Source organism: Mucilaginibacter celer (genome assembly GCF_003576455.2).
Classification (GTDB): Bacteria; Bacteroidota; Bacteroidia; order Sphingobacteriales; family Sphingobacteriaceae; genus Mucilaginibacter; species Mucilaginibacter celer.
This window is the reverse complement of the sequence record NZ_CP032869.1, coordinates 6,798,339-6,856,009: the sequence shown is the minus strand read 5'-3', so window position 1 is coordinate 6,856,009 and position 57,671 is coordinate 6,798,339. Positions and strand designations below refer to the sequence as shown.

Annotated in this window: 50 protein-coding genes (2 of these 50 cut by a window edge); 24 read left to right on the top strand and 26 right to left on the bottom strand. The window is 43.8% G+C overall.

Features of this window, described 5'->3' with window-relative positions; translation table 11 throughout:
• The 3 genes in view from HYN43_RS28825 to HYN43_RS28815 are tightly spaced (at most 28 nt apart) and all read right to left on the bottom strand, a layout consistent with a single transcriptional unit that may run on beyond the window.
• Positions 1-578, bottom strand: partial view of a phage tail sheath family protein gene (locus tag HYN43_RS28825; RefSeq protein ID WP_119407274.1) — the start only. It extends 1,003 nt beyond the left edge of the window; only the first 578 of its 1,581 coding nucleotides appear in the window; it begins with the start codon at positions 576-578; its stop codon lies beyond the left edge, outside the window.
• Positions 579-606: 28 nt separating this feature from the next.
• A complete protein-coding gene (locus HYN43_RS28820) occupies positions 607-1,446 on the bottom strand; it encodes a hypothetical protein (RefSeq protein ID WP_119407273.1) in 840 nt (279 codons plus the stop codon).
• Positions 1,443-2,012: a Pvc16 family protein gene (locus HYN43_RS28815; protein WP_119407272.1), complete on the bottom strand. Its 570-nt coding sequence runs from the start codon at positions 2,010-2,012 to the stop codon at positions 1,443-1,445. The genes HYN43_RS28820 and HYN43_RS28815 overlap by 4 nt, the downstream gene beginning before the upstream one ends.
• 597 nt (positions 2,013-2,609) lie before the next feature.
• On the opposite strand from HYN43_RS28815, the gene HYN43_RS28810 reads away from it, so the two are divergent.
• Positions 2,610-3,929 carry an IS110 family RNA-guided transposase gene (locus HYN43_RS28810; protein WP_119406282.1) on the top strand — a complete coding sequence of 440 codons (1,320 nt, stop codon included), beginning with the start codon at positions 2,610-2,612 and terminating at the stop codon, positions 3,927-3,929.
• A 174-nt stretch (positions 3,930-4,103) separates the two neighbouring features.
• On the opposite strand, the gene HYN43_RS28805 is transcribed toward HYN43_RS28810, so the two are convergent.
• From HYN43_RS28805 to HYN43_RS28760, 10 genes are all read right to left on the bottom strand, one after another.
• A complete protein-coding gene (locus HYN43_RS28805; protein ID WP_119407271.1) occupies positions 4,104-4,973 on the bottom strand; it encodes a helix-turn-helix transcriptional regulator in 870 nt (289 codons plus the stop codon).
• A gap of 281 nt (positions 4,974-5,254) precedes the next feature.
• Complete coding sequence (locus HYN43_RS28800; protein ID WP_245447066.1) at positions 5,255-6,334, bottom strand: glycoside hydrolase family 43 protein; 1,080 nt, start codon at positions 6,332-6,334, stop codon at positions 5,255-5,257.
• A gap of 109 nt (positions 6,335-6,443) precedes the next feature.
• On the bottom strand, positions 6,444-7,445 hold the full coding sequence (locus HYN43_RS28795; protein ID WP_205589842.1) for a family 43 glycosylhydrolase: 1,002 nt from the start codon (positions 7,443-7,445) through the stop codon (positions 6,444-6,446).
• A gap of 3 nt (positions 7,446-7,448) precedes the next feature.
• The gene (locus tag HYN43_RS28790; protein ID WP_119407269.1) at positions 7,449-9,416 is read right to left on the bottom strand and encodes an alpha-L-arabinofuranosidase C-terminal domain-containing protein; all 1,968 of its coding nucleotides are present in this window, start codon (positions 9,414-9,416) and stop codon (positions 7,449-7,451) included.
• Positions 9,417-9,423: 7 nt separating this feature from the next.
• A complete protein-coding gene (locus HYN43_RS28785) occupies positions 9,424-10,596 on the bottom strand; it encodes an aldose epimerase family protein (protein WP_119407268.1) in 1,173 nt (390 codons plus the stop codon).
• 201 nt (positions 10,597-10,797) lie between these two features.
• Positions 10,798-12,498, bottom strand: coding sequence for a sodium:solute symporter family transporter (locus HYN43_RS28780; RefSeq protein ID WP_119409174.1), 1,701 nt, complete (start codon positions 12,496-12,498; stop codon positions 10,798-10,800).
• 219 nt (positions 12,499-12,717) lie between these two features.
• On the bottom strand, positions 12,718-14,211 hold the full coding sequence (gene araA / locus HYN43_RS28775) for an L-arabinose isomerase (protein ID WP_119407267.1): 1,494 nt from the start codon (positions 14,209-14,211) through the stop codon (positions 12,718-12,720).
• 45 nt (positions 14,212-14,256) lie between these two features.
• On the bottom strand, positions 14,257-15,768 hold the full coding sequence (locus HYN43_RS28770; protein WP_205589841.1) for a glycoside hydrolase family 27 protein: 1,512 nt from the start codon (positions 15,766-15,768) through the stop codon (positions 14,257-14,259).
• 4 nt (positions 15,769-15,772) lie between these two features.
• Positions 15,773-16,471 (bottom strand): L-ribulose-5-phosphate 4-epimerase, encoded by a 699-nt coding sequence (locus HYN43_RS28765; RefSeq protein WP_119407265.1) that lies wholly within the window; start codon positions 16,469-16,471, stop codon positions 15,773-15,775.
• A gap of 7 nt (positions 16,472-16,478) precedes the next feature.
• Positions 16,479-18,185: a ribulokinase gene (locus HYN43_RS28760; protein WP_119407264.1), complete on the bottom strand. Its 1,707-nt coding sequence runs from the start codon at positions 18,183-18,185 to the stop codon at positions 16,479-16,481.
• 360 nt (positions 18,186-18,545) lie between these two features.
• Between HYN43_RS28760 and HYN43_RS28755 the strand changes: the two genes are divergently transcribed.
• The 3 genes from HYN43_RS28755 (at position 18,546) to HYN43_RS28745 (ending at position 21,589) form a co-directional block, all read left to right on the top strand.
• Entirely contained in the window at positions 18,546-18,878 is a 333-nt protein-coding gene (locus tag HYN43_RS28755) for a hypothetical protein (RefSeq protein ID WP_119406542.1), read from the top strand.
• A complete protein-coding gene (locus HYN43_RS28750) occupies positions 18,875-19,783 on the top strand; it encodes an IS3 family transposase (protein ID WP_119406541.1) in 909 nt (302 codons plus the stop codon). The genes HYN43_RS28755 and HYN43_RS28750 overlap by 4 nt, the downstream gene beginning before the upstream one ends.
• Positions 19,784-20,095: 312 nt before the next feature.
• Entirely contained in the window at positions 20,096-21,589 is a 1,494-nt protein-coding gene (locus tag HYN43_RS28745) for a family 43 glycosylhydrolase (RefSeq protein WP_119407263.1), read from the top strand.
• Between the two features lie 58 nt (positions 21,590-21,647).
• On the opposite strand, the gene HYN43_RS28740 is transcribed toward HYN43_RS28745, so the two are convergent.
• Entirely contained in the window at positions 21,648-22,430 is a 783-nt protein-coding gene (locus HYN43_RS28740; protein WP_119407262.1) for an alpha/beta hydrolase, read from the bottom strand.
• A 177-nt stretch (positions 22,431-22,607) separates the two neighbouring features.
• Positions 22,608-23,282 carry an NAD-dependent epimerase/dehydratase family protein gene (locus tag HYN43_RS28735; RefSeq protein ID WP_119407261.1) on the bottom strand — a complete coding sequence of 225 codons (675 nt, stop codon included), beginning with the start codon at positions 23,280-23,282 and terminating at the stop codon, positions 22,608-22,610.
• Positions 23,283-23,426: 144 nt separating this feature from the next.
• On the opposite strand from HYN43_RS28735, the gene HYN43_RS28730 reads away from it, so the two are divergent.
• Positions 23,427-25,973, top strand: a complete 2,547-nt coding sequence (locus HYN43_RS28730; RefSeq protein WP_119409173.1) for an AsmA-like C-terminal region-containing protein — start codon at positions 23,427-23,429, stop codon at positions 25,971-25,973.
• Positions 25,974-26,308: 335 nt separating this feature from the next.
• Complete coding sequence (locus HYN43_RS28725; RefSeq protein ID WP_119407260.1) at positions 26,309-27,169, top strand: sigma-70 family RNA polymerase sigma factor; 861 nt, start codon at positions 26,309-26,311, stop codon at positions 27,167-27,169.
• A gap of 836 nt (positions 27,170-28,005) precedes the next feature.
• On the opposite strand, the gene HYN43_RS28710 is transcribed toward HYN43_RS28725, so the two are convergent.
• The 3 genes from HYN43_RS28710 to HYN43_RS28700 all read right to left on the bottom strand — a co-directional run bounded on the left by HYN43_RS28710 (position 28,006) and on the right by HYN43_RS28700 (position 28,829).
• A complete protein-coding gene (locus HYN43_RS28710; RefSeq protein ID WP_031266454.1) occupies positions 28,006-28,197 on the bottom strand; it encodes a cold-shock protein in 192 nt (63 codons plus the stop codon).
• Positions 28,198-28,351: 154 nt separating this feature from the next.
• Complete coding sequence (locus HYN43_RS28705; protein ID WP_119407257.1) at positions 28,352-28,561, bottom strand: hypothetical protein; 210 nt, start codon at positions 28,559-28,561, stop codon at positions 28,352-28,354.
• A 73-nt stretch (positions 28,562-28,634) separates the two neighbouring features.
• Positions 28,635-28,829 carry a cold-shock protein gene (locus tag HYN43_RS28700; protein WP_119407256.1) on the bottom strand — a complete coding sequence of 65 codons (195 nt, stop codon included), beginning with the start codon at positions 28,827-28,829 and terminating at the stop codon, positions 28,635-28,637.
• A gap of 238 nt (positions 28,830-29,067) precedes the next feature.
• On the opposite strand from HYN43_RS28700, the gene HYN43_RS28695 reads away from it, so the two are divergent.
• Positions 29,068-29,430, top strand: coding sequence for a hypothetical protein (locus HYN43_RS28695; protein ID WP_119407255.1), 363 nt, complete (start codon positions 29,068-29,070; stop codon positions 29,428-29,430).
• A 114-nt stretch (positions 29,431-29,544) separates the two neighbouring features.
• Here the strand turns inward: HYN43_RS28695 and HYN43_RS28690 are convergent, their stop codons facing one another.
• The 3 genes from HYN43_RS28690 to carA all read right to left on the bottom strand — a co-directional run bounded on the left by HYN43_RS28690 (position 29,545) and on the right by carA (position 33,950).
• The gene (locus HYN43_RS28690; RefSeq protein ID WP_119407254.1) at positions 29,545-31,482 is read right to left on the bottom strand and encodes an alpha-amylase family glycosyl hydrolase; all 1,938 of its coding nucleotides are present in this window, start codon (positions 31,480-31,482) and stop codon (positions 29,545-29,547) included.
• Positions 31,483-32,252: 770 nt separating this feature from the next.
• Positions 32,253-32,726 carry a helix-hairpin-helix domain-containing protein gene (locus tag HYN43_RS28685; protein WP_119407253.1) on the bottom strand — a complete coding sequence of 158 codons (474 nt, stop codon included), beginning with the start codon at positions 32,724-32,726 and terminating at the stop codon, positions 32,253-32,255.
• 123 nt (positions 32,727-32,849) lie between these two features.
• Entirely contained in the window at positions 32,850-33,950 is a 1,101-nt protein-coding gene (gene carA, locus HYN43_RS28680; RefSeq protein ID WP_119407252.1) for a glutamine-hydrolyzing carbamoyl-phosphate synthase small subunit, read from the bottom strand.
• A gap of 327 nt (positions 33,951-34,277) precedes the next feature.
• On the opposite strand from carA, the gene panB reads away from it, so the two are divergent.
• Positions 34,278-35,093, top strand: coding sequence for a 3-methyl-2-oxobutanoate hydroxymethyltransferase (gene panB / locus HYN43_RS28675; protein WP_119407251.1), 816 nt, complete (start codon positions 34,278-34,280; stop codon positions 35,091-35,093).
• Between the two features lie 84 nt (positions 35,094-35,177).
• On the top strand, positions 35,178-35,906 hold the full coding sequence (locus HYN43_RS28670; RefSeq protein ID WP_119407250.1) for an RluA family pseudouridine synthase: 729 nt from the start codon (positions 35,178-35,180) through the stop codon (positions 35,904-35,906).
• Positions 35,907-36,136: 230 nt separating this feature from the next.
• On the opposite strand, the gene yiaK is transcribed toward HYN43_RS28670, so the two are convergent.
• Positions 36,137-37,186 (bottom strand): 3-dehydro-L-gulonate 2-dehydrogenase, encoded by a 1,050-nt coding sequence (gene yiaK / locus HYN43_RS28665; RefSeq protein WP_245447065.1) that lies wholly within the window; start codon positions 37,184-37,186, stop codon positions 36,137-36,139.
• Positions 37,187-37,216: 30 nt separating this feature from the next.
• Between yiaK and HYN43_RS28660 the strand changes: the two genes are divergently transcribed.
• The 9 genes from HYN43_RS28660 to rodA all read left to right on the top strand — a co-directional run bounded on the left by HYN43_RS28660 (position 37,217) and on the right by rodA (position 46,557).
• Positions 37,217-37,726 (top strand): DUF5004 domain-containing protein, encoded by a 510-nt coding sequence (locus HYN43_RS28660; protein ID WP_119407249.1) that lies wholly within the window; start codon positions 37,217-37,219, stop codon positions 37,724-37,726.
• Positions 37,727-37,841: 115 nt separating this feature from the next.
• Positions 37,842-38,420, top strand: coding sequence for a phosphoribosylglycinamide formyltransferase (purN, locus tag HYN43_RS28655; protein WP_119407248.1), 579 nt, complete (start codon positions 37,842-37,844; stop codon positions 38,418-38,420).
• Positions 38,421-38,498: 78 nt separating this feature from the next.
• Entirely contained in the window at positions 38,499-38,864 is a 366-nt protein-coding gene (locus HYN43_RS28650; RefSeq protein ID WP_119407247.1) for a four helix bundle protein, read from the top strand.
• A 148-nt stretch (positions 38,865-39,012) separates the two neighbouring features.
• Positions 39,013-40,539, top strand: coding sequence for a bifunctional phosphoribosylaminoimidazolecarboxamide formyltransferase/IMP cyclohydrolase (purH, locus tag HYN43_RS28645; protein ID WP_119407246.1), 1,527 nt, complete (start codon positions 39,013-39,015; stop codon positions 40,537-40,539).
• A 228-nt stretch (positions 40,540-40,767) separates the two neighbouring features.
• On the top strand, positions 40,768-41,790 hold the full coding sequence (locus tag HYN43_RS28640; RefSeq protein ID WP_109606865.1) for a rod shape-determining protein: 1,023 nt from the start codon (positions 40,768-40,770) through the stop codon (positions 41,788-41,790).
• A 124-nt stretch (positions 41,791-41,914) separates the two neighbouring features.
• Entirely contained in the window at positions 41,915-42,748 is an 834-nt protein-coding gene (gene mreC / locus HYN43_RS28635) for a rod shape-determining protein MreC (RefSeq protein WP_119407245.1), read from the top strand.
• Positions 42,741-43,259 (top strand): rod shape-determining protein MreD, encoded by a 519-nt coding sequence (locus tag HYN43_RS28630; protein ID WP_119407244.1) that lies wholly within the window; start codon positions 42,741-42,743, stop codon positions 43,257-43,259. The genes mreC and HYN43_RS28630 overlap by 8 nt, the downstream gene beginning before the upstream one ends.
• Positions 43,256-45,292 (top strand): penicillin-binding protein 2, encoded by a 2,037-nt coding sequence (mrdA, locus tag HYN43_RS28625; RefSeq protein WP_119407243.1) that lies wholly within the window; start codon positions 43,256-43,258, stop codon positions 45,290-45,292. Before HYN43_RS28630 ends, mrdA begins: the two co-directional genes overlap by 4 nt.
• Entirely contained in the window at positions 45,289-46,557 is a 1,269-nt protein-coding gene (rodA, locus tag HYN43_RS28620) for a rod shape-determining protein RodA (protein ID WP_119407242.1), read from the top strand. The genes mrdA and rodA overlap by 4 nt, the downstream gene beginning before the upstream one ends.
• 132 nt (positions 46,558-46,689) lie before the next feature.
• Here the strand turns inward: rodA and HYN43_RS28615 are convergent, their stop codons facing one another.
• The gene (locus HYN43_RS28615) at positions 46,690-47,751 is read right to left on the bottom strand and encodes a hypothetical protein (protein ID WP_119407241.1); all 1,062 of its coding nucleotides are present in this window, start codon (positions 47,749-47,751) and stop codon (positions 46,690-46,692) included.
• Positions 47,752-47,824: 73 nt separating this feature from the next.
• On the opposite strand from HYN43_RS28615, the gene HYN43_RS28610 reads away from it, so the two are divergent.
• Together HYN43_RS28610 and HYN43_RS28605 are read left to right on the top strand one after the other, a co-directional pair.
• Positions 47,825-48,403, top strand: coding sequence for a thymidine kinase (locus HYN43_RS28610; RefSeq protein ID WP_119407240.1), 579 nt, complete (start codon positions 47,825-47,827; stop codon positions 48,401-48,403).
• Between the two features lie 122 nt (positions 48,404-48,525).
• The gene (locus tag HYN43_RS28605; RefSeq protein WP_119407239.1) at positions 48,526-48,894 is read left to right on the top strand and encodes a response regulator; all 369 of its coding nucleotides are present in this window, start codon (positions 48,526-48,528) and stop codon (positions 48,892-48,894) included.
• A gap of 109 nt (positions 48,895-49,003) precedes the next feature.
• Here the strand turns inward: HYN43_RS28605 and HYN43_RS28600 are convergent, their stop codons facing one another.
• Together HYN43_RS28600 and HYN43_RS28595 are read right to left on the bottom strand one after the other, a co-directional pair.
• The gene (locus HYN43_RS28600; protein ID WP_162996668.1) at positions 49,004-51,127 is read right to left on the bottom strand and encodes a TonB-dependent receptor family protein; all 2,124 of its coding nucleotides are present in this window, start codon (positions 51,125-51,127) and stop codon (positions 49,004-49,006) included.
• A gap of 191 nt (positions 51,128-51,318) precedes the next feature.
• Positions 51,319-51,873, bottom strand: coding sequence for a hypothetical protein (locus HYN43_RS28595; RefSeq protein WP_119407237.1), 555 nt, complete (start codon positions 51,871-51,873; stop codon positions 51,319-51,321).
• A gap of 665 nt (positions 51,874-52,538) precedes the next feature.
• On the opposite strand from HYN43_RS28595, the gene HYN43_RS28590 reads away from it, so the two are divergent.
• Complete coding sequence (locus tag HYN43_RS28590; RefSeq protein ID WP_119407236.1) at positions 52,539-53,054, top strand: DUF892 family protein; 516 nt, start codon at positions 52,539-52,541, stop codon at positions 53,052-53,054.
• 16 nt (positions 53,055-53,070) lie between these two features.
• Here the strand turns inward: HYN43_RS28590 and HYN43_RS28585 are convergent, their stop codons facing one another.
• A complete protein-coding gene (locus tag HYN43_RS28585; RefSeq protein ID WP_119407235.1) occupies positions 53,071-55,608 on the bottom strand; it encodes an NACHT domain-containing protein in 2,538 nt (845 codons plus the stop codon).
• Between the two features lie 398 nt (positions 55,609-56,006).
• On the opposite strand from HYN43_RS28585, the gene HYN43_RS28580 reads away from it, so the two are divergent.
• From HYN43_RS28580 to HYN43_RS28570, 3 genes are all read left to right on the top strand, one after another.
• Positions 56,007-56,930 (top strand): DUF6607 family protein, encoded by a 924-nt coding sequence (locus HYN43_RS28580; protein WP_119407234.1) that lies wholly within the window; start codon positions 56,007-56,009, stop codon positions 56,928-56,930.
• A gap of 177 nt (positions 56,931-57,107) precedes the next feature.
• Entirely contained in the window at positions 57,108-57,434 is a 327-nt protein-coding gene (locus HYN43_RS28575; protein WP_119407233.1) for a DUF6686 family protein, read from the top strand.
• A gap of 53 nt (positions 57,435-57,487) precedes the next feature.
• A protein-coding gene (locus HYN43_RS28570) for a helix-turn-helix domain-containing protein (RefSeq protein ID WP_119407232.1) crosses the window boundary here: on the top strand, positions 57,488-57,671 show its 5' portion. The gene runs 668 nt beyond the window's last position; only the first 184 of its 852 coding nucleotides appear in the window; it begins with the start codon at positions 57,488-57,490; its stop codon lies beyond the right edge, outside the window.

Here is a 57,671-nt window from a genome sequence, read left to right as displayed (position 1 = left end):
TTATCAGCAATGGAAAGCAACGTAGCCTCGGGGCAGATATACATGGTTGGCTCTTCCTCGTTCAGCAATAACTGCAGCCCGCCCATTAAGTCGGTAAGTTTAACGTTAGGGTTTACAATCTGTGTACCCGGTGCTGCAGGTGTACCCGATTGCGCACCGTAACCACCAACCGAAACAATGTACGCATCGCCGCCGCCATTTTGATAAAACAGCTGGATACTGTTGTACAGGTGATAAATAGTGTTAGGATCGGGCACGATAGAATAATAAGCACCATTGATCACCATGTAATTAGGATCGGTTGGTTGTGCTTTTTGCTGTACCAGGTAGTACTGCGGGGCATACTGTTTGGTAGGAGGCGCAGGTGCCGGAGGATCAGGAATACAATAAATGGCCTGGAACTCGGCAAAGGAGGTGATCTTTTGGGCCACGTTGGTGTACGATCTCCCTTCGTACGCGGCCTGTGGGGTATAGCCGATAAACGCGGGCACTGCCGTTGCAACCGGCACCACCGAATTTGCGAACGCGTTTAATTCGTTTATATATACACCCGGAGATTTAATGTTTGTTTCAAGCATAATCTTACGTTTTTATTGGGTTATTGATTTAAACATATACATACATTGGTGAAGCAAGCTGCCCGGTAAGCCCATCCCCGGCCAGGGCTATAATGCCCGGATGCGGATTGGGCAGGCCTTTAAAAACGATCTTGCCGTTGTTTATTTTTTGTGCCGATGAACCATTTGCAGAACTGTTGACAAGGTTAAACTGGTAAACAGGTGTTTCGCTAAGCGGGATGAGGTTTGTTCCTGATGAAAAAAATATAGCCGGCTGCCCGTTGGATGTCACTACACTTTTGGGGCCTTCAAAACCGATATCGGCTTTACCCGCAATTACCGGGTTATCCAGCTTTACAGCACTGCGGTTGATGATAAAATACTGCCACTGGGTGGCCCGCGCCCTGAAACTGATATTAAACGCAGCTCCGCTTTCGCCCCGGGCATAGCTTATAATATCGTCAAAATCAATACTGAGTGTACCTATAAATGAAGCATTGAGCGAGGGAGATTGGTAACAATACAGATCGACCACATCGTTGTTAACCGTATTCGCGGCCGCACCCGTATCAAAAGTTAGCTGGCCGGGGCCTATTTTTCCGGTATCGGTAAAAAGATAAAACTGCTGGTCGGTTGCCGAGATATTAAAATCAAAACAGGTTTGCCCGGTGGCCTGGGTTATGTAATCGAGGTATTGCGCAATAGTTTGCGGCGAATCGATATAAAAATCAAAACCGTTCACTTTTTTCAGCATGGTGATCTCAAAGCGCCTCATCAGTTTAGCTGTACCTGCACCCGGAACAAATTGCAGGCATTTGCAAATCCCCTTATCAAAATAGGTGTGCTGCACATCAAGCGTAAAAGCTATCTGGTAGTTAGTCTGCATCATGATGTTACCGTATTTGAAGTTTGCGAAACAGCCGGAACCATACCGATCAATTGATCGCCCTGAATAGTGATCAGCCACATTTTATACACTACCGATGGCTGATATTTAGCCCCCATCGCTGTCCAGAGGCTATGCATTTGATGGTAGGTCATCTTTTCTATTTCAAATTCAAGCTTGGTAATGCCCTGAGGCAAATTGGAACTGGTTGCGGAGCTTAGGCAGGTATTCACCTGGAAAAAAGTGATAGCCGCATTCAGGAATTTGAGGCTCTCGTTATAATCATCAAAATTGGCGCTAACCAATATATAAAGGTTAAACCGCTCTTCGGGGCTGATATCGGTGAAATTACCGTTGGGCAACCTTTGGTTACGCGTATTAAAAGGTTTGTTGGTATCCTTTTCGATATTGATAAGCGAGATAACCACCTTGTTTTGATTGGCGGTTGGTATGGAACCATCACCCTCAATCAGGTTATTAAGCAATACCCTGCTTTCATCAAGCCCAAACCTGTTTCGCAGAAACTGGTCTAAAACATCGTTGGTAAACCTGAGCGCTTTGCTTATCATTGGTATTTGTGTTAGGTAGCCAAACTTTAATTTTAGTTTGGTTGGTTGATGTAAATTTAGGCAGATAAGTACGCGCAAAGCAAGGTTTGGGCATGCACACGTTGTATACAGGGTGATTGGTTTGTTGTATACAAATCGTATACAGCGGGAATAAGATACACAAAAAATTCACTTATTTCTCCAGGCATCATTGCGTGTAGGTAAAAGCTGGGGCATCTGAAAGAAATATGACATAAGACGGGAGGGCCTGTCACTCTGAGCTTGTCGAAGAGTCGCGCGCGGAGGCCCTTCCCACCTTGCTTCGACAGGCTCCCCATGACATAATTAAAAAAGTTTGTCATCCTGAGTAGGGTTTATTTGCGCACAAATAATAGCATTGCAGATGACAAGCGAATGCTGAACTTTGCAAAAGCAACTTATGGCAGAGTAGCAGTTTAGCTCTTGGTGTTATTTACCCGCCCCTGAGATTTGCTTTAGGAAATAGCGTAAGCATTTTGGTGATACTGTTACCTGCAGTATTCCCGTATGGCAGCGTGCCTTTTATTTATCGCTTTCCTGAGCCATAAGTTGCTTGATTTTAAAATCTAAAGTAAAGTTATGGCAAAAGAAACGACTTTTGAAACAGTCCACCAAAATGTTGCAGGTATTGATATCGGTGCTGAGCAGATTTTTGTATCCCCTGATGGGAAAGAGGTGGTCAGCTTTGAAACCTTCACATCAAGTTATTATGCTTGTGCAGTGTATCTGAAAGAGAGAGGCGTAAAAAAGGTAGCAATGGAAGCCACAGGTGTTTACTGGATCGCTTTATACTTTCTGTTAGAAGAACTTGGCATATTGGTTTGCCTGGTCAACCCTAAAGAAACCAAACAGGTGAAAGGCAGAAAAACTGATGTAAGGGATTGCCAGTGGATCCAGAAGCTGTTTTCTGCCGGCATCCTCAGACATAGCTTTATCCCCCAGGGCAAGTTCATGGAACTTCGTCATTTGGTGCGGGAACGCCTGGATATCATCAGTATGGGCAGTACCTATGTTAACAAGATGCAGAAATGCCTGGAGTTGATGAACATCAAACTTCCGGAGGTACTTAGCCAGATCCATGGTACCAGCGGCATTAATATGATCAAAGCTATATTATCCGGGAACCGGGACAGCAACTATTTACTTAGCCTTTGTGATGAACGCATTCAAAAATATAAAGGTGAAAAAGTATTAAAAGCATTGGAAGGCCGGTATAATGATACCTATTTATTCATGCTTGAGCAGAACATGCAGCTTTGGGATATACACCAAAACCAAATAAAAAAGATAGACGGGGAGATTAGCCGCCTGTTGGACGAACTAAGTGTAGATAAAGAAGAGGTAGTTACAGGAAAAGCCAAAGCAGTACGGCATCATGCCCCAAAAATACCGGGGCTTCACGCCACTATGGCGCGCTTATACGGTGTTGACCTTACCAGCATTCCCGGGATAAATGATTATACGGCATTGCGGCTGATTGGGGAAACTGGTGTGGATATGAGCCGTTTTCCTACAGTTAAAAGCTTTGTAAACTGGTTAACCTTATCCCCTAAAAGTCATCGGAGCGGAAAAATGAAAAAGAATGTCAGGGGTATGCCTTGCAATGTTGCCGGGCAGATCTTTAAACAATGTGCCCAGTCATTATTGAATAGTAAGAATAATGCTATCGGTAGTTTCATGAGAAAGCTCCGTGGCCGTAAAGATTCGGGGATTGCTATAAAAGCCGGTGCCAGAAAGTTGGCCATTGCTTACTATAATACATTAACCAAAGGAACCGCATATGTTGAGGAAGGAACTAAACGCTACGAAGATCAATTGCAGAGAAGAGAAATGGCATTGTTGAAAAAAATGGCTAAAAAATACAATATGCAACTTTCTGAAAACCAAATAGCTGCATAATGTGTCAATGGCAGCGATAGCGAAGGATCTTCTTCAACAAGCATGGCCGCTATACGAGCGAAGAAGATGCTTCGTTCCTCAGCATGACAAACTTTTTTTTATTATGTCATTGGGAGCTGCGAAACAATAACGATGTTTTGTAATGATAAAAGTTCCTGGAAATTAACGCAGAATTTACGATACCGCCCTCAAATAACTAACCAGATCCTGATCTTTAGTTAATGCCATTTTGCGTTTAAGACGGTACTTGTGGGTACGCACACTTTCCGGGTTTATGCCCAACAGGTTGCGGATATCATCGTTGGTCATGTTCATTTTGAGGTAGCAGCAATATTTTAAATCAACTGTAGTAAGTTCGGGATATTTATTGGCGAGTTTTAGCAAAAAGTTGGGGTTGGTTTGTTCGAAGTAGAGTTTAAAATCGTCCCAAAGCTTGCTGTCTCTTACTGAAGATTTGATAGTGTTTACGATAGAGGTAAGCTCCATCCGGACAGGGTGATCAACGCGGGGATAGAGGTCGGCAATACGTTCTTTTACTTTTTGGAGCAGTTCGGCTTTTTGGTCGAGCTCCATTACATAGCGGCTCAGGTTATCATTAATGCCGAAACTGTTTTGCCGTAGGGCTGCTTCGGCCAATGTTTCGGGTTGTTTTACCTTTTGCACCCCGGTTTTCAGTTGAAAAACCGAATTGATAGTTGTAGCCAGGAAACGGCTGTTGCTGATATGCTCGTACAAACAGGTAAAAACCACCTGGTCTTTATCCCATTTTAAATTGTCGCATTCAAATTTACGGGTGAGGCAAATGCCGGGAATCTGGTAGTTTTTAAACAATTCGCCAAGTTCATTAACTATCAGCTGATTATTGCGAAAACACCATACAATCAGATCTATAGATATGGATTTGATAACCTGTTTCGCATCAGCCGTACGGGTGGCGGTAATTATTTGATGCGGAAAATGCACTGCGCCTTTTATACTGTTCCAGATAGCTGTAAGGGCAGCAGTTTCGTCGCAGGCAATCAGTATTATCTTTTCCCCATTCATATAAAAATTGGCTTAGGCGGTTTGATATGACAGGCTATTTGCAAATCATATCTGCCGTTTGTTTTTACTGGCAGTGCTTTATTTTTTTATAAATTACCCCATAAAACCCGGCGGATTAAAGGGCGAAACCACCCTTTTAAACTAAGTATAAATACGCTGATGATACGTACATATACATCAATAATAAACCCGTTTTTACACCATAAAAAATAAAATATCTCCCAATAAAAAAGCAGGAGAAGGCACCCCACCTTTCCTGCTTTATAAACTAAGCAAACGTATTACTTAGCCGGTTTCACGCCTTCGCTGGTCATAATTACCCGTTTGATGCTGCCATCTTTGTTATAATACAGGTAATCAATACAAACCGAGCGGTGAAAACTCCCTGCATCCGGCACTAAAGCGCCGTTATGGTATATGAAATATGATTTGCCTTTAAAATCAATAATTGCCTGGTGATTGGTGTTTGAGTTACCTGCCAGTTCGTTGATAATACCTTTGTACTCCCAGGGGCCATTAATACTCCGGCTCATGGCGTACGCTATTTTTTCGGGAAACTCATAAGCGTATGATAAGTAATACCATCCATTGCGGTAATGGATCCAGGGCGCTTCGGTATAGTGAGGGAGTTTGATGGTCTTGATCTCGCCATCAAGTTCGGTCATGTTGCTTTTTAGTTTGGCGTAGTAGCAAATGCCGTTGCCCCAAAACAGGTAGGCTTGTCCGTCTTTATCAATAATAACTGATGGGTCGATATCATCCCACGAATGGCTTACAGCTTTGGTCATATCATTGGTAACCAAAGCGCTGCCACGGGCATCTTTAAACGGCCCAAGCGGGCTATCGGATACTGCTACGCCTATCGCTTTGCCCGGGATGGAGCCATGCTCAACCGCTACGTACCAATAAAATTTACCATTGCGCTCAATTACCTGCGATGCCCAGGCATCGGCTTTGGCCCATTTAAACTCTTTTACATTTAGGGGGGATAGATGTTCGGTCCAGTTCACCATATCGGTAGTGGTGAAGCAAGTCCAATCGTGCATGGTATAGCCGTTGTGGCCGGGGGCAGCTTCGTCATGGCCGGTGTACAGGTATACTTTGTTTTTGTATACCATTGCAGCCGGATCGGCGGTGTATTTGTGGCGGATGATGGGGTTGCCGTTGGAATGGAAGGTGGTATCGATGGTAGCAGCATTGGCTTCTAAGCCGACCATCGTCACGACCGCTGCTATTATATATTTTGATATTTTCATTTGTAAACGAATTTTATTTCTATCGGGGATCGAGCGTTTTAAATTCCTTCCCTCGGGAGGGGTGCGGAGGGTAAGTGTAGTGGCAGGGAGGGGTTTGTACGCCATACATGCTCAGTTAGTATGGCGAAGAAACCCCTCCCTACACCCTCCCAGAGGAGGGAATCGCACAATCCCGCCCTCTTTTGTTTACTCCTTCTCACGGACAATATTCCAATCATTTCCCCACCACCGGCCAATCATCAACCCAATCCAACTTTTCAACCCTCAATTTCGAGATCCCCCTATCCGCCGCGTCATATCCATGGAAAACAATATAATCCACACCATCAAAAGTACTTACACCATTATGCCCTACCCCGTACCAATGCTCATCACCGGCCAGCAGGATACTCCCGCCGCCTTTATTCATGGCGATACCATCCTTATCCACATAAGGCCCTTTTAATTTCTTAGCCCTGCCGATGATCATTTTATAAGTACTCTTCGGCCCTTTGCAGCAATAATCTATCGAGGCAAACAGGTAAAAATATTTACCGTGCGTAAATATAAAAGGCGCTTCAATGGCATTGCCGCCGGCATCAACCGGGTTGCCATCTACAGCGGGTAAATTCTCTGCAACAGTTTTGCGGCGGGTGGCTATGGTTGGAATCTTATCCAGATCTTCAGCTATGCTCAGCCTCTCTTTATTCAATTTCACCAGTTTCAAACCATCCCAAAATGAGCCGAAAATTAGATATGGAGTGCTATCCTTATCCGTAATTAAATTAGGATCGATAGCATTCCAGTTGGTTTTACCGGGGATGGATTGGATCACCTTCCCATGATCAACCCATTGATAAGCCGGATCATCGGTATGCAACGTAGTATTAGTCGCTACCCCAATGGCTGAAGTATTTTTGCCAAAAGCTGATACCGAATAAAACAGGTAGTATTGCCCGTTATAAAACGAAATATCCGGTGCCCAGATATGCCCTTTAAAACCGGGGATAGCATCAACAGCCCATTGCGGGGCGGTAGCGAATACCGGTTTTTCGGCCTTCCAATGAAGCCTATCCTTTGATGACCACATGGCAATGCCATTACCCGTGCAGAAGATATAGTAAACACTATCCTGCCGGGTCATTACCGGATCATGCACCGAAATATCAGTCCTAAATTCCTGCGCGTTACTGATAACGCGCAGGAATAATAAGGATATGATGACGAGCTTTTTCAATTACTATTTATTTTTAAGCCTTACTATTTTAAAAGTATACGGCTCAACATCAAGCTTTAAAGTATTGCCCGAAACATTAACAGTGCTATTTTTCGGACTGATAGCCGTCGGCGTCTCTAACGAGTTCACAGCATCTTTATCATTACTCCTTAAAGTGATCACGCTGGCTTGTTTCTGATAACCTTTGGAGCCGGTAATTTTAAAACTGGTGCTTTTAGCGGATGCGGTGCTGTTGATAAATTTGATCACCAGTCCGTTAGTATTTTTATCCAAACTGGCGGTGGCAAAGCAGCCATCCTGCCCGGCAACAGCTTCGTTATTCAGTAACAACGGCACAACGTCGGTTCCTTTATTTAAGGAGAACAATTGCTGTACATAATAATTCGGCGATCCGTACGAATTGAGGTTATCAAACCAGATCAAATCCGGCGTCCATTGCCAGCCTTCAACGTGGGCGAAAAGCGGGGCGTATGATGCCATGCGCACTACATCGGCGTTACGCTCCAGGCCGGTCATGAAAGCGGCTTCGGCCAGGGCGCATTCCCAGGTGTTTTTGTTTTTAGGGCTGCCGGTAACTACGTTTTGCGCTGCATATTCGCCCGCGAAAATTTTAGGGCCTTTGCGGTCGTAGTTATCATAACGTTTGGCATGTTCCAAAAACCATTTTGGCGAGGCGTAATAGTGCTCATCCAAAATATCGGCACCTAAAGCACGGAAAGTTTTATTCAACAGATCAAACTCTTTACCGCCAGGGAAAGGCCCAACTGCCGATACAATTTTCACATCAGGGTATTTGCCTTTGATAGCCTTGGTAAATGCCTTCCAGCGCTCGATATATTGCGGCCCCCATTGCTCGTTACCCACACCCAACATTTTTAAATGAAAGGGTGCCGGGTGACCGAGATCGGTACGCAGTTTGCCCCATTTGGTATTTACATCGCCATTGGCAAACTCAATCAGATCGAGCGCATCCTGGATGTATGGATCCAGCTTATCCATTGGCACCAGTTCGCCGGTATTAAACTCGCAGGCCATACCGCAGTTGAGGATGGGCAGCGGCGATGCGCCAATATCCTCGGCCGTCATGAAATACTCCATAAAACCTAAACCGAAGGTCTGGTAATAATCAGGCGTTGGGCGGTGACTGAACTCGGTATTCCAGCGGTTAATGATATTGGTACGTTGATCAACCGCGCCGATGGTTTTTTTCCATTGATAGCGGGTATTCAGCTCCCTGCCTTCAACAATACAACCACCGGGAAAGCGCAGGAAGCCCGGCTTCATATCAGCCAGTTTCTGTACCAGGTCGGCACGTAAACCGCCGGGACGGTTTTTCCAGGTATGCTCTGGGAACAGGGAAACCATATCCATATCGATGATGCCTTTACCGCTCATCCAAACATACAGTTGGGCCTTTTGCACGGTAGCGGTGGCTTTGAATTTAACGCTGTACCGGTTCCATTCTTTATCGGTTGGGGTAAGCTCAGCTTTGCCGATGATGGCATTTTTATCGTCATGTAGTTCGATGTTCAGCTTTACATTTTGCTCCCCCTCCTGTTTGGCCATTACCGAAAAGCTGTATTCCTCGCCTTCTTTAATACCCATCCCGCGGAAACCTTCATTGGATAAACCGAACGAGCCACCGGCCGAATCGATGTAAACTTTAATAAAGTGAGCGTTCTCTGGTCGATCTGCAGCGCGGTTAATTACCTCTACCCGGCCATCGCCGCCATCTTTCTTCTGCTCGTCCCAACCCATCAAAGGCATATTAAACTCAAACGACCGGTTTTTTACCAGCTCGGCATAAACACCACCATCGGCAGCAAGGTTAATATCCTCAAAAAATATCCCGTACATATTAGGCGAGATCTGCGCCTTTACCTTATCGGCAGCAATGGTGTATTGCGCCCTCGCGCTGTTGGCACTCAATGCACCCGCGGCGCAGAGCATTAAAAAAGCTTTCCTTAGCATCTTTTATCTATTTGGAAAATTTGTAAATGGTAACGGTATGGTAGGTTTGTCCCGGTTTTAACACGGTTGATGCAAAGGCCGGCTGGTTTGGCGCATCCGGAAAATGCTGTGTTTCCAAACAAAACGCCGAGCGGCGCGGATAGGGTTTACCACCTTTGCCATCTTTAGTTTCGCCGGTTAAAAAATTACCCGAGTAAAATTGCAGACCAGGCTCTTCGGTAAATACCTCCATGGTTATACCTGTAACGGCGCTTTTAACGGTTGCAACCGGAGTTGTAAGATCATGTTTATTCAGTACAAAGTTATGGTCGTAACCTTTGCCGTTTTTCAACTGCTCATCGGCAGTGTTGATATCCTTGCCAATGGTTTTTGATATCGTAAAATCAAACGGTGTGCCTTTAACCGGTTGCAACACGCCCGTTGGGATAAGTGTGGTATTTACAGGTAAAAACGCATCGGCGTTTATTTGCAGTACGTTATCGGTAATGGTTTCGCTGCCGGCACCGTTAAGGTTAAAATAGGCGTGGTTGGTTAAGTTAACAATAGTAGTTTTATCAGTAGTGGCTTTATATTCAATTTTCAACGCGTTATCATCGCTTAAAGTGTAAACCACCGTGGCAGTTAAATTGCCAGGGTAGCCGCCTTCGCCGTCTTTTGAAATATAGGTTAGTTCCAGTTGCGAAGCACTTAACTGCTTTGCCGAAAACACCTTACCATAAAAACCATTAAAACCGCCGTGCAGGGTATTTACACCATCATTTATATCAAGTTGATAAGCCTTGCCCTCCAACGTGAACTGCCCTTTAGCAATACGGTTTCCGTAACGGCCTATAATTGCACCAAAATAAGGTTCCCCCTTTTTTTGGTAACTTTTTAACGAATCGTAACCTAAAACAACATCGGTAGCCTTGCCATCCTTGTCGGGCACCAGCAAACTCACTATCCTGCCGCCGTAGTTGGTAATGGCAACTGTTGCGCCGTTTTTATTTTTAAGACTGAACAGTTTTACTTGTTGCCCCTGCACATCGGCACCAAAATTTGCCGAATCGGGGATTTGTTGTGTAGCTACAGTAGTTGAATCTTTCACGGTAGAATCAGTTGTTTTTGGATTGCCGCTGCAGGCCGTGAAAATCACTGCCGAACAGCTTAACATCATTAATAAATTCATGTTGTTCTTCATAATTTTAAGGTTACCGGCCCCGCCCGTTAAGGCGTACAGCCATTTAATTATTTATAATTGGGTTTAACTGATCGGTTAGTTATCAGCAAGACCAATGTATAAAAATTAATTTATAATTGTTAAAAAAACACTTAAAATAATTAATTAAAAAAAGCCCGCCTCGCGCGGGACTTTCTTATTCAAAAATCAAATGTATCACCCCTACCAAAACTTAGCATAAAGCATGGTAAGCAGTATCAGTGTAACCACAATCAACGCCATGGTCGATTTTTCGACCTTGAACATGCTGCGTGGAATCTCAAACGCTTTAGCATTAACTTTCGGTCCGGCCAGGCTAATGGCTACCATCACAATAATGGTAAACATGAACGATAAGCCCATACAGATCAGGAATGGAATCTCGTACCCGCCTTTACCGTTCGGGAAAGCTGTGTAAAGCAAGGTTTCGTGTCCAAACCAGGCCGGGGCATAGTTATTAAACAGTACCGACATTAAAAAGCCGGTTAAAATACCCGCTATAGCCGCCGCGCCGGTAGTACGTTTCCAAAAGAAACCCAAAATGAAAATGGCAAAAATCCCCGGACTGATAAAACCGGTATATTTCTGAATAAAGGTAAAACCACCTTCACCGCCAATACCCAGCAAATCCTTCCAGGTAAGCATTATTGAAAACACCAAAGCCGCCAAAATGGTAAGCCTGCCCACCAAAACCATATTCTTTTCACTGGCTTCTTTGCTGATGTGTTTTTTATAAATATCTAAAGTAAAAATGGTACTGATACTGTTAGCCTTACCCGCCAGCGAGGCCACTATAGCAGCCGTTAAAGCAGCTACCGAAAGCCCTTTTAAACCGGTTGGCAAAAAGCCCAATATGGCCGAGTATGCATTATCCGAGTTAAAGTGACCGCCCGATGCCATTTCCTGCTGCAGTCCGCCGTTTTTATAAAGCACATAAGCTGCAATACCCGGCAGCACCACAATAACCGGCATGGCCAGTTTCATTAAACCGGCAAACAGGATACCGGTACGGGCCGTTTTCAGGTTAGCACCCAATGCCCGCTGGGTAATGTACTGGTTACAGCCCCAATAGTTCAGGTTCACTATCCACTGGCCGGCAAAGTACATGGCTATACCCGGCAGGGCCAGGTACTTGTTAATTTCTTCCTGTGGCGCGCCCGGCTTAGGCTTGGCCATCATCATTTTAAAGTGATCCGGCGCATCGCTCATCATTTTATTAAAGCCTGCCATAGCATCTTTACCCAAACCAAAATGATCGCTTACCAAAGTAAGCGCTATGTAAGTAGTAGCCAAGCCGCCAATCACCAAAACCAATACCTGTATTACATCGGTGAAGCCTATCACCTTCATACCACCAAGGGTAATAAACAGCGCGAAGATGGATAAAGCGATAATGATCTCGTGCAGATACCCGCCGCCCATCAGGTTGTTAATTGCCAAAGCGCCTAAATAAAGTATCGAAGTAAGGTTCACCAGCACATACAGCAACAGCCAAAAAATGGCCATAATAAAACTCACAGTTTCGTTATACCGCGTATGCAGAAATTGCGGCATGGTGAAAATCTTGTTTTTCAGATATACCGGTATAAACCACACGGCCACAATGATCAGGGCGATGGCGGCCACCCACTCATAAGCGGCAACAGCCAAACCCACCTGGAAGCCCTGTCCGCTGGTGCCGATAAACTGCTCGGCCGAAATATTGGAAGCAATAAGCGAGGCACCTATTGCCCACCACGTAAGCGAACCCTCGGCCAGGAAAAAATCATGGCTATCAGATACGCCCTTGACCTTTTTACGGCTGTACACCCAGTACCCGTAGCCCGTAACTACAATAAAATAGATTACGAAGATGACGTAATCGATAGTTGCAAATTTGTTCATTATTAGGTTTAATTGCGCCTCACCCAACCCTCTCCGGGAGAGAGGGCTTAGTAAAGCATTTGGTTAAGTTTGGTACAATCTTCTTTCAAACGTCATTGCGAGGCACGAAGCAATCCCCGACCTGCAAAGCCCATCTGTATAGTTTGGGATTGCTTCGTACCTCGCAATGACGACTTTTATATTTTCTCGCGCAGTTGCTCGGCTGTGCTATTTTTATATTTACAACTTGTAAGCCGCATCATTCCACCTGATCTCATTCCTGAACTGATCAAGCTTAGTATCCTTGCCGATGCGTAAAAACTCAATCCCCGCCATATCAGCAAAATCATTGATCAGCTCGGCAGATAGGTTTTGACTGTATGCAGTGTGGTGTGCACCACCGGCATAGATCCAGGCTGCACAACCGGTTTTCATATCAGGTAGTGGTTTCCAAAGCACCCTTGCAACAGGCAGATTTGGTAGGTCTTCAACCGGCTCAATGGCTTCCACTTCGTTAACAATTAAACGGAAACGGTTGCCCATATCCACAATCGAAGCGTTCAGTGCAACACCACCGGCAACGTTAAATACCAAACGCGCAGGATCGGCTTTACCACCGATACCTAACGCATGAACCTCCAACGATGCTTTACCATTAGCTAAGCTACTATCCACCTCCAACATGTGCGATCCTAAAACCAGCGCATTGTTCGGGTCAAAGTGGTAGGTGTAATCTTCCATAAACGCGTTGCCGCCCGGCAAACCTGCGCCCATTACTTTAAATGCACGTACAAGGGCAGCGGTTTTCCAGTCGCCTTCACCGGCGAAGCCGTAGCCATCGGCCATCAGACGTTGCGAAGCGATGCCCGGCAATTGGATCATGCCGTGCAGATCTTCAAACGTGTCGCTGAAGCCTTTAAAGCCGCCATCCTGTAAAAACTTGCGCAGGCCGATTTCAATTTTGGCAGCATCGTAAACAGATTGATACCTTGCACCGCCTTGTTTCAAATCGTCGGCCATGGTGTAGGTGGCTTCGTATTCGTCGGTCAGGGTTTTAACTTCGGCATCGCTGATGCTGTCGACAACGGCAACCAGGTCGCCGATACCGTAAGTGTTTACCGCGAAGCCGAATTTCAGTTCAGCCTCTACTTTATCGCCATCGGTTACGGCAACAAAGCGCATGTTATCGCCAAAGCGAACAAATTTTGCGCCCTGCCAGTCGTACCAGCCTGCTGCGGCGCGGGTCCAGTTTTCAATGTCTTTCAGTGCTTCAGGGTCCTGCCAGTGACCAACAACCACCTTACGGTTAATGCGCATGCGCGATACCATGAAACCAAACTCCCTGTCGCCATGGGCGCTTTGGTTCAGGTTCATGAAGTCCATATCAATCGAGCTCCACGGAATATCGCGGTTGTACTGGGTATGCAGGTGCAACATCGGCTTTTTTAGGATGCTTAACCCGCGGATCCACATTTTGGCCGGAGAAAATGTATGCATCCAGGCAATAACACCGATACAATTTTCGGCAACGTTGGCCTGTTGCAAGGTAGTGTAAATTTCTTCGGTAGATTTTACCACCGGTTTATACACCACGCGTACGGGGATATTGGCAGCGGCATCAATGCCTTTGGCAATTTCCTGCGAGTGTTCGGCAACTTTTTTTAGTGTTTCTTCTCCGTATAAATTCTGGCTCCCGGTAATGAACCATACTTCAAATGTTTTTAAGTCAATCATAAATTATTTTTGATTTATTGAATTAGCGAGTTAGTGATTGGTTTTTTAGTTTTTAGGAGAGAGCTTAAATAGCGCTGCGCCGTGTTTGTTAATTTTTTGTTTGTAGCCGCCGTTGTATTGACCAACATCCTGTTTTTTCCAGAGATCGCGTACGGTTACTTTGCCTTTCAGGCCGAGGTCTTTAAAATTTAGGGCTACGGCTTTGTCATCATCGCCGATGTTGAAAAAAGCGGCATATACATCTTTACTTCCGGGGATCTGAGAGTACCAGATCATGGCACCATCCTTTTTGTATAACTGTTTCGGATTAGCTCCTTTTTGGTTTACGGCTATTACCTCATCGTTGGTAAACAGCTTTAATTCAAAGTCGCGGTTTTCGGGCAGGTTGCCGCCCAGCATCAGCGGCGATTGGAAGATGCTCCAGAAAGTCATATGGGTATATTCTTCATCCTGTGTAAAGCGGCTGAAACGCTCCTCACCTACCGGGCCACGTTTGCTCAGCTTACCGATCTGGATCATATCACAATCCGGCCAATGGCCCGGACCGCCTACGCCTTCCCAGCTTTTGGCATAATCAAACATGTGAAGGATCTCTTTCCAGTTATCCCAAAAATCATCGGCCATTCGCCACATATTGGCATATTTGGTAGCATGGGCAGCCTGCGCAACCGGGGTTTCGCCCGGCGAAAGGCTTAGTACAACCGGTCTTCCGCATTGCTGGATGGCTTTTTGGTAACCTTCCACCTCGGCATTGCTGTACGGGCGCGAAAGGTCATCAACCTTAATAAAATCAACACCCCACGATGCATAAAGCTCCAGCAGCGAGTTCAGGTATTCCTGCGCGCCGGGTTTTTTCATATCCAGGCCGTACATGTGGTTCATCCATGGGCATTTTGAATTGGTATCGGCCACCATATCGGCAGTAATGCCATTGGTCCCTTTCACCGGCGATTTAGACCAAACCGCCTGCCTCGGGATGCCGCGCATTACATGGATGCCGAATTTTAAACCTTTGCTATGAATATAATCGCCCAGCGGCTTAAAACCATTGCCTCCAAAAGCCGACGGAAATTTAGTTGGCTGCGGCGTTAATCTGCCCCATTTATCCATGGTAAGCCATGGCACGTACGATCCATCCTGCAAACGCAACTGGAATGGGTTACCGATGTTGCTACCCGGCGGGTTATCGTACGACCATAAAAAATCTACCACCACGTACTCCCAGCCATATTGTTTCAGGTGCTCGGCCATGTAATCGGCGTTGGCTTTTACCTCATCCTCATGCACTGCCGAACCGAAGCAGTTGTAACTGTTCCAGCCCATTGGCGGGGTGGCGGCTATTTGTTGTGCTGATGAGCGATTGACAAGTGCTAAACCCATCAGCAGGAAAAATAAAATTTTTAAAAAGCGGGGGCTGTGCGATTCCCCTCTCGAGAGGGGTGTAGGTGTGTGTTTGTCCGCATTGCCATGCCGCGCGTAGAACACACCCCTGCTATCGCTCTTTCCCATCACGCCCCCTCTCAAGAGGGGAGTTGAAAATATCAATATTCTCTTCATACAGTTATTGCCCATAATATGAATCCGGCCCGTGTTTACGCTCGAAATGTTTTTTAATCAAAGCATCTTTTAAGCGCGGGGCATTATTATTTATTTGCTCGGTAAGCAAGGCCATTTGGGCAACTGTTTCCAGAACGGCGCTGTTGTAAACGGCCTTTTCTGCGGTTTTGCCCCAGGTAAAGGGAGCGTGGTTACCTACCAGTACCATCTCCACCTCTTTATAATCCAGGCCTTTTTGCTCAAAGCACTCCATGATTTGGAAACCGGTTTGGTACTCATAGTCCCCCTTAATCATTTCATCATTCATCGGCGCGGCGCATGGCACATCGCAGGTTAAATGATCGGCATGGGTAGTACCAAAAATGGGAATGCAACGTTGCGATTGCGCCCAGGCTGTGGCATAGGTTGAGTGTGTGTGCACAATACCGTTGATGCCGTCCCAATGTTTGTAAAGCACCGCGTGGGTTTTGGTATCGCTTGATGGGCGAAGGTCGCCTTCGATGGTATTGCCGTCGAAATCAACGATCACCATTTTTTCGGGCGATAGGTCTTCATAAGGCACGCCGCTTGGTTTAATGGCGAATACGCCCAGTTCCCTGTCGGCCGCGCTTACGTTGCCGAAGGTGAACAACACCAGGCCCAGTTTGGGCAGCTGCATGTTGGCATTATAGGCACTCAGCCTGATATGATCGTATTTACTCATTGCTGTATTAGGCGTTTTGCAGTTCAGGATTATTTTTCAGGGCAACCTCATTAGCCACAAAGCGGCCCAGGGTGTTGTATTGGTTGTAGCGTTGCTGGTAAACTTCTTTCAGGGCGACGTTAGGCTCATAAACCTGGTCGAAACCACGGCCCATGGCAGTCATCGCTTCCTCGATGGTTGGATAGATACCCGCAACAACCGCCGCGAACATGGCCGCGCCCAAGGCACAGGTATGTTTAAACTGGTGGATGCGGATAGGCATGCCCAACACATCTGCCATCATCTGCATTACAAATGGGGATTTTTTAGCTACACCGCCAATGCCGATGATGCCTTTAACCGGAATGCCCTCGCTGATAAACCTATCAACAATGCTTTTAGCCCCAAAACAGGTAGCCTCTGCCAGCGCCCGGAAAACCCTCGTCGCATCGCTGCCCAAACCTAAACCGCTGATAGCGCCTTTCAACTCCTGGTTGGCATCCGGCGTACGGCGGCCGTTAAACCAATCAATAGCCAGTTCATTGCTTTCATCTATCGGCAACAAAGCGGCCTGCCTGCTTAGTTCAGGGATAATCATTTCTGAAATCTCTTCCTTCAATGCCTCGGCAGTAGCGGCATCAATTACCTGCGATTGTGAAAGCAGGTTATTTAACGGCCAGGCCAGGATATTTTTAAACCAGGCATAAGTATCCCCAAACGCCGACTGACCAGCCTCTAAACCAGCCATTCCCGGAATTACCGAACCATTTACCTGTCCGCAAATACCACGCACCAGTTTGCCTTCCATCTCGGCGGTTGGTGCTACCAGGATATCGCAGGTTGAAGTGCCCATTACTTTACTTAAATGATAAGGTTCAATCTGGCCGCCAACCGCGCCCATGTGCGCGTCAAAAGCGCCGGTACCTACAATCACATCGGTTGAGAGTCCCAATATCTCCGCCCACTCCGCGCTGAGGTTGCCGGCTGCTTCATCGGCAGTGTATGTATCATGATATAGTTTATCCCTGAAACCGGCCAGAAGCGGATCGAGGGAAACAAAAAATTCTTCGGGAGGCAAACCATCAAACTCCTCGGCCCAAAGGGCTTTGTGCCCTGCCGAGCAGCGGCCACGTTTAATAGCCTTAACATCAGTTCCGCCGGTTAACAAAAACGGGATCCAATCGCAATGCTCCACCCATGATGCAGCCGCGTCACGCACCTGCCCATCAACTCTCAACACGTGCAGCAACTTGGCCCAAAACCACTCCGACGAGTAAATGCCGCCCACATATTTTAAATAATTGGTATCAAATTTTGTAGCATGCTCATTGATCTGCGCGGCTTCTTTAACCGAGGTATGATCTTTCCAAAGCACAAACATGGCGTTGGGATTAGTTTCAAAACCGGGAGTTAAAGCAAGCGGCGTTCCGGTAGTGTCAACCGCAACAGGGGTTGAGCCGGTGGTATCAACCGAAATGCCTTTTATATTTTTAGCGATGGCCTCGCCGCCGGCCTGCGCAATACAATCTTTAATGGTGGCTTTTAACCCGTCGATATAATCCTGCGGGTGCTGGCGGAACTGGTTTTCGGCAGGCACGCAATATTTGCCATCGCGCCAGCGAGGATAATTAAATACTGATGATGCTATTTCTTCGCCGTTGGCAGCGTTTACGATCACGGAGCGCACGGAATCAGAACCGTAATCGACACCGATCACTAATTGGTTATTGCTCATATAAAGATTTATAATTATTGTCGAAATAACACTTAATTATTGAAAAAGAAAAATTTTATTTTAAATTTTATTGGGGAAAATCGAGGTTTATGATTGAGTTGAATTAGGGATAGAGTAAAAAAGTTATTACATAGAGAAGAGCATGTTGGAATAGACAGCGCGAAGAGCGGATAAAGCGGTCGATAATTAGTGTTGTTTTAACAATTTAAACAAAGAAAAGGCAATCGATTTTTTGTCTAAACTCGAATTTGGGGGAATTAAGGAATTACCGGAATGCAAAGCAAATTCGAAAAATTCCAATAATTCCCCAAATTCGAGTTTGACTTGTCCTGCTATAGGTTGACACAAAAGTAGTCAGCAATGGATTATACATTAAGAAAAGCGCTTGCCATAGAAGAATATTTGGCGGGCGGCACAACATCAGCTAAATTAGGGCAGAAATACGGATTCGGAAACGCGAGCGTATCAAGATGGGTTGTGGAAGAAAAGAAAAAGAACAATAAAATAGCGCAAAGGGCAGCATCCCTTCAAGTGGCAAAAGAACGGGAGGGCATGCCAGAGGACATCAAGGCCTTACAGGAAGAGTTACGTAAAGCCCAATTGAAGATCCATCTACTGGAAGCAATGATTGATATATCGGATGAGCAGTATGGCACCGATATCAGAAAAAAAGCTGGCCCCAGGCAGTCATGAAAGTAGAACAAAGCCAGGGTTGTAGCTTATCCCTGTTATGTTCACTGTCTGGGTATTCGCGCCAAGCCTATTATAAGCGACGTTTATTGGAAGAGGAGGAACCCATCAAGGAGGAATTGCTGGTTCAGCAGGTTATCGGCTACAGGGATTTACAGCCCCGTATCGGAGGCCGTAAACTATTCTTCCTTATGACCCCTTTTATCAAGGCCCATAAATTAAAAATGGGTAGAGATCACTTTTTCAGGATGCTGGGCAAGTATGGCTTGTTGAACAAAAAGCGGCGTGGTAAACCACAAACTACTGATTCCAATCACTGGATGAAGAAATATCCCGACCTGATCAAAAACATGGTCCCTACGCGCTCAGAACAGTTATGGGTAAGTGATATCACTTACCTTGAACTCAGCAGTGAATTTGCTTATCTGAGCCTTGTAACGGATGCCTATAGCCGTAAGATCGTTGGTTTTCATGTTAGCGGGAACCTTACAGCCGAAGGCAGCATATTAGCATTGAAAATGGCTATTGAGGGGCGTCAGAATAAAGAAGAATTGATCCATCACTCAGATCGGGGAACGCAATATTGTTGCCACGATTATATAAAAACACTACAGGAGAACAACATAGATATTAGCATGACCCAAAGCGGGGATCCAAGAGACAATGCGATTGCTGAGCGGGTAAACGGGATCCTGAAAATGGAACTACTAAAGCCATCGTTCATAGATATTGAAGATGCAAGAACTGCTGTGACACAGGCAGTCAATATTTATAATTACTTACGCCCTCATAGCAGCATATCGATGTTAACACCTGCACTGGTACATACCAGAAAGTTTAAACTCAAACGCCTCTGGAGGAACAATTATAAGAGTAAACCTGCAAAAAGGGAGGAGACAGCCGGGTAGTTATCAACAACAAACGCCCGTTTTTAAAAAGAAAAAAAGAAGCAAAAAAAGAAAAACGTGTTAGGATGTGGATAACGCTACGCGTTACCCACATCCTAACACGACAAACAAACAATAATTATCTTTATTTTTATAAAATCACTGTCAACCTTTTTTAGGACAAGTCAGTTCAGATAAAATCAAAAAATCGGTGTAATCAAAAATCAATCGGTGTAATCCCAGAAATAAAATCAGCGAAATCAACGTAATCATCCTAATCAACGGTTCATATTTTTAGATAAATTTGACCTGATCATATCCACTCCATCCGGCATGACTAATAAACACATCTTCTTAATACTGTTTGCTTTACTCACCACCAGCCTCGCCTCAGCCCAAAGCATCAAAAACTTTAATAAAAACAACAAACAGATCACCAAATTCGATAACCTGGGCAATGCTGTAGACGCACATGATGGTGAGATCGCTTTGTTTAACGGCGTATACTACCTTTACGGTACCAGTTACGATTGCGGCTTTGAGTGGGGCAACAAAAAAGCACCATTTTGCGGGTTTAAAACCTATTCATCTACAGATCTGGAACATTGGACAGACCGTGGCTTTATGTTCGATGCCAACCCCCCCGTTTGGCAAACCCGCTGCGATGGCAAAACTTACGGATGCTTCCGTCCGCATGTTATCTACAATAAAAAAACAAAACGTTATGTATTGTGGATCAACGTTTATGATAACCGGGTAGGTTACCGGGTTTTTACCAGCAAAACCCCGGTTGGGCCGTTTACCGAAGTTAAAGAGCCAACCCTGGCCGTAAACAGCGATATGCCAGTGGCCGGCCTCAACAATGGCGATCATGACACTTTTGTTGATGACGATGGTACAGCCTATTTAGCCTACACCGATTGGCGCACCAAAGGCAGTATAGTAATTGAAAAATTAAGCGATGACTACCTTACAGGTACCGGGCAATACGTAAAATCTATAACCACCGGCGAAACTGAAGCTCCCGGACTATTTAAACGCAAAGGCAAATACTACCTTGTTTATTCTGATCCTAACTGCGGTTATTGCTCAGGCACCGGCGCTTCGTACCGGATGGCATCGTCACCATTGGGGTCATGGTCGGCAGGGGTAAAAATCAGTGATAACTCTTGTGGCGGGCAGCCATCCTTTGTATCAGCCATCAAAGTAAATGCTGAAACTATTTATCTCTTTGGCAGCGATTTGTGGAATAATGCCGCTAAAAATGAGGCATTGGCTAATTTTTATTGGGCACCGCTAAGCTTTAATGCTGATGGTTCGATCAAACCGATCGAGTGCATAAAAACGGCAAGCTTCTCCAAAAGCAGAACAACCGTTAAACCAGCCAACGATTTTATTACAGGCTGCGACATAGGTAGAAACATTCAACGTGCGCAAACCTTCACCGCTGTAAAAAGCGGCATTTTAGCTTCCATCAGCTTTACCACTTTTCAAACAGGTTACCCGGATGCAGGGCTTTCGGTTGAAGTTTTTGAGAGCGGAGACAATGGTAAACCCATCGGCGTGGCGTTGGCTTCAAATACATTACCCGCCGATTCCATTTCCTGGTCGGCCCGGAATGCGGTGGTTAAGCCCAATATTGCCGTAACCGGGGGTAAGCAATATGTTGTGGTGATTAAATCGGCCACAACCAAAGGCTGCTACGGATTTGCTTACTGCGATCTGTTAACAGAGGCAAAAAATATCGCATCGATCAGTAATGATAATGGCGCAAACTTCTCAGCCGAAAATAACCGGGTACTGAAACTTAACGCTACTATCCGATAATAAAAAAAGCGGAACAGTCATCGCGACTGATTCCGCTTAAACTATAACAAAAAGTCTTTTATTTAACGCTGTTGGCCGCTTCAATAATTACTTTGGCAACCGCTTCGGGTTGTGAAATGAATATGACGTGGCTGCCTTTTACCTCGGTTACTTTGGCGCCGGCACGTTTGTACATGGCACGTTCAACATCGGGCACAATGCTTTTATCTTCGGTAGCAACAATAGCATAAGCTGGCTTGGTTTTCCAGGCGGCTTCTGCTACAGGCGTACCAAAACATTGGGCAGCGGTTGGGCCTTGCGATGCAAACATAAAATCGGTTTCAGCCTTGCTTAAATCGCCCGCGAAACCATCGTGAAACTTGGCTTTATCGTAATAAACAAAACCCTTATCATCGGGTGGCAAAATGCCATTTTCGGGAGCCGGAGGGGCCGACATTACCCATTTTAAAGTGGTTTCGCCTTTATCGGGCATAAAAGCAGCTATGTAAACCAACGCTACTACTTTGGAGTTGGTACCCGCTTCGGTGATCACCGTACCGCCGTATGAATGACCAACCAACACAGTAGGGCCATCCTGCTTATCTAAGATCCGGTTAGCGGCATCAACATCATCTTTCAATGAGGTTAATGGATTCTGAACCACAGTAACATTATACCCTTTTTTGGTAAGAATATTATACACAGCCTTAAAGCCCGATCCATCGGCAAAGGCTCCGTGAACCAATACAATGTTTTTAACCTGGGCGCCGGCCTTGTTAACAAAGGCAAACAGGCTGCCCAATAAAATAACCGCTGCCAGTAAATGCTGGTTTAAGCGGGAACGGAGTAATGAAGTTTTCATTTTGTTTTGGAGTTTAGTTTTCACAAATGATGTTGTTAAATTATTTGGCAACTTATTTCAAAGGGCATTCCAAAAACTTAATCAACTAATAAACAAACACTTAAAAACATCAACCCAAAAACATAAAACGATATATCGGAATTTAGCGATGGTGCTATCCGTATATCATAAGTAAAGCTACTCCTTTGCCATAGCCACAATATCGTTTCCATCCAAAGTCCAACGCCCGGTACCCCGATTTACAGTATTGATCATGGCCTTGCCAACCTCGGCCAAAGTGATAAAACCCTTGGGGTAAATGAGCCTGCCTATCGGGTACATCCAGCTGATATATTTATAAAAAGGCAGCGTATTTTTTGCCCCTTTAAAACTTTTCATAAAACCAGGGCGAAAGTTGAATACCTGTTTAAAGGGCAGCTTCATTAAATCGTTTTCGGTTTTGCCTTTTACGCGCGCCCACATGCTGCGGCCGGCCTCGCTGCTATCAGTACCTGCTCCGGACACGTAGCAGAAAGTCATGTCGGGATTTATGCGGCTTAATATCTCGGCTACATGCAGGGTGAGCAGGTAGGTTACTTTATAATAAGCTTCTTCGCTCATGCCTACCGATGATACACCGGCACAAAAAAAGCAGGCGTTGTAACCTTCAAGCTGGTCTTCAATAGCTGCGAGGTTGAAAAAATCGGCGTGAATAATTTCTTTTAGTTTGGAGTGGTTGAAACCGCCGGGTTTACGATTAATGATCAGTACCCGCTCTACCTTATCGCTTAGCAGGCATTGGTGCAGTACGCCCTCGCCTACCATGCCCGTGGCCCCTGTAATAATAGCCCTTATTTTATTAGTTGTTTCCATATGTTATTGATGTAGCCGATTATCGCTTTCAAATATTTTAAGCCGTGGCATTTTAATTGCAGATATTCCTTTACCGAGTGTTAATTGTATGTTACAAAACAAACAATTGTACGTATACAACACTTTAACAGTAAAATAGTTAAAATGCCTAAATGGTTAAAAACAACCCTGAAAGTTGCCGCTGCGCTTGTAGGGATCATCATAATTTTATTCATAGCCCTTGCTGTGTATGTTAATTACAATAAGCAGAAGGTGCTCACTATGATCACTGCCGAGTTGAACAAAAACCTGAACGGTACGCTCACCATAGGCTCAATCGACCCTACCTTATTTAAAGGTTTCCCCGGTGTTTCTGTGGAGCTGAAAGACGTAACGATGAAGGATAGCCGCTGGGCCGAGCATCACCATACCCTGCTTAGCGCCAAAGATTTTGAGGTATCAGTAAATGCATCAGCCCTGATGAAAGGCGAAGTAGTGATCAATAAAGTTGACATTATTGATGCCGATATCGACCTGTTTACAGATAGCACAGGCTACAGCAATACAGCCATATTTAAAGCTAAACCCAAGGTTGAAAAAGATCCGAAAGAGAAAGAAACCAGTTCATCAACCCAAATTAAACGTTTCACATTAAGTAAAGTGAACTTTAAGGTGGATGACAGGCATGCCTACAAACTATTTAAATTCGCTATCAATAATGTATCCGGCCGGATGGAGTATCCCAACAAGGGATGGAATGCCGATATCGACCTGAACACCATGGTGAACAGCTTCTCGTTCAACACAAAAAAGGGCAGCTTCATGAAAAACAAGCTGCTTAACGGGCATTTTGATGTGAGCTATGATTATGATTCGCAGGTAATCAATGTTGCGCCAAACAAGCTGAGCATTGGCGATGATGATTTTAATATAGGCGCGCAATTTAATCTCAAAGCGAAGGAGACACCTTTTACCATCAACTTAAAAGTGAACGATATTTTGTGGACCAGCGCCGCCAACCTGCTTGCAGCCAACATCACCAAAAGCTTAAAAATGTTCGATCTGAAAAAACCTATAGATGTTACCTGCGATTTGAAAGGTGCGTTTGGTGCCGGCGGCGATCCATCTATTTATGTTACCGCCAAAGTTAGGGATAACACCCTCCGCACCCAGGGTGGCGTTATTGAAAATTGCAGCTTTAACGGTGTGTTCAGCAATAATTACATCAATGGTAAAGGCCTGAGCGATGAAAACTCGGTAATCAAGCTGTATCATTTCAATGGTACTTATAAGGATATCCCATTTACTATTGATACCGCACTGATCAATAACCTCAATACACCAATTGCAACCGGGGTTTTTCGTTCACGGTTCCCGGTTACCAAACTTAACCCGGTTATTGGTGATGAAAGCCTGAGGTTTAGCAAGGGAATTGTCGATTTAAAACTGGCCTATAAAGCCGACATTGTGAACTTTAAATTTACCAAGCCCTATGTAACAGGTTATGTGGATATTAAAAATACCGATGTAACTTACCTGCCGCGTAACCTGGTGTTCAAAAATAATTCTATCGCTTTAAAGTTTACTGATAAAGACCTCTATATAAACAACATCCGCCTGCAAAATGGCAGCAGCGTAGTCAATATGCAGGGCAAGGTGAGCAACTTTTTGAATTTGTATTATACCAACCCTGAGAAGATCCTGATCGTGTGGCAAATCACCAGTCCCGAGATCCATCTGGGTGAGTTTTTAGGGTTTCTGAACAGCCGGGGTGGTGGAAGTAGCAGCGGCGGTGGCAGTAGCAGTTCGGGGAAGAAGGTGTCGGGTGCTAAAATTACGCATCAGCTTAACACCGCTTTTGATAAAGGGCAGGCCGAGTTGCATCTGCGTGTGGCCAAAGTGTATTATAAAACATTTTTGGCTACCGATGCTACCGCCGATATTTTGCTGGCTGATAATGCTATGAAGGTGCGCAACGTAAGCCTTAAAAGCGCGGGCGGCTCATTAAATTTAAGCGGATTAATTTTACAAGGGCCGGTAAACAATTTTGCAGTGAGTACCAACGTTAACCATGTAAACACAAGCGCGTTTTTCGCGTCGTTTAACAATTTTGGGTTGAAGGATTTTACGAGTAATAACCTGCAGGGCTTTCTTTCGGCAAGGGTTGATATAAAAGGGGGGATAAAAAACACCGGAGATTTGGTACCAAAATCAATAAAAGGCTTTGCGCAGGTTGATTTTACCGAAGGGGCGCTCATCAAATTCGCGCCGATAAAAAGCGTAGGTAAATTCGCCTTTCCGTTCCGCGATCTGGATAATATCACCTTTGGAGACTTAAAAGCACGCTTTGATATCAATGGAGATAAGATCAATATCGCCCCGATGCAGATTAACTCGAGTGTGTTGAATATGGATGTGGAAGGCGTTTATTCGTTATCGCGCGGAACGAATATTGCCTTGGATATCCCTTTACGTAACCCAAAAAACGACAGTAAAATAACCGACGATGCCGAACGCCAGAAAAAGCGGATGCGGGGCATAGTGCTCCATATTTTAGCTACCGATGGCGACGACGGCAAAATCAAAATTAAATGGAATAAAAATCATAAAAAAACCGACGGCAGCGATAGTGACAAAAAGGAGGATGACAGCGATAAAAAAGTGGAGGAAGAGCAGCAAAGCGGTGGCAGTACGGGCGACTACAATCGGTAAAGATATATAATTTCATCATATCTTCACGCTAACCGTAGATCATGGTGTTTAAATGACACTATAATAGCAATTAAATGATTACCTTTGTGGTGTTCAATGTAGGATAATATGTTGATTAAACATTTAATTGGTTAGCACGTTATTTTAAAACTTTTAAACCGCTCGTTCCTTACAGCAATAATATCAAAATTCAACCCTCGTTTTATCACTATCCCGGGTTAAGAAAAAAGAAGGAAGCAAAGTTTAACGTAATCTGTATTTCCCCGGTTGTTTAGCCTGGCAAAGTATCTTTTTGAACAATTTGTGTAGCTTGAATAAAATCTGTATTAAAAAAAATGAGACAACTAAAAATATCCCAATCCATCACCAACCGTGAATCAGCTTCGCTCGAAAAATACCTGCATGATATTGGCAAGGTAGATTTGATCTCGGCTGAGGAAGAGGTGATCCTGGCACAAAAAATCCGTGAGGGCGACCAGGTAGCGTTAGAGCGTTTGACAAAAACAAACTTACGTTTTGTGGTATCGGTTGCTAAGCAATATCAAAACCAGGGCTTAACCCTTGGCGACTTAATAAACGAAGGTAACTTAGGTTTGATTAAAGCGGCTAAACGTTTTGACGAAACCAAAGGCTTTAAATTTATATCATATGCCGTATGGTGGATCCGTCAGTCTATCCTTTCGGCTATTGCAGAGCAATCGCGTATTGTGCGTTTGCCATTGAACCAAATTGGTTCATTAAGCAAAATTCACAAAGCTGCTTCAAAACTGGAGCAGGAATACGAGCGTCAGCCAACACCTGAAGAGCTTGCTGATAACCTCGAAATTTCGGTTGATAAAATTGCCGATTCGATGAATAATGCCGGCAGGCAGATCTCGATGGATGCACCGTTCATCCAGGGCGAAGAAAACACTTTGCTTGACGTATTGGCCAGCACCGATGCTGCAACTGATACCGAGGTTATGGCCGATTCATTATCACAAGAGATCAAACGCTCATTAGGCATCCTTGCCGAGCGCGACCGCGAAGTGTTAATGTTATTTTTCGGTTTAGGTGGCAATGCCCCACACTCGTTAGAGGAAATTGGCGAAAAGTTCGACCTTACCCGCGAGCGTGTACGCCAGCTAAAAGATAAAGCGTTGATGCGTTTACGCCACAACTCTAAATCAAACCTGTTACAATCATATTTAAACTAATCCAGGATATATCCGCCTGAGTTTATATTTACCAAAAACGCGAATGATCATCTCATTCGCGTTTTTTTTGTTTATTAACCTCCGCCTGCCTTATGATGTTTATACTACGGTAGATTGTTCAATCGTAGACGTTACCGTCAGCAGGAAAGCTTCGGGTGAAAGCGGGCAGAACGATGGTGGCCCTGAGCTCAGGAAAGGGCATAGCTACTTTTTGCAGAAGCGTGGGCCTATGTGCGAACGCAGTGGGGCAAAATTTAGCAGCCCGTGGTTCTGCCCGGTTTGCAGGGCAAAGGCCAAGGGGGCGAGCAAGAGCGCAGGCCAGCGGGCAAAGAAGCCTTCCTGATGACTTGATTTTTGGTTCTTTTTATCAAGAAAAAGAACAAAGCCTACCCGCGGCGACTGAGCGGGCCGATGTTTTTTGGATAGCAGAAAGTTGTTAGAACAGTATAGCCGCCATACAAGTGTCGCAGTGCAAATGGCTTTCGTTATTCTCGTTAAGTAACGGGCTTTTATTCAATATTAAGAACATTGGCCGCTCATTTGCCGCGGAGGCTGTTACTTTTGGCTTGGCCCAAAAGTAACCAAAAACCCAAGACAGAAAAAAGCTTCCTCCCGCGAGGCCATACGCCCGGCCCGCTTTTCTGTCAGGCCACCGCTCTTTTTTTGGGAAACTGGCCATGAACTGCTCAAAAATCCGTGAAATCAAAAGAATCACCAAAATCATTCAAAAGAAAAATCGGTGAAATCAAACCATAATCGGTGTAATCCCAAAAAACAAAAAAGCATCTGCCCATTGCTGAACAGATGCTTGTACGATTTTTATATAACTAATAGTTTTAACCTACTTTTACATTTACCGCGTTAAGGCCTTTTTTGCCTTGCTCAACATCATAAGTAACACTGTCGTTTTCACGAACGGTGTCAATCAGACCTGATACGTGTACAAAAACTTCAGCACCACCATTTGAAGGTGTAATGAATCCGAAGCCTTTTGTTTCATTGAAGAATTTTACTGTTCCTTGCATTATATTTTTATTTAATTATGGCAAAGGTACGGTTAATAATTAACAATTATTTAAAAACAAGGCATTTACGCAAATTATTACAATTGAGAGCAACAAAACATCGTTTAAAACATTAAAATATGCTTTCATGCTCATTAATAAAACTTGTAATGCTGTATTATTCCTTGTCCTTCTTATCCTCTACCGGCTGCGGACGCACGTTAGTAATGTTGCCGTTTTCATCCACATAGGCCATCATTTCCTCTAATGATTTACCCTTGTCCGAGTTTTCTTTACGCTCGTCGGCTTTTATCTTCTTTTCCCGTTGTTTTTTTATTCGCTTCTTTTCTTTTTCCTTTTTATTAAAAGTATCGTTTGATCTGCCCATGCATTGAGATTTAATATTAAAAAAAAGCACCCGCCGAAACGGCGGGTGCTACTTGTGAATTTTATTGTGATGCTCAGATTAATTTCACATTTACAGCATTGAGACCTTTTTTTCCACTTTCAACTTCAAAAGTAACTTTGTCGTTTTCGCGGATCTCGTCAACCAGGCCGGTTGAATGAACAAAAACGTCTGTTCTTGTATCATCTTGTGAAATAAATCCAAAACCTTTTGTGGTATTGAAAAATTTCACTGTTCCTTCTTTTTGCATTGTATTGTTTTTGATAAGAGTGCAAGGTAGGCTTAATAGTTGGCTATATTTTAACTTTCAATAAAAAAAGTAAAAATAAATTCAAACACACGTAAACTGAGTAAAATATTTTCACATAAATGAAAATCAATTACATAAAATGCGTACATTACATATCCTATCTGTCATTTACTTAGACGTTACCCTAACCTGATTCAGGTGATTTTTAAGATAAAAAAAACGAATCAGTTTTAATTACATGCTCAATAATCAAAAAGGCCCCATCGCCGAGGTAGATATACCAGTAGATCAACTTGCCATCAAGGTAAATCTTTTCATGTTCGATTTAAAAAACGAGGCCACAGAACTTGGTTTTAAAGCAGGCGAAACCTGGGCATTGGAACTGGTATCCGACATTGAAGCTAAACATCTAAAAAAGCAACATCAGCCTGTTGTTTCCCTTTCCTTACAATCATCGGCTTTACTTTCGGCTTTTCGTGAAGTTAAAAACAAGTTACAGCAAACATTAACCCCACAAGATATGCTGTTGACCACCAACGATTTGAATAGGGATGAAAAAAAGTATTTAGTGGCCTATCCAGTTAGAAATACTTCCAGGTAACTCAAAGCGCAGGCAGCCTCGCAACAAGTTCAGAACAAAAAGGGCTGCTAACAGGGTATGTTCCTGATCGCAGCCCTATCGTTTTCAGGCGTAATAACATACGCTTTAGGTTATCTATTGCACCAAAGCAACATTACTGTATACATGATATTCGCCCGGGGCTAACGTGATAGAAAACGGTATCGAAGTAATATTGATGCTTGTACCACTAATGTTATCATACCAGGTACCGGTAGCAGGGAAGCTAATGTTATCCGTTTGTTGTACAACATCAAAATTACCTATCACTTCTACATTGGCGCTGGCATCTTTAAGCTGGATGGTTTTAATAGCACCGCCAAGATCATAACTGTAATTTGTACTTGCAAATACCGCGTTCTTTTCCTTCATCTTAATCATTTTGGCATATACCTTAAATAGCTGCTTGCGGTTAGGGTCGGTATTATAATTCCAGTAAATAGGTTTGTTACTGGTACGGCCCCCCTGGTCAATGCTAACATCATAACCCAGCTCGCCAAACTGCCATAACATTTTAGGGCCGGGAACCGAGAACAGGAACGCAGCAGCCATTTCTTCGCGGGCCAGGCCGGTGTTTTTATCTTTTACATTATAACTGCCTGAGGCATTGCCATAACTTTCGTTTTTAAATTGCAGGCGCTCCTCATCATGGCTTTCAAAATAGCTTACCAGATTATAAGGCTGCGTAAACGTATGTTGATCATAAAACAAGCCCTGAAAGTTGGAATTGCCTAACCAGCCCATGGTAGCCTCGTTGGCATTGTAGTTAAGATTATTCCAAAGCATCATGCCTTCGCCGGCAAGCTCTTTCTCTTCCTGGTTGGCGGCGAAGTGCTCCAATATCACGTAGAAATTGTTATTGTCGATGCTTTTAATGTAGTTGTTATAATCCTTCCAGATAGCTACGCGGCTGGCATCGTACTGGCTCCAGGCATTTACGGCATCGTTAGAGGTACCATAATTAACCTGCGTAAACCCCTTCGAAAGGTCGAACCGGAAACCATCTATCTTATACTCCGTCATCCAAAATTTGAGCACGTTTTTCACAAAGTATTTGGTAGCCGCGCTTTCGTGGTTAAACTGGTACCCTACGTTGTAAGGGTGTGTAGGGTCGACGTTGTACCAGGGATTATCAGCCGAGGGCTTGCTTGTGGCAGCGTTAAAATACATTTGCACCATTGGCGATTGACCGAACGAGTGATTCAATACCATATCCTGAATAACGGCCATACCGCGCGAGTGGCACTCATCAATAAAGGCTTTCAAAGCGTTTTTGGTACCATAGTATTTATCAGGCGCAAAGTAAAACGATGGGTTGTACCCCCATGAAAGGTTGCCTTCAAACTCGTTGATGGGCATCAACTCGATGGCATTGACACCAAGATTGGAGAGGTATTTAAGCGTATCTTTTAAAGTTTGATAATTATGCGCATCGATAAAATCACGTACCAGCAACTCATACACTACCAGGTTCTTTTTATCGGGACGGGTAAAGCTGCCGGTTTTCCAGGTGTATGTTGGCTGATTAGCTTGCAACACACTCACGTTGCCCGTGGTTTTACCTGTAGGATAAGCCTTTAAACCCGGATAGGTATCTGATGTAATGTATGAATCGTTGTTCGGGTCGAGCACTTTTTCGGTGTATGGGTCGGCAACTTTTAACGATTTATCGATATAAAACTGGTAACCATATTCTGTTGCCGGGTCGATATTATCTATTTGGATCCACCAGCGCTTGCCATCGGGGGTATTGTTCATTACGCCTTTGGCATCATTAACATCCCAACCATTAAAATCGCCGATAACGGATACCGACTTTTTACCCGGCGCATACAGGTTAAAAATAACCGACTTGCCCGAGTTTACAAACGTAACCCCATCCTTCGCTCCTGCCGGTAAAGCTTTTCCGGTACTCACCGTTGTATCTCCGGGAACGTTCCCGGTATTACCCGGCAAAACGTTCTTCTTCTTGCATGAAGTAAATCCGGCCAAAAGCAGGCCGGCCACAATTAGGTAAAAATTCCTGATCGTCATATTTCGTTATAATTGGTTTTAAAGCTAAGCAGCTGATATTTTGCAGATTGATATCAGCCACGCAATATGAGAAAAATTATTGGCATAATTAAGTTTCCTTAAAATTATGTATTTATAGTTTGAGGATAGGAAAGGAAGGCCGGTATTTTTTATTCCCCCCCCCCTCGGATTTAAGTTTGCCCATAAAAATCGGACCTGTTAAATGTCTTGTTTTGCACCTCTGGTGCAAAAATATAGATGATTTGATATTGCTATAAACCTTTTGCACCTCTGGTGCACCTATCTTGGGCTATAAATGAAATAAAAAGATTGACAAATTATCAAAATCCCCCAGAGGGGGTAAACGATTGTAGAAAAATGCGTTTCGTTTCTTCCAGAACCCAGAGGGGTTCAACCCAGGTTGCTATTCAAATTCACCAATACTGTTTTGTGGGTAAACTTAAACCCTGGGGGGGGATGCACAACAAGCCCCTCCCTACACCCTCCCAAGGATTACAGTGTGTACACATCTTTAAATTTTTCAATTCCCCAGAGGGGATACCTGTTTGTAGTAAAAATAACGTAGTAATTCTTTGCCTCGTAGAGGCTACCCTCCTGCATGTGGGTTTAAAGCATGTTCAGGGGTAGCACCTACGGCGCATTTTTATTGTTTTGTACTGAATGCTACAAACAGGTAGCACCTACGGGGCATTAATAAAAGATGTGTACACACAGTAGCTCACAAGGGAGGGAATCGCACAAGACCTTTGTCTTATGCCTCGGATATCTACTTACTTCTTATACTGCGGCAACTCATACCATGCCTTAGCCGGCCTATCCTCAGGAAAACCATATTGAGCCCGGTAAGCTTTTCGCTCAGCCGTAAAATCCCACCATTTCTTTCCGGTATCGCCATGTTTAATATAATGTGCCAGCAACCGGTACGAATCTTCAACACAAGGATCGGCCCAGGCACCAACATGTTTTTCAAAAGCGTTATAAAGTTCAACCGGATCTTTACCGGCCAGCTGCTCTAACGAATAATAGCCTTGCCCTATCAGCTCGGTAGCGAAGTTGATACCTAAGGATGGAATCTGCTGAAACTCGATCAGCGCATTGATCTCCCTTGCCCGTTCGGCCGACGCACTTAGTATCGATGCTATTTCATCGGGAGCAAACTGTGGAAGTTCGGAAATTTTAATCTTCTGCTCTTTCAGCATCAATTTTTCATCGTCGGAGAGCAACAGGTTGACTGATTTTTTCATAGGCAGGCAGATTTTCAAACTAAGTTAAACAGGATTTTGCTCAAAAAAAAAAGCCTTTCCGTTCAGAAAGGCTTTTTTATATATCATTTGCACATCTAAAATCTGCGCATCTGTAATTAGATCTTATTTCATCGAACTGATAAAATCATCAAACAGGTACCTTGAATCGTGCGGGCCAGGTGATGACTCCGGGTGATATTGTACCGAGAATGCTTTTTTACCTTTAACACGGATACCTTCGATAGATTGATCGTTCAGGTTAACGTGGGTGATCTCTACTTTTTCTGAAGCGCGAACAGCCTCTGGCACTACACCAAAACCATGGTTTTGTGAAGTAACCTCGCAATGATCTTTAATAATATTTTTTACCGGGTGGTTTAAACCGCGGTGACCGTTAAACATTTTTTTGGTTGGGATATCATTAGCCAAAGCCAATAACTGGTGACCAAGACAGATCCCGAACATCGGCTTATCATTAGCCAAAATTTCTTTTACAGTCTCAACCGCGTAAGGCATAGCCGAAGGATCGCCAGGGCCGTTTGAGATGAAGTAACCTGTTGGCGCGAAATCTTTTTCCATTTCGGCATAAGTAGTTTTTGCCGGGAATACTTTAGCGTAAACCTCGCGCGAATCGAAGTTGCGCAGGATGTTTTTCTTAACGCCAAGGTCAAGCACAGCTACACGGTAAGGTGCATCCTCGTTACCATAAGTATAAGTTTCGGTAGTTGATACCTGCGATGAAAGCTCAAGGCCATCCATCGATGGTACTTTATCCAACATGGCTTTCAACTCTTCGAGGTCAAGAATTTCTGAAGAGATGATAGCGTTCATAGCGCCTTTATCGCGGATGTGGCGAACAAGCTGGCGGGTATCAATATCAGAGATACCTACGATGTTTTGCTCCTGGAAATAATCCTGGATAGATTCATCGGCCTGTTTACGGCTGTAGGCAATATTGTAGTTTTTGCAAACCAAACCGGCAATCTGGATGCGACCCGATTCAACTTCCTCATTGGCAATACCGTAGTTACCAATGTGCGCATTGGTGGTTACCATAATTTGCCCAAAGTACGATGGGTCGGTAAAAATTTCCTGGTAGCCGGTCATGCCGGTGTTAAAACAGATTTCGCCGGTGGTAGTACCCATTTTACCTGCAGATTTTCCGTGGAAAACGGTGCCATCAGCAAGCAGCAGTACAGCCGGTAGTTTGGTGAAATAGTTCATCTCGTAAAAAAATTGAAAGGGTAAAATGATCGGATTGCCTGGTTCAAAGCCCCGTGAAAACTGATTGAAATAATGAAGTAAGGAACTTCCGGATTCACGGCGCAAAAGTAGGAAATAATTTCGGATTTCGGATGTGAGATTTCGGATTTATTTTTCGATTTCGGATTTCGGATGTGGGATTTCGAATTTATGATATTATTACCCCTACGTTAATACACTTTTAAGCATCCTGATCTTAATTCTCCCAAATAAAAAAATCCGAAATCGAACATCCCACATCCGAAATCAAAATATCATACCTTTGCACTGCCGATAAAACATTTATCAATGTCTGTAAATAAAGAAATAAAGCGCATCACCACCAATACCATCCAGGAGATGAAAGTTCGTGGCGAAAAGATAACTATGCTTACCGCTTACGATTACTCGATGGCTACTATTGTTGACGATGCCGGAACGGATATCATTTTAGTAGGCGATTCGGCCTCGAATGTGATGGCCGGGCATGAAACTACCCTTCCGATAACTTTGGATCAGATGATCTATCACGCTTCATCAGTAGTTCGGGCAGCTAAACGCGCGTTGGTTGTGGTTGATCTGCCATTTGGCTCGTACCAGGGTAATTCGAAAGAGGCCCTGAACTCTGCCATCCGCATTATGAAAGAGGCTGGTGCTCATGCCGTAAAAATTGAAGGTGGCGTTGAAATTGCCGAATCTGTTAGCCGGATCCTTACCGCAGGTATCCCGGTAATGGGGCATTTGGGTTTAACGCCTCAATCTATCTATAAATTTGGCACTTACACCGTACGCGCCAAGCACGAAGCGGAAGCCCAAAAATTGCGCGAAGACGCGCTGAAGCTACAGGAGTTAGGATGTTTCGGGGTAGTACTTGAAAAAATCCCGGCCAAACTGGCAAAGGAAGTAAGCGAAAGCCTGCAGATCCCGACTATTGGTATAGGAGCAGGTCAGCATTGCGACGGACAGGTATTGGTGATACACGATATGCTGGGCATAAACAAAGGTTTTAAACCACGCTTTTTACGCCAGTACGCCAACCTGTACGATATTATGCACGACGCGATAAAAAACTACAATACCGACGTGAAAGGAAATGATTTCCCGAGCGAGAAAGAACAGTATTAATTAGTTCATGGTTGATGGTTGATGGATCATAACAGTTTGCGTTTTTCCATGAACCATCAACCATGAACCATGAACTAAAAAACAATGGCCCGTCCCGAATTTAATTATAGCAGCAACGAAATAACCGATAAGGATGTTCTTTATGAGGACAACCACCTTATTGCTATAAATAAACGCGCGGGCGATATTGTACAGGTTGATGAAACAGGCGATGAGCCGTTGGATGAGAAGGTAAAAAAGTACATCGCCCAGAAATACAATAAACCTAATGGCGCTTTTTTGGGCGTGGTACACCGGTTAGACAGGCCGGTAAGCGGAGTGATCCTCTTCGCCAAAACCAGCAAGGCTCTGGATAGGATCAACAAAATGTTCAAAGCCCGCGAAATGCATAAAACCTATTATGCGGTTGTGCGCAAAAGGCCCCATCCCGAATCGGGGACGCTGGTAAATTGGCTGGTTAAAAACCCGCAAAAAAACGTAACCAAAGCGCATGATAAGGAAGTACAGGGCAGCCTGCGCTCTGAGTTAAGCTACAAACTGGTTGGCGAATTAAACGGCTATTATTTAATTGAGGTTGACCCGATAACCGGCAGGCCGCATCAAATCAGGGTACAGTTATCAACCCTGGGCACACCTATTGTTGGCGATAATAAATATGGATATCCGCGCGGCAGCCTGCGTAAAAGCATTTGTTTGCATGCCCGTAAATTAACCTTTGTTCATCCCGTAAAAAATGAGCCGGTGGCTATTATTGCTCCTGTACCACGTGATGGTTTTTGGGAGAAGTTTGAGGGGATGATGGTGGGGGAATGACACCCAATAAAAGAGAATCTACATACAATAAGCGGTTGCTGCGCTGCCCATGACCTAATAAAAATTAATGTCGTGCTGAACTTGTTTCAGCATCCCACTCGCTAAGCAACAATGCTAAGCAAATCGGCTACCTGTCCTGTGGGATGCCGAAATAAAATTGGCATGACGGTGGCTTATGTTATTTTTCCTTTTGAGCAACCAGATTTTACTTGTTCACAATAAAATATCATTCACATCCCCAACACCTGTGCCCAGATGTTCTCATCAACCGGTATCCCCTCCTTTAAATTCCTCAACCTCGTTTTAAGCATGTTCTCTCCGGGATAAGAAACTCCTCCGCCCTCAAGTGTTCGGCTACTTTTAGTGTAATCAAGTATCTGATTTATCATCTGTTCGTTTTGCTGAGCATCTGTTTTCAAACAAATAAATACCTGCGATACGCCCCATTCCTTTTCATGCTCGCTGATTTGCATTGTTGGTTTCCCACCACTTAATAAGGTAGCCAGCAAATCAAGCATCAGCGATAAGCCCGAACCTTTCCAGAAACCTATCGGCAGCATCCGCCTGGAGGTCAACACAGCTTCGGCATCGGTGCTTAAATTACCAGCCGTATCATACCCACCAGGGATGAGCAACTCCTTACCCTGCGCCCTACTTTCCATCAGCTTACCTACCGAATATTGCGAAATAGCCATATCCAATAAAACATGCCCCTCCTGGCGTGGCACCGCTATTACTAAAGGATTATTCCCTAAACGCGGATCAAGGCCTCCCCAGGGTGGCAGGTTGGCTATGGTATTGGTAAAACAAATACCGATGTAACCGGCATCGGCCGCCTGCAAACCGTAAGTGCCACCGCGCATCCAATGGTTGGTGTATTTGATAGCAACACAGCCAATACCATTAACTTCGGCCAATCCAATAGCCCGCGCCATACAGGCGGTAGCATTAAGCATACCAAGACCAAAGTTACCGTTCCATTGTTCAATAGCGCCTAAACTGTTTTCCATAACAGGCTCAACATCGGGCTTAAACAAACCTTCTTTAATTGTTTGCACAAATGATGGGAAACGGTTTAGCCCGTGCGTGTAAACACCATCGCGGCTGTTGGCCGCAAAAATGGCGGCACATTGTTCGGCTTTGTATGCGGATACACCTATGCTTAGCAATACTCTTTTAAATTCGGCTTTCAGTTTTTCGAAGGGAACGCGCATCACAGGTTGAAATAAATTTAATTTATAGCGTTTATTACAGTAGGTTGATGCAAGGTAATCAACCATATTTTATAATTTTGCTGTTACATTTAATAAATGAAAAAAATCCCGCTGCTGTTTTGTTTGTGCCTGGTTGGTATCGCGTTGATAGTAAATTCGTGCAAAAAAGATAATCTGAGCCATATTCCTGATCTGTTTGTGGGCAACTGGCAGCTGGCTTCCATAACAGTTACCAATTACGTTGGCGATACGCAGATTTCACTCGATACACTAAATAAAATTTGCGACAAAACTCAAATATTTGCATTTAGCGCCGATAATTCATGCGGTTATTCTAATTTTCAGTGTGAGAAGGATAGCGTTAAAGGCCGCTGGTCACTTACTCAAAATAAGTTATTTTTAGTGTCGGATATGGTTTGCAAGGATACAACCAAGGCATCGGGCGGCAGTTCAAAACCCTTTGAAAATGCCAGAATAGTTACCTTAGGTAACTACGGACTGGTATTGGAAACCGGCGATGTGCAACCTAACTACTCGGCCACCAAAAAACGACGGATTATGCGCTACGGCTTTGTAAGGCAGAAAAAATCGGCCACAACCCCGTAGAGTAATTTTGATTTTAAATTATAAAATGGTTTTAGTAAAATAGTTTCCGTACAGATTAAAACAATCAGGTTGATGAAACTATTATAGCTTCGTCTTCGTTGAAAAACAAACACCGATGAAAAAAAGAATTGCCATTTTTGCTTCAGGATCAGGCTCGAACGCTCAAAAACTAATGGAGCACTTTAAGCGCAATGCCGATGCCGAGGTAGTAATCATCCTTACCAACAATCCGCAAGCCTACGTTTTACAACGCGCCGATAACTTCGAGATCCCCTCGCACATATTTACGCGCCACGAGTTTTTTCAAACCGACGATGTAGTGCGCCTGCTGAAAAACCTCCAGGTAGACCTCATTGTGCTGGCCGGTTTTTTATGGCTTGTACCCCAATCATTATTAAAAGCATTCCCTAACAAAATCATCAACCTGCACCCTGCCCTCTTACCTAAATACGGTGGCAAAGGCATGTATGGCGATAATGTACACCGCGCCATTTTAGAAAACAAAGAAGAAGAAAGCGGTATTACTATCCATTTTGTGAACGAGAATTTTGATGAAGGAGAGATCATCCACCAATCAAAATTTAAAATTGAGCCGGGAGATACGCTGGAAGTTGTGAAGTTTAAAGGTCAGCAATTGGAGCACAATCATTTCCCCAAGGTAGTTGAGGCGCTGTTAAAGAAAATGAAGAGTTGATTGTTAGAGATTAGAGGTTGGAGATTAGAGGTTAGTTAGCTGCAGCTAAAATATTCATATATTCAATAAAAATTAGCAATGGGCTCTTTTACAGATTTGGAGGTTTGGAAAAAGGCCCGGGCATTCAGAAATAATATTGCCGAATTAGTTAAGGCATTCCCTCCGGAAGAAAAATATCGCTTAACAGATCAAATCATTCGCTCTTCCCGCTCAATCGGAAACAATATTGCCGAAGGACACGGCAGGTTTCATTATTTAGATGCTTCAAAATTTTTGGTGAATGCCCGCGGATCCGCTGCGGAAAGCATCGATCACCTGTTCATCGCCTTTGATAATGAGCTAATAAACCAGGATACTTTGGATTCGTTGAGCAAAGATTGCGAAGAATGTATGCGTATGATTAACGGCTATATTTCCTATCTAAAGAAACAAACAGAGCATTAACCTAACAAAATGGCCATTTTACACAGGCGATTTTCCAAATCTCTAAGCCCCAATATCTTCTAAAAACATTAGTGAAAAAAAACTAACCTCTAACCTCCAATCTCTAATCACTAATTACTACCTTTGCGGCTCTAAAAACAGCGTGTACATGAGCCAGTCAGTTCAAATAAAAAATGCTTTAATTTCTGTTTACTATAAAGACAATTTAGAGCCCATCATTCATGAGTTAAACCGCCTTGGTGTAAATATCTATTCAACCGGTGGCACCGAAACTTTTATCCGCAATTTAGGCGTTAATGTGATCCCGGTAGAAGATCTTACTTCATATCCTTCTATCCTTGGTGGTCGTGTTAAAACCCTGCACCCTAAGGTTTTCGGTGGTATTTTAACCCGCAGAGATCATGATGGCGATAAACAGCAAATAGCACAATACGAAATTCCTGAAATTGATTTGGTAATTGTTGACCTGTACCCTTTTGAAGAAACCGTAGCATCAGGCGCCAGCGCCGAAGATATTATCGAAAAAATCGATATCGGCGGTATCTCTTTGATCCGCGCGGCTGCCAAAAACTTTAAAGATGTAGTGATCGTTGCGTCGAAAAATGACTATAACAGTTTAAAAAACATCCTGAAAACACAGGATGGTGTTACCACTATTGATCAGCGCCGTTCATTCGCTCAAAAAGCGTTCAACATTTCATCAAACTACGATACCCATATTTTCAACTACTTTAACGAGGCCGAACCGCTTCCGGTATTTAAACAGAGCATCCAAACCAGCCAGGTTTTACGTTACGGCGAAAACCCGCACCAAAAAGGTACTTTTTATGGTAACCTGGATGCCATGTTCACCAAACTGAACGGCAAAGAGCTTTCGTACAATAACCTGGTTGATGTTGACGCGGCCGTTGCTATTATCGACGAGTTTACCGAGCCAACCATCGCCATCCTAAAACATACCAATGCTTGCGGTGTAGCTACACGCCCAACCATTAAACAAGCATGGGTTGATGCTTTAGCTTGCGATCCGGTTTCAGCCTTCGGTGGTGTAATTATTGCCAATGCCGAGATCGATGCCGATACAGCTACCGAGATCGACAAGTTATTTTACGAGGTGCTTATCGCTCCAGCTTTCAGCGATGAGGCTGTTACCATCCTTTCGGGCAAAAAGAACCGCATCCTGCTGGTTCGTCAGCCTGTTGAATTGCCGGTTAAACACTTCAAAACTTTATTGAACGGTGTTATTGAGCAGGATAAAGACGCGGTTATTGAAGGCCCAACCCAAATGACCACCGTTACCGAAAAAGCCCCAACAGAGGCAGAGTTGAGCGACCTGTTCTTCGCCAACAAAATTGTAAAACATACCAAATCAAACACCATTGTGTTTGCTAAAAATAACCAGTTGATGGCCAGCGGTGTTGGTCAAACCTCAAGGGTTGATGCCTTGAAACAAGCCGTGATCAAAGCACAAAGCTTTGGCTTCGACCTGAACGGCGCGGTAATGGCATCTGATGCTTTCTTCCCCTTCCCGGATTGTGCCGGGTTAGCTGCCGAGGCAGGTATCACCGCTATTTTACAACCAGGCGGATCGATCAACGATAAGCTTTCGGTTGCAATGTGTAATGAGAAGGGCTTAGCCATGGTTACTACCGGCGTGCGCCACTTTAAACACTAAAATTTAAAGGTTGATTAGGTTAACGGAATCATTGAGTGAGAGGTTTTTGCGGGAGATTGGAAATAATGATTTTCTTTTAACTTAATCAACCTGAAAAATAACCTATTCAACCTTTCTACCTGTTCACAACACAATAAATGTGATTTTTTAACGCTTTAGATTGCAAAATGCTAAACTATTTAAGCGTATTTTTATAAACTTTGCATAACATACTGAAAGAAATACCAGATGGGTTTATTTAACTTTTTTACACAAGAAATTGCTATCGACCTGGGTACTGCAAATACCCTCATTATACATAACGATAAAGTTGTTGTTGACGAACCGTCTATCGTGGCGTTCGACAGGACCACCAACAAAGTAATTGCCATTGGACGCCAGGCCATGCAAATGGAAGGTAAAACGCACGATAACATCCGTACCGTGCGCCCCCTTAAAGACGGTGTAATTGCCGACTTTAACGCCGCCGAGCACATGATTCGCGGGATGATTAAAATGATTAACCAGGGTAAAGGCTGGTTTTTCCCTTCCCTGCGTATGGTAATCTGTATCCCCTCAGGTATTACCGAGGTGGAGAAACGTGCCGTACGCGACTCGGCCGAGATTGCCGGCGCTAAAGAGGTTTACCTCATCCACGAGCCAATGGCTGCTGCCGTAGGTATCGGTATCGATGTGGAAGAGCCAATGGGTAACATGATCATCGATATTGGCGGTGGTACTACTGAGATCGCGGTTATCGCTTTATCGGGTATCGTTTGTGATCAGTCTATCCGAGTTGCGGGCGATAACTTCGATTCGGACATCGTTCAATATATCCGTCGTCAGCATAACATTATGATCGGTGATCGTACTGCCGAGAAAATTAAAATTGAGGTTGGTTCCGCCCTTCCTGAATTGAGCGAGCCGCCGGGCGATTTTGCCGTTCAAGGTCGTGATTTGATGACCGGCGTACCCAAACAGATCATGGTATCTTATACCGAAATTGCACACTGTTTAGATAAATCGATCTCTAAAATAGAAGAAGCGATACTGAAAGCACTCGAGATTACCCCGCCCGAGCTTTCGGCCGATATTTACCAAACCGGTATTTACTTAACCGGTGGCGGCGCATTATTGCGCGGCCTGGATAAGCGTGTGGCTGCCAAAACCAAACTCCCTGTACACGTAGCCGAAGATCCGCTTCGCGCCGTAGTACGCGGAACCGGCACCGCCCTGAAGAATATTGGTAACTTTAAATTTTTAATGCAGTAACTGAGTTAGTGATTAGAGGTTGGAGATTAGAGATTAGTTTTCGTTAAGATACTTTTCTACAATTTCTAATCTCTAATTTTGCAAAACAACTAATCTCTGATCTCCAATTAACTAACCTCCAATAATGCGTAACCTTTGGGCTTTTATAAGAAAGTATAACGCGTTTTTTTTGTTCCTGATTTTTGAGATCAGCTCACTTATCATTTACATTAAGTATAACTCGTTTCAAAAGGCTTCGTTTTTAAACTCTACCAACGCGGTTACAGGTACCCTGTTTAAACAGGCCGACGCGTTTAAAAGTTATCTCTCGTTAAGGGAAACCAACGATAGCCTGGCCCGCGAAAACGCTAAACTGCGCGGCGAGGTTAAAGCTTCGTTTTATGTAGATAGTGTTGATAAACGCAAGGTAAACGATACCGTTTACAAGCAACAATACAGCTACATTGTAGCCAAGGTTATCAATAACTCGTTTAACAAACGAAGCAATTATATTACGATAGACAGGGGCAGTAAAGACGGCATCCAAAAAGATATGGGCGTAATAACCGGTGCCGGTGTTGTAGGGCAGGTAATTGATGTTACTGAGCACCTGGCCATCATTCAATCGGTATTGCATAAAAACACCCGTTTTAGCGCCATGCTTACCAATACCAAAGATATCGGCTCGTTTGTTTGGGGTAATGACATGGATCCGCATAAAGGATTACTGATTGATATTCAGAATAACGCGCAACCTAAAATGGGCGAACTGGTGGTAACCTCGGGCTATTCGCTGTTCCCAACAGGTATCCCGTTTGGTAAAATCATCAATCTGCATGCCAAGGGTGGCGGTTTACTAATCAATGTGGAAGTAGCATTAGCCGTAGATTTCACTAAACTGCAATACGTATACGTGGTAAACAACAAATTTGCCACCGAACAAACGGGACTGGAGGCCGTGCAAAACAAAAATGAGTAGGACTATCCTGATTAACGTTTTAAGGTTTTTAGTGCTGGTTTTTATGCAGGTTTTACTGTTAAAAAATATCACCTTTTATAACCTGGCCACGCCGTATTTTTATATCCTGTTTATCCTCCTGTTGCCTTTCGAAGTGCCAAACATTTTACTGTTTGTGCTGGCGTTTGTTTTAGGCCTCACTGTTGATGCGTTTTACGATACTCCCGGCTTACACGCTTCGGCCTGTGTGGTACTGGCCCTGGTAAGGATATTATTTATCAGCATAACAGTACAAAAGGATGGCTTTGATAATGAACCCGAACCCACTTTAAGTATTATGGGCTTCAGGTGGTTTTTTACATATGCTATTGTACTTACCCTTGTACATCATTTTTTCCTGCTTAACCTGGAGGTATTTAGCTTTTCTGAAATACAATATACACTAAGCCGTGTTGTTTTGAGTTCATTATTTACAGTATTTTTAATACTGATTTCGGGCCTGCTATTTTTCAGGAGGAAAGAACGTAAATGAATAAATTTTTTGAACGCCGCTACGTTATAACCGGTATCTTTTTAGTTATCATATTTGCCCTGCTGGCAAGGCTCTACTATATCCAGATTGTGGATGATAAGTACGAGATTTATGCCAACAGTAACGTAAGGCGCACCACCATACTTTACCCTGCCCGCGGCCCGATATTGGATAGGAACGGCAAAATCCTGGTACAAAACGAACCTATTTACGATGTAATGGTTAACCCTAAAGATGTTAACCGGCCTTTTGATACCCTGTTGCTTTGTAAAATGATTGGTATTGATAAAGAAGGTTTTTACAAGCGCTTTATCAAAGCCCAAAAGCAATCGCCCGCCAAACCGTTCATCTTCGAAAAACAGCTTTCGGTTCAACTATATGCAGCCCTGCAGGAAAAGCTTTTTGAGTTTCCGGGTTTCTCGGTAGTGCCGCGTACCATACGTACTTATCCCGATTCAATTGCCGCACAATTTCTTGGTTTTATTGGTGAAGTTACCGATCGCGATATCAAACGATCAAACAATTATTACCGCCTCGGCGATTATATTGGCGTTACCGGTGTTGAAAAAGCTTATGAAAACGTACTTCGCGGGCAGCGCGGTGTGCAGGTGCAAATGGTAGATTCGAAGGGAATTCCGAAAGGATCGTTTGCTAACGGCGCTTTAGATACTGTTCCCCGTTCGGGCGAGCGTTTAACCTCATCCCTTGATATCGACCTGCAAAGGCTTGGTGAAAAACTGATGCAAAATAAGTTGGGTAGTATTGTAGCTATCGAACCATCAAGCGGCGAGATATTGTGTTATGTGAGCAGCCCTACTTATGACCCAAACCTGATGGTTGGCCGCCAGCGTGGTAATAACCTGGCCGCAATGTACAACAACCCATATAAGCCATTTTTCATCAGGCCTATACAGGCGCAATATCCTCCCGGTTCGTCCTTTAAGCCCTTAAGCGCGCTTATCGCTTTACAGGAAGGGATCATCAGCCCTAATGAAATCTTTTATTGCACCGGTAATTACCGGGCTGGAAACCGTATTGTTCACTGTAACCACGGCGAGGCTCATGGTTCAGTTAATATGGCCCGGGCTGTAGCCGAATCATGTAACGGCTATTTTTCGATGGTTTTTCAGCGTATTGTTGACAGGTACGGCGTAAAAAATACCGAAGCCAACTTTAAAGCATGGCGAAACAACGTGATGAAATTCGGCCTCGGCGCAAGGCTTGATCTGGATATGCCGGCCGAAAGCCGTGGCAACGTACCCACCCCTTTGTATTATGACAACATTTATCACAATGGAGGCTGGCGTTCAAGCACTATTGTAGCGCTGGCTATTGGCCAGGGCGAGCTTTTAGCAACACCTTTACAAATGGCTAACCTGGAGTGTACCATTGCCAACCGTGGTTTTTTTTATAAGCCGCACCTTATCAAAGCTATAGGTACCGAAAACGTAATCAAAAAGGAATACACCGAAAAAAATTATGTGGGTATCGATTCGGGCTATTTTGAACCGGTAATTAACGGTATGCAGGCGGTAGTTGAAAACGGTACGGCACGCCGCTCAAAAATACCGGGCATTATCATGTGCGGCAAAACCGGTACCGCCCAAAACCCGCATGGTGAAGACCACTCGGTGTTTGTAGCTTTCGCTCCGCGCGATAATCCTAAGATCGCGATAGCTGTAGTAGTTGAAAACTCGGGCGAGGGCGCGCACTGGGCAGCTCCGATTGCCAGTTTTATAGTAGAAAAATATTTAACAGGTAAGGTAACCGCCCGCGAAGCCGGGTATACGGTTGATTACTTTGCCAATGCCAACCGCCTGCCCGATCTGGCACTGTACGCAAAAGATTTGATGAAAGAGCGCAGGCGCGACAGCATCCGCAGTGCCAAACTCGATTCGGTAAAAAGATTTAAGGCCGATTCGATTAAAAAAGTAAAAGCAGATTCAATTAAAAAAGCAAGGCAGGAAACAGCCGGTAACAATAAAGCAGGCAGCATCATCAGTATATTAACAGGCAGGAGGGCACGATCATGAGTAACCATCAGCAACGCAGCTTTTTTTTTAATGTTGACTGGCTAACCGTTTTATTGTACCTGGTACTTTGTGCTATTGGTTGGTTTAACATCCGCGCCGCGGTTTTCGACCCCAGCCATTCAAGCCTTATTGATGCATCAACAAATTACGGTAAGCAGTTTATCTTTATTTGTGTATCGATAGTGATAGCTATAGTGATCCTGCTGCTCGAAAGCCGGTTTATAGCAGCCCTTGCCCCCGCCTTTTATGTAATAGTGGTTTTATTGCTGATACTGGTACTCATTATAGGGCGAAACGTAGGCGGTAACCAGGCCTGGATCAACATGGGCGGCGGTTTCAGGCTTCAACCCTCCGAGTTTGCCAAACTTGCTACATGTTTGCTACTTGCACGTTATTTAAGCGGCACCAATATCCGGGTTACAGAACCCAAATCATTTGCAATGGCTGCTGGCATTATCGGTTTGCCCATGTTACTGATATTAAGGCAGCCCGATATGGGCTCAACCCTGGTGTTTTGCTCCTTAATATTTGTATTATATAGGGAAGGCCTATCACCCTATTTCCTGATTATAGAAGGACTTTTCATTGCACTATTTGTAATGGCCTTACTTTATAACCCGCTTTACATCATCCTGGTTTTAGCGGCCATTACGGCTTTAGTAATCTACCTGGTAAGGCGAAACCGGAAGTTAATAACAACCATGGTTATAGGACTTGGTATTTGTATCGCCTTTATATTCAGCGTTAAATTCATTTACTCCAAAGTATTAAAACAACACCAAACCGAACGTATCAATATCCTGTTAGGCATCACTACCGATTTAAGGGGCGAGGGTTATAACGTAAATCAATCAAAAATAGCCATAGGCTCGGGTAAATTGTGGGGCAAGGGTTATTTGCATGGTACGCAAACTCAATATTCGTTTGTACCGGCTCAAAGTACAGATTTCATCTTTTGTACTATAGGCGAAGAATGGGGATTTGCCGGTTCGATAACAGTTATAGGCCTGTACATGTTCCTCATACTCCGCATCATTTACCTGGCCGAACGACAGCGATCTCCTTTTACCCGGGTATACGCCTACGGAGTGGCATCGGTATTCTTTTTTCACGTAGTGATCAATATCGGTATGACCATCGGGATTGTGCCGGTTATCGGTATCCCGCTGCCCTTTATCAGCTACGGGGGATCGTCGTTGCTGAGCTTTACAATGTTGTTGTTTGTCCTGATTAAGCTGGATTCGAACCGGATGGGGATTATATAAGAGGGAAGTATTAAGGCACTATAAAAACGTCATTGCGAGGCACGAAGCAATCGCGAACTATACAGGGCAAACCTGCTTGCGTGCGATTGCTTCGTACCTCGCAATGACGAATGTTAAATATCTATCTCCCAACTACCCGTTCGGATATCTCCTCCTCAACAAAGCATAAAACTTCTCGGTAGTAGCCTGTTTACTTTCCCAGTTATTTTTAACCACGTAATTGGTTTTCAGGAAACGCTCAGCTTCCTCAAAAGTATTGAAGCGGTTTACTATCTCAATGGCTTCGCTGTAAGCCAGGCTGTAACCATTAAACAGATCTTTAATATAAAGCAGTTTATCGTTCAGGTTAATGGCCGACTTAAGGTCGGTAACCGGCAATTCAGCAGGCGCACTACCAGCGGCAGCGGTTGCCTTCTCTGCCTTTTGGGCCATTATTTTTTGGTTAAAGGTTAACACCTGCTGGGCGTCGGCATCTGCTTTATTTGCTACCGGTTGTTGTACTTCCGGCTTCTTAACCTCTGGTTCCGCTTTAGTATCAGCTAAAACAGGCGCAGATTCTACAGCTTTTGCAGGCACTTCGTTGGTCAACTCTTCCAGTTCAAATTCATCAGCACCGTCATCCCAGGTATCAGCTTCGTTTAAATCAAGCTCAAAACTCTTGCCTTCGGGTATTTCCTGTTGAAAGGAATAACTATCTTTTTCGTGCGCAGCCGTCAAATCTATTTGTGGCTCCGGTTCGGTTTTCTTTTGTGGCTCTGCCGCTATTACATCAATCTTAACCGGGTTATTGAAAGGTACAGGCGCAACAGGCTCGGCCTCTTTAGTTATTTCAATTTTATCAACCGGCACCGGGATATGCTGCTGAACCACCGGTTCAAAAAAACGCTGCTCGTGCAGGGCCTCATTTTTGGCTGCAGGCGGAGTTACCGGTTTTGGCGGAGCTGATTGTACAGGCGCGGGTTTGGGTTGCTCAGCTACTATTGGCGGGGCAACGGTGGGTTGAGCGGGTGTAGCAGCGCGTTCGTTAATGCGGCGCAGTATTTCGGCATGGTCTTTTAAAAAATGGGCATTGGCTACAAAAAGCTCCAGTTCAAGCTCGTTCAGTTCGCCTGGATCGGCTGCAAGGTAGTCGTATTGATCATTAAGCTCTTTTAAAATCCCACCTATCTTTTTAAATACATCCATTTGCTTCATGGTCTCGATGTTAGGAAAATGCTTATCAAAAGTAGGATTAAATTCTGATATTTGCCGACTATAAAAGGCATAAATGGTATATCACGAAGAGGTTTTCAGGCGTAAAAGCGAGTTAGGCGGCAGTATCGAAGTTATTTGCGGATCAATGTTTTCGGGCAAAACCGAAGAGCTGATCAGGCGTTTAAGCCGCGCCCGCATTGCCAAACTCAAGGTGGAGATCTTCAGCCCTAAAGCCGATACCCGTTACGGTGAAGAAGCCATTATATCGCACAATGCCAATAAAATAACCTCAACCCCGGTTGATAGCGCTTCGGCCATTTTACTGTTGGCCAGCGATGCCCACGTAATTGGCGTTGATGAAGCCCAGTTTTTTGACGACGAACTACCCGAAGTTTGTACCATACTGGCCAACCGCGGCATCCGCGTAATTGTTGCCGGTTTGGATATGGATTTTAAAGGCCGCCCCTTTGGCCCCATGCCCGCCATTATGGCCATTGCCGAATCGGTTACCAAGCTACAGGCCGTTTGTGTACAATGTGGCAACCCGGCGCTTTATTCGTACCGCCTGGTGCCCGACGAAGCTAAGATTTTGTTAGGCGAAAAGGAAAGCTATGAGCCGCGCTGTAGGGTTTGCTACAACAAAAAGGCCTGATTTCTTTTCTCAATAATATTTCAATATTTAATACCTTATACTAAAACAAATACGGGGTACTTGATTGTTATAATATAAAACTATGGCATTTAGAGCCTGGTTTAACAAACTATATATCAATCATGGCCAAAAAGGTTTTAGTAATTGAGGACGATAAAGACATCCGCGATACCGTGGTATATGTATTGGAAGAAGAAGGTTACGAAGTGATCCAATCCGACAATTCGCGTATACTGCGTACGTTATCAACACTACAGCCCGATCTTATTTTGCTTGATAACTGGCTTACCGACTGGAGTAGCGACGCAAATGGGCAACAATTAAGTAAAAGTATAAAGGATGATCCGGCTACAAGCAATATCCCGGTAGTTATCATCTCGGCCGTAAGTAATATTAAAGAAGTTGCCAAAGCAGGCAATGCCGATGGCTACCTTGCCAAACCCTTCGATTTAACGTCTCTTTCCGAAATGGTAAAAAAACATATCAGGTAAAAAGCCTTATCAAATTAACTACGTAAAACGGCCTCCCCATTACCAGGGGAAGCCGTTTTTTATGAATCTCATCTAAATTCTCTCCGGAGGAGTGGACTGGGTGAGGCTCTTAGATCCTCACCCCAAACCCAACATTAAAAGTGCGTCCATCGGCAGGCAATATACCCGGACCAGGATACATATTAATACGGCGTGTAAAATATTTAGCGTTAAAAATATTGTTCACGTTGGCTGTAAAATGGTAGTTTTTCAGGAAGCCATAGTTAAAGGCCCAATCAAACAAATGATAAGCAGGTACCACCCCGGTTGCACCGGTTGGATTTAATAGCGTGTTATTGGCATCGCTAAAGCTTTTGCCTACATAACTGTATTGCAACGTGCTGCTTACCTGGCCGCTTAAAAAGGTTAAACCCGCGCGGTCAATCCAATCGGGCGTACCCTCTAAACGGTTACCTACAAGGCTTACATTTTTACCATTTTGGTTGATAGCGCCGGTGGTATATCGGCCGTGAGTATACGATAAGGAGTTAAACAAACGCAGATCGTTGCCCGCTGTTTTATCGAACGAGCGGATCAGCGATACTTCGGTGTAAGCTTCAATACCTTTAGCTACACCATCGCCAATATTGGTTAGGTACAGGTGGTTTACGTTGTTGGCATCGGTTTGGGTTAAGGTACCGGCACGCTTGCCGTAAAAAACATAAAACGCGCTCACATCAAAGCTGAATACCGTACCGAAATGCCCGCGATAACCCAGGTCGGCGCTGTAACCTTTGCTGTCTTTCATATTGGGGTCGATGATGGTTAACTGATCTGCCGGGGTAACCGCCGCGTACAGGAACGGGCGGTAAGCCTGCGAAATATTACCGTAAAGCTGGTTACCATCATTAAACTGGTACTGTAAACCGGTACCGAACAGCGGGAAGTTACGATCATTTTTATAGCTTACCGGTACTGTACGGTTTACAATAACGCCCGATGTTGTGGTATGGATATCTTCAAACCTTACACCTGGGGTAACGGTAAACCCGCGTGTAATCTGGAACATATTTTCGGCAAAAGCGGTATAGTTGAGGGTGTGCAACCTTAGGTCGATACCATAATCCTTAACCAGGCTCAGATCAAAATCGGATGCTACGGTACCTGTGCCTTTTTGCCTGCGTTTGGTGGTTTGTTCAAAGTACCGAACGCCGGCCGTGAACGAGCTGTTCAGATCGCCGAGTTTATAGGTATGTAACAAACGGGCTTCGGTAGCAAAGCCGCGATAATAATCCCTGTCAACCTGGCGCGGGTTAAAGGTTTTCAGGCTGTTGTTAACAGTATCGGGGATATTCGCGGTGTTGATGAATTGAACACTGTTACGCTGGCCCGATAGTAAATGCGATGTAACTTCGAGTTTGGTATTTTTATCAAACCTGTAGTTGAACAGCAAGGCAGGGATATTGATTTCGGGATTAAAAAAGTTACGGGTACGGGTGGCCTGCCTGTTATTGGCATCAAACTGCGCATCGGTTAAACCACCTGCTATCTGCTGGCGATAATCAGAGCGCGAAAACTGGAATGCAATGTTGCCCTTATCATTAAACTGGTATTTGATATTGGCATAATAAGCACGCGAGTTGAAAGCCGCATCTGGCCGCCAGCCATCGCCGGTGCGGGCGCTGTAAAAGGCATAATAGCTTACTTTACCTACTTTACCGCCAATAGCGTTGTAGGAGTTAAAAAAACGGTTTGAACCCGCCGATTGCTCACTTTCAAAACCAAAAACCTTGGTGCTGTCGCCCTCCTTAATCTTAAAATTAAGCATCCCGCCAAACTGGCTGCCAAACTGCAAAGCTGCCGAACCGCGTACAATCTGGATTTCGCTTACCGCCTGAAAAGGCACGTTATAATGGTTTTCGGGATAACCGGCCATATCCGAGTTGGTGTTATAGCCGTTTTGCCTGATATTGGTTTCGATGGATCGGTGTGTATCGGTACCCCGGGTACCGATATTAAGCTGCAAACCTGCGCCATCCATCTCCCAAACATTAACACCCGGCACTTTGGCAAAAGCCATACGGGCATTGTTATTGGCAAGGTTGGCCTTACCGGCATCAAAAAAAACATCAAATGTTTTTTTACCCGCAAAAATATTGGTGCCCGATATATTGGGCAGGTGCTTTGGGCGGCTCTCGCGGATGATTACGCTATCCAGTTGCAGGGTATCCTTCACGCTTTTATGTTGTGCCATAACTGTGCCTGCGCAGCAAATAAAAAACGCAGGCAATGAAAATTTATAAAGAGTATTCATTGTATTTAAATTGAAAAAAATAGGGGAATGCTGTAGTTACAGCCGTGGTTAACATCGGCGTATACAAAAGGCATACACCAAACGCAAAACGCCCGGCCACTAACAAACAGGTAAAAAAATCAAAAAAGGGATTATGCAACCAGCGCTTCAGGGGGCCTGCCGCCAACGGGTACTACAGGATCGGGTATGTTGATATAAATAAAGGTAGCGGGTTGCGGCCTTTGCTCTTCGGGTTTTACAAAAGTATAAGCTATTTCTAAGCAATTGTATTTGGCATCGCTACCAAGCTTTTTATCTGTTGATTCGTGCGCTTTTTTACTTACAGGATTGCTACCCTGATTTTTAGCACAAATGATGTTTTCATTAAGCAGTTTGGTGGTTTCGTAATTGGGAATGCATTGCAGGTAAAGCGCATCACGGGTAACCCTCAGCTTTACATAATTATAAGATACGCCGCTAAGCTGCACCTGGCCCGAAATGTTTTCATAACCGGCCCAGTCATGAATATACGGAAGGTTCTGTTTTATTTTAATCTCAATCAGTTGGCGGGTATCATACTTCCCTTTACTTATTTGCCGGGCTATTACACTGTTTGAGCGATTGGTAAAATATTGATTGAGCGCCGTGTATCCCACCAGGTTAAGCAGGTGCGTTATGAGCATTACTATGGCAAAAAGCTTTTTCAATCAATAATCAATCTAAACAAAAGCAATGCTACGCAAAATCCGGATAAGATAATCGTGCAATTATTTAAAAATTTAAACAGGAGGAATTAATTTTGGATAAATTCTGTAAAAACAGTTTAAACATTGGAGTTCAGCCTTTAAGCGCAATCATCAACCCTATTCATTATCCAGACATTATGTATACTATGCCGAATAGACCAATATACAAACAACTGACAGCTAATATATTTTTGTAACTACTAAGAAAATCAAACCCTAATCTCAGAAACTGCCTCAAAAACAAGGTAACTTATATATTACAATTGCAATTTCTGAGAGAATGTAACAAAATCGGTACGCAATTTGACCCATGCCAAATACATTTATTTGATAATGCCCTGATGATTAAATGGATTGGATTGAATGTTTTAGAGAACATTACTAATCCTGTTTATAATCACATTAAAGAATGAAGATTGTTTAAGCTGTGTCATTTTACTGTTAAGGAGAAGCAATAGAGCTATACGCTATTAGCCCATGCTGTTCTTTTTACGTTATTAGAAGCGGTTGCTTTCTGTCAAATTTCATTCCTGTGTTTTTTGTTATCGGTCATACATTCCTTTTAACAAAAAGGGATCTGCATGAAAAAGCGGCATTATTGTAACTATGACTGATTTTTTTATTGAATGAAAAAGAAAATACCCGGTACGGTACACCCCCACCCAACACAATGGGCGCCCGACAAGTTGACGATATTTTTTACAGAACACCTTAACAGGATTTACTGCACCCGCGCCCATTTGGCCGAGCGAATGCTGGAAGTTGTTGACAACGACAATTTTAAAGACCTGCAGCAAGCCATAAAAGATACCATTAACGAAACCGAAGAGCAGATTGCCCGCATGGACGGCGTATACGCCCTGCTGGAAAAACGTTACTCGTTTGAAAACTGCACCAGCGTTGTGGCTATGCTTGAAGATGATTTTACGGCCATACAGCAACAAAGCAACGACGAACAGCTGCGCGATATGAGCATCATCCTGTACCTGCAGGATATTGAGCAGATTGAAAAAAACTCGATACAGTTGTTACAGTTAGTCGCCAATAGCCACCATCAGATAGGTACGTTTTTGCACGAGCATTTAAACCGTATATTTAATAAACGAACGCTTTATAATTTTATAAGGGCAAAATATATTTAAACTAAGCGGCCCTTTCTTAACTGGCTATACTGTTTTGCCTTAAAAATATATCGGCCCGTAAGCCGCTTTCGCTCATGGTTTTTAAAAAAATATAGCTGATGTGCTTGTAAACACGTTCGGGCGGGCTTTTGATAGCGTATTGGTTTCGCAGTAAAAATGCCAGCATGTATACCTTTAACAGTTTATAATCTGTTTCGTTAATAATGGCATTAGCCCACTCCTCTAACGAATCGTTCATCAACGCAAGCTGCCTGCTGTTAAAGCTAACCATAATTTTCACCCCGTTAAGCAGCGTGAGCATCAATGGGGTAAAGGCTTCCTCCTCTTTTTTGTAAGCTTCGTCAAGTTCAAAATTTAATATAATGGCCTTTTTTACCAGCCCCAGCGTTAAATACTCTTCGGTTTTTATCAGCTTTATAAAAAAATCATAAACACAGGTAGAGTTGCCAACCGGTCGGTAATGCGTTTCGAGTGTTGAAACAAAACGCAAAGTTTTTAAAGGCTCGTTACATATTTTTAATACATGTGCCGATATTAAAAATATCAGATCGTTCGAGGTACTTTTTTCAAGATGAAGCGGCGGGCGGAAATAAAAGCGGGTAAGCTCTTTAAAAAAATCCTTATTTATAATTCCGTATTTAAGATACTGGTATAGGGTATTTAAGCACTTTAAGGGGCTAAGCGGAAATTCGTAATAACTTACTGCCCCAAAATTGCTCAGTATTTTCAGGTATTCTTCCAGCTTGTTCATCTCAAGCCGTACCACGCTCAGCGTGGCCAAAGCAGTATAAACCAGGATTCTTTTTTTATCGCTTAGCTCAAATTTAAGCAGGGTATGCAGGGTTTTACCGTAATCGTTATTAACAAACTCCAAACCAAACAGGTAATCAAACAGTTCATCGCCGCAATCCTGTTTAAAGTATTGTACCAACGATTCGGTATCTTTCAGCGTACTGAATTCTTTTTCGAGCAGATCGCCCAGAAAGAGGATCAGATCCGATTTTTCCTTGGTTGTTAAGCGTGTTTGCGATAACAATTGAAAGCTTTCGCGCTGCCCGCTTTTAATGGCATAAATAATACACCATTTCAATACAGATAATTTCCGTTCGCCATTAAAATACCGGTTAATGGTTGTAATGAGATCGATATTAAACAGGTTAGTATTTTTTTGCAGCAGATACCTGGCTATCGAAAATTCCAGGAAGTGGTTATTACTAAACTCAACCGAGGCCTTGTATTCAAAATCGCTGCTAAAATTTTGTTCGCGGATAAAGCCGATGCTCAGCAGTTCAAAATAAGCATGGTTATAATGCTTAATTAAGTTAATAAGGCTAAGCTTAGGTGCTTCAAATATGTCGGCGCCAAAATCCATTTGCTCAACTATAGCCTGGATCACATAAATTTTATCGGCCGAGTATTGGCCCATATAAACCTTGTTGAGTATAAAATTTGAAATAAGTTCATAAACACTCACATGGTCGATATCATCAAGCGAAAAGTTTTTTTTGTGCTCTTTATAATAAAACTGGAAATATAAAGGGTGGTTGAAATTTTCGGCCACGTTTACAGCAATATAGTTTTGCATGGCCGGGTTTATTTTAAGGCAAAGCTCCTTAATTTCCTGGATGCTGAACAGCGGCACATTGGAGGGCTGATCAAGCGTGCTGAAAAAACCCTCAAACCAGGGGCTCTGGCCCATTTCGATGGTATGATGATAATTTATCCAGGTAGAGGAGCGCATGGTTAAAATCAGCTTAAACCAATCGTGCGATTGGTAAAACGAAAAAATATCAACCAACTGGTTTAATACCAGCTGAAACTGGTCGTTTTTAAACATGTGCTCATCAACCCCATCAACAATCAAAAAAAACCGGCCCTCCTTGCGTTGCTTTAAATCAAGCAGGGCCACAATATCTTCCTCTATCGAGTAGCCGAGCAGGCCCAGCATCCAATCATTAATGTCCCTTCCACTTAAAAAAACGTTCATGAGGGCGTTGCTGCTAAAAAAAAGGATGATATCGTTGTTGTTTTGCTGCAGTTTTTCGTCAACCCAATGGCAAAGCGCCACTGTTTTTCCGTATCCGGCCGGGGCGGCAATAACGGTGGCGGTATAGTCTCCCTGCAAAAAGGCAGCAAAATGATCATCAATAAACTGCCGCCTGATGGTTTGGGTGTATGGGATGCCCGTTTTATTTTTAAGTGCCTGCAAGGTAAACGAGGTTATTTTTCCGGCGTTTATTTTTAACAGGTCCCAATCAACAGCGGTAGTGGTTTGCTTTACCGATTCGGCTTCCTGCTTTTTACAAAAATCGTCCCAGCCTTCATAATCGCAGTAGCGTGCAAGCGTATTAAGCGTAAACATTGATGGATTAAACTTGCTGTACGCAAAACCATAAATACGTTTCAGCGTGGTTTCACTTACACGTTGTTTGGTTTTTTCAAGAATATAGGCCTCAACCGTTTTGCAATCGGCAGGAGCTATGTTGGATAACCCCGCCTCCACCAGAACAAACTTTTTTAACCCCTCAAAATAATATTTAGAAAAACTGGTCATAATTGGTTTTTGAACTCAGCAAAATATATTATCGTTTGGGGTATAGCAATAATACGCTGAATATAATATATTGTTTCATATATTATTCATAGCAGATACTTTTTTCTGCTTTGAGTAATTTTTACCCTTAAATATACCCAAAGCAGATGCAAACTAACAAAATGAATAAAATGAACAGAAACTTAAGGGTTGATAAGCCCCACCGGGCCACTTCTCCGTTGCTATAAATTTATAAAACCAACTCTTTTACATCATGAGTGAAAAAGCCATCAAACAGCCCATTGCCTCATTCAAATTTATAAGCTATTGATGGTAAGCTTTTTTTATTTTTATTTGGATTTATTCTAAATAAGATATTTCTTTGTCGTGTTAACGTATTTAATCCAAATCACGCTCAAATGAAAAAACTCGTTTACCTGATAACGCTGTTCAGTATTTCGCAGTTAAGTCTGCATGCCCAGTCAAACCTTGCACAAGATCGTGCAGCTATCCGTGCCCTGGGCGGCTTTTACAAAGTAACCTTTGATTATGCTGAAACTTTCTCGCCCGATACCGCCTATCGCAACCATCCCCAATATCATTCATGGGGCTATGAATGGGCAGCCGTTGAAGAAGATTCGCCAAAAAAAATAGTGATCCAGCACCTGCTGGTAGTTGGCGACAGTGCCGTAATTAAACACTGGCGCGAAGACTGGGTATATGAAGAGCCCAACCTGCTCAATTTCGATCAAAGCAGTACCTGGAAAAAAGGAACATTAAAGCCGGCAGAAGCAAAAGGTCGCTGGGTACAAAAAGTTTTCCAGGTGGATGACAGCCCACGTTACGAAAGCATTGGCACCTGGGTACATGTTGACGGCAAACACCTGTGGCAAAGTGAATGCGATTCGCCCCTGCCCCGCCGCGAGTTTACCAAACGCAGCGATTATAATGTTTTGCGCCGTGGTAACCGTATTTATTTAACTGCCAACGGCTGGATGTTTGAGCAGGATAACCAAAAAATTATCCGCTCGGCCACGGGCGATAAACTACTGGCCCGCGAAAAAGGTTATGAAGAATTTACCAAAGCCGATGAAGCCAAATTTGCCTACGCCAAGAACTGGTGGCAAAAACAGCAACCCTACTGGACAGCCGTGCGCCAGGTATGGGATGAAGTATATGCCCAAAATACCGTTATTAAATTAAAAGGCAAAACAGATGGCAAACTGCTTTACGAGCGCCTGTTTGAACTGGCCGATCAATCGGTAAAAGAAAAATGGGATGCGCAGAAAAACAAAGCCGAAGCCCGCAAGCTGATTAACATTTACCTTGTTACCAATGCTTAATATTTAAAATATAAAGTCCTGTTCTGTGGTTAGACAACTGCATCTCAGATTGTGCAACTAACAGAGCAGGCACCAATTGAGTTAAAGCCTCACTAAAGCCGAAAGCAAAATGCACAAAGTGTAAAGCCCTTTGTTTTTGGTGGCAATAAATAATGAACCCTGTATAAATCAGATTGTATGTGCGACGCGAAAATACTTAGTCAAAAAGGCACGGCGGTGATAAGCCGCTGCGCCGAATGTGAGTGTATATTTATATGGCACCATAACCTGATTCTTAGTTTTACGCCCGCCCAGTTTATACAGTTTAAAAACTTCACTGTCGATCTGGACTTTGGCGATCACTCCTTCCCTTTTCCGGATGGGCAGGAGCGCGTGGTAATGCGCACACCGGTTAATGATATCCAGCTTACCTTTACGGTTGACGAATGGGAAGATTTTCATACCGCCATGGACGAAGCCGCATACATGCACGAAATTTACATGATAGTTGACGGCGGAAGATAAACCTGCCACTGTTGGCCTGCATTTTGTTTAAACATATTTTAAAACCTCCTCCTATGAAAGATATCCCTGTACACCAACTGCTTGAACGTACAAGCTCGGGCCTGGATATCAGTTATTTTGCCTTTGGCGATCAACCTAAAGAAAAAGAACCTTTGGGTGCCCACCGAGACGATCATTATTTATTTTTTTTGGTTGAAAAGGGAAATGCCTCGCTTATGATAGATTTTCACGAAGTTA

What these genes read in the sequence shown, in the direction of transcription:
- HYN43_RS28640 (WP_109606865.1), top strand. Translation starts at nt 40,768, where the DNA reads ATGGGTTTATTTAACTTTTTTACACAAGAAATTGCTATCGACCTGGGT.
- HYN43_RS28735 (WP_119407261.1), bottom strand. Translation starts at nt 23,282, where the DNA reads ATGGAAACAACTAATAAAATAAGGGCTATTATTACAGGGGCCACGGGC.
- panB (WP_119407251.1), top strand. Translation starts at nt 34,278, where the DNA reads ATGTCTGTAAATAAAGAAATAAAGCGCATCACCACCAATACCATCCAG.
- HYN43_RS28600 (WP_162996668.1), bottom strand. Translation starts at nt 51,127, where the DNA reads ATGGCACAACATAAAAGCGTGAAGGATACCCTGCAACTGGATAGCGTA.
- HYN43_RS28575 (WP_119407233.1), top strand. Translation starts at nt 57,108, where the DNA reads ATGTGCGACGCGAAAATACTTAGTCAAAAAGGCACGGCGGTGATAAGC.
- HYN43_RS28610 (WP_119407240.1), top strand. Translation starts at nt 47,825, where the DNA reads ATGGTATATCACGAAGAGGTTTTCAGGCGTAAAAGCGAGTTAGGCGGC.
- mreC (WP_119407245.1), top strand. Translation starts at nt 41,915, where the DNA reads ATGCGTAACCTTTGGGCTTTTATAAGAAAGTATAACGCGTTTTTTTTG.
- HYN43_RS28605 (WP_119407239.1), top strand. Translation starts at nt 48,526, where the DNA reads ATGGCCAAAAAGGTTTTAGTAATTGAGGACGATAAAGACATCCGCGAT.
- HYN43_RS28740 (WP_119407262.1), bottom strand. Translation starts at nt 22,430, where the DNA reads ATGAAAACTTCATTACTCCGTTCCCGCTTAAACCAGCATTTACTGGCA.
- HYN43_RS28615 (WP_119407241.1), bottom strand. Translation starts at nt 47,751, where the DNA reads ATGAAGCAAATGGATGTATTTAAAAAGATAGGTGGGATTTTAAAAGAG.
- HYN43_RS28790 (WP_119407269.1), bottom strand. Translation starts at nt 9,416, where the DNA reads ATGCTAAGGAAAGCTTTTTTAATGCTCTGCGCCGCGGGTGCATTGAGT.
- purN (WP_119407248.1), top strand. Translation starts at nt 37,842, where the DNA reads ATGAAAAAAAGAATTGCCATTTTTGCTTCAGGATCAGGCTCGAACGCT.
- HYN43_RS28785 (WP_119407268.1), bottom strand. Translation starts at nt 10,596, where the DNA reads ATGAAGAACAACATGAATTTATTAATGATGTTAAGCTGTTCGGCAGTG.
- araA (WP_119407267.1), bottom strand. Translation starts at nt 14,211, where the DNA reads ATGATTGACTTAAAAACATTTGAAGTATGGTTCATTACCGGGAGCCAG.
- HYN43_RS28755 (WP_119406542.1), top strand. Translation starts at nt 18,546, where the DNA reads ATGGATTATACATTAAGAAAAGCGCTTGCCATAGAAGAATATTTGGCG.
- HYN43_RS28660 (WP_119407249.1), top strand. Translation starts at nt 37,217, where the DNA reads ATGAAAAAAATCCCGCTGCTGTTTTGTTTGTGCCTGGTTGGTATCGCG.
- HYN43_RS28770 (WP_205589841.1), bottom strand. Translation starts at nt 15,768, where the DNA reads ATGAAGAGAATATTGATATTTTCAACTCCCCTCTTGAGAGGGGGCGTG.
- HYN43_RS28760 (WP_119407264.1), bottom strand. Translation starts at nt 18,185, where the DNA reads ATGAGCAATAACCAATTAGTGATCGGTGTCGATTACGGTTCTGATTCC.
- HYN43_RS28810 (WP_119406282.1), top strand. Translation starts at nt 2,610, where the DNA reads ATGGCAAAAGAAACGACTTTTGAAACAGTCCACCAAAATGTTGCAGGT.
- HYN43_RS28630 (WP_119407244.1), top strand. Translation starts at nt 42,741, where the DNA reads ATGAGTAGGACTATCCTGATTAACGTTTTAAGGTTTTTAGTGCTGGTT.
- HYN43_RS28580 (WP_119407234.1), top strand. Translation starts at nt 56,007, where the DNA reads ATGAAAAAACTCGTTTACCTGATAACGCTGTTCAGTATTTCGCAGTTA.
- HYN43_RS28805 (WP_119407271.1), bottom strand. Translation starts at nt 4,973, where the DNA reads ATGAATGGGGAAAAGATAATACTGATTGCCTGCGACGAAACTGCTGCC.
- purH (WP_119407246.1), top strand. Translation starts at nt 39,013, where the DNA reads ATGAGCCAGTCAGTTCAAATAAAAAATGCTTTAATTTCTGTTTACTAT.
- HYN43_RS28820 (WP_119407273.1), bottom strand. Translation starts at nt 1,446, where the DNA reads ATGATGCAGACTAACTACCAGATAGCTTTTACGCTTGATGTGCAGCAC.
- HYN43_RS28800 (WP_245447066.1), bottom strand. Translation starts at nt 6,334, where the DNA reads ATGGCGTACAAACCCCTCCCTGCCACTACACTTACCCTCCGCACCCCT.
- HYN43_RS28730 (WP_119409173.1), top strand. Translation starts at nt 23,427, where the DNA reads ATGCCTAAATGGTTAAAAACAACCCTGAAAGTTGCCGCTGCGCTTGTA.
- HYN43_RS28695 (WP_119407255.1), top strand. Translation starts at nt 29,068, where the DNA reads ATGCTCAATAATCAAAAAGGCCCCATCGCCGAGGTAGATATACCAGTA.
- HYN43_RS28700 (WP_119407256.1), bottom strand. Translation starts at nt 28,829, where the DNA reads ATGCAAAAAGAAGGAACAGTGAAATTTTTCAATACCACAAAAGGTTTT.
- HYN43_RS28705 (WP_119407257.1), bottom strand. Translation starts at nt 28,561, where the DNA reads ATGGGCAGATCAAACGATACTTTTAATAAAAAGGAAAAAGAAAAGAAG.
- carA (WP_119407252.1), bottom strand. Translation starts at nt 33,950, where the DNA reads ATGAACTATTTCACCAAACTACCGGCTGTACTGCTGCTTGCTGATGGC.
- HYN43_RS28725 (WP_119407260.1), top strand. Translation starts at nt 26,309, where the DNA reads ATGAGACAACTAAAAATATCCCAATCCATCACCAACCGTGAATCAGCT.
- HYN43_RS28590 (WP_119407236.1), top strand. Translation starts at nt 52,539, where the DNA reads ATGAAAAAGAAAATACCCGGTACGGTACACCCCCACCCAACACAATGG.
- rodA (WP_119407242.1), top strand. Translation starts at nt 45,289, where the DNA reads ATGAGTAACCATCAGCAACGCAGCTTTTTTTTTAATGTTGACTGGCTA.
- yiaK (WP_245447065.1), bottom strand. Translation starts at nt 37,186, where the DNA reads ATGGTTGATTACCTTGCATCAACCTACTGTAATAAACGCTATAAATTA.
- HYN43_RS28745 (WP_119407263.1), top strand. Translation starts at nt 20,096, where the DNA reads ATGACTAATAAACACATCTTCTTAATACTGTTTGCTTTACTCACCACC.
- HYN43_RS28780 (WP_119409174.1), bottom strand. Translation starts at nt 12,498, where the DNA reads ATGAACAAATTTGCAACTATCGATTACGTCATCTTCGTAATCTATTTT.
- HYN43_RS28750 (WP_119406541.1), top strand. Translation starts at nt 18,875, where the DNA reads ATGAAAGTAGAACAAAGCCAGGGTTGTAGCTTATCCCTGTTATGTTCA.
- HYN43_RS28685 (WP_119407253.1), bottom strand. Translation starts at nt 32,726, where the DNA reads ATGAAAAAATCAGTCAACCTGTTGCTCTCCGACGATGAAAAATTGATG.
- HYN43_RS28670 (WP_119407250.1), top strand. Translation starts at nt 35,178, where the DNA reads ATGGCCCGTCCCGAATTTAATTATAGCAGCAACGAAATAACCGATAAG.
- HYN43_RS28585 (WP_119407235.1), bottom strand. Translation starts at nt 55,608, where the DNA reads ATGACCAGTTTTTCTAAATATTATTTTGAGGGGTTAAAAAAGTTTGTT.
- HYN43_RS28690 (WP_119407254.1), bottom strand. Translation starts at nt 31,482, where the DNA reads ATGACGATCAGGAATTTTTACCTAATTGTGGCCGGCCTGCTTTTGGCC.
- HYN43_RS28765 (WP_119407265.1), bottom strand. Translation starts at nt 16,471, where the DNA reads ATGAGTAAATACGATCATATCAGGCTGAGTGCCTATAATGCCAACATG.
- HYN43_RS28650 (WP_119407247.1), top strand. Translation starts at nt 38,499, where the DNA reads ATGGGCTCTTTTACAGATTTGGAGGTTTGGAAAAAGGCCCGGGCATTC.
- mrdA (WP_119407243.1), top strand. Translation starts at nt 43,256, where the DNA reads ATGAATAAATTTTTTGAACGCCGCTACGTTATAACCGGTATCTTTTTA.
- HYN43_RS28815 (WP_119407272.1), bottom strand. Translation starts at nt 2,012, where the DNA reads ATGATAAGCAAAGCGCTCAGGTTTACCAACGATGTTTTAGACCAGTTT.